Here is a 56674-nt window from a genome sequence, read left to right on the forward strand (position 1 = left end):
GTGAAGCGCCCCTTGAGCGGCGCGCCGCTGCCGTCGAGATGCGCGGTCGTCGCGAGCGAGCCGCCCGCGACGCCGAACGTCAGCGGCTCGAGCGACAGCACGCCGTCCTGCATCACGACGTGCGTGTACAGATTCGTGATCGGCAGATCGGTGCTCTTGATCAGCTTGCGGCCGGTGAACTTCACGTCGACGTCGATCGCGCGCCAGCGGTCGGTGCGGAACGTCTCGATCGGCAGCACGCGGCCCGGCGGCTGATGCGTGGTGTCGCCGCGCTGCGCCTTGCTCGCGGCCGTGTCCGCGCCGATCACCGGCGCGAGGTCGGAGAACCGCAGCAGGTTCGACACGAGCTCGCCGGACAGCTGCGGGCGCGGCGCGCGCTGCTCGTACGCGAGCGTGCCGGACAGGTCGCTGCCGCCGACGCGGCCGTTGAAGTTCTCGTAGCGGAACGTGCTCGCGTGGCGCTTGAAGTTGCCGATCAGGCGCCCTTCGGTCGCGTACGGCGGCGTGTCGGGCAGCGTGATGCCGGTCAGCGCGTACAGATGCGCCATCGTCGAGCCCTGCAGCCACAGGCGCAGGTCGAGCGCGGCGAGATGGGTCGGGTCGGTCAGCGTGCCGACGATCGCGAGCCGCGTGTCGCCGGCCTTCACGTCGGCCTGCAGCGGGAACGACCGCGACGCGTCCTGCAGCGCGAGCACGCCGCCGAGCTTGCCGGTGCCGCTGATCGGCACATTCTTGTAGCGGCCGTCGACCTTGAGCCCGAACGCGTACGCGGGGCCGGACACGGCCGGCTGCGCGGCCGCGCCGGCGCTTGCGCCAGATGCCGTTGCCGTCGTGGTGGAAGCAGCCGCCCCGGACGCATCCGACGCCGCCTCCGCAGTCGCCTTCCGGTTCAGTTGCGCGGCGCCGCGCTTGCCGACACGCTGCGCGGACGCGGCGCGCGACGTCGCCTCCTGCTCCTTGAGCACGTCGCCGAGCGGGATCGGCTGGCCGAGCGTGTCGATCGCGACCGTCAGGTCGGCGTGGGTCATCGCGTCGCGATAGGTGACGGCGCCTTTCGCGAAGCCGAAGCTTTCGAGCTTCACCTTCCATGGCGACGGCTGCGACGATTGCTTGAACTGGAAGGTCCACGTATTGCGGCCGTCGGCGAGCCGCTCGAGGTCGACGGCCGGATTGACGATATCGATCGACGGGATCACGATCTCGTGCGCGACGAGCGGCAGCACCGCGAGGTCGAAATGCGCGGCATCGAGCGTGACGAACTGCGGCGTTTTCGCCCAGTCCGGGTTGCCGATCGCGATCTGCGTCGCGGAGAAGCTCGGCCACGGCACCCATGCGCGCCAGCCGGTTTCGCCGTCGGGGCGCCGCCAGCCGACCTTCAGATCGCCGTTGATCGCGAACGGACGGCCGAGCGCCCCGCTCACCTGTTCGTTGACCCACGGCTTCGCGTGGTTCCAGTCGAACGTGAAGATGAAGACCCCGGCCGCCGCGATCGCGACCGCGACGATGCCGACGATCCATGCAGCCGATTTGCCGATGGCTCGGAGAAGCGTCATGGCGGTTCCGTTGTTGTTCTGAATACCCGACGCGCCGGCGAATGCGCACGACGGTAACGGCACGCGACGCCCGCGCAAACGGGACACTCGTTATTATGGCGCACGGGGCCGCATCCCCCGACGCCATTAACGCTTTTTTTCATATATTTACGCAATGTCAGCTTTCGGCCTGATCGACGCGCAGCGCATCACCCGCCGCGACGCGAAGAGCGGCAAGACCCTGCTCGCCCCAACCGATTTCAGCCTGCTCGCTGGCATGCGCGTTGCTGTGATGGGGCCTTCCGGATCCGGCAAGAGCGTGCTGCTGCGCGCGCTCGCGCTGCTCGATCCGCTCGACGGGGGGCAGGTGCTGTGGCACGGCCAGCGAATCCGGCGTTCGGCGATTCCGCGCTACCGGCGCCACGTCGCCTATGTGCGCCAGCGGCCCGCACCGGCGGACGGCACCGTCGAATCGCTGCTGCGCTATCCGTACGCGCTCGCCGTCTATCGCGACCTGCGATTCGACCGCACACGCGCCGCTCAGCTCGCCGCGCGCGCGGGCCGCGGCGACGACTTCCTCGACAAGCGCGCGAGCGAGCTGTCCGGCGGCGAGGCGCAGATCGCCGCGCTGCTGCGTGTGCTGCTACTCGATCCGGACGCGCTGCTGCTCGACGAGCCGACGTCCGCGCTCGATCCCGAGTCGACGCGCGCGATCGAGGCGCTCGTCGGCGCGTGGTACGACGCGGCGCCCGATGCGCGCGCAACCATGTGGATCTCGCACGATCCCGCGCAGGCCGCGCGGATCGGCACGACGCGGCTGACGATGCGCGCCGGCGTGCTCGACGCCGCGCCCGCGGCGCCCGCCGCGGAGGTCGCACGATGAGCCCGGCGCTGCAGGATCTGAGCCTCGTCGACGTCGGGATCGCGGCGGCGCTCGTCGCGGTCAACGGCGCGATCTCGGCCGCGTTGTCGCTCGGGCTCGGACGCAAGCTCGCGCTCGCGGCGGTGCGCACCGTCGTGCAGCTGCTCGCGATCGGCTACGTGCTCGGCTGGGTGTTCGGCCATCCGCACTGGACCATCGTGCTGCCGCTCGCCGCGCTGATGACGCTGATCGCCGGCTTCGCGGGCGCCGGGCGCGGCAAGCACACGTATGCGGGACAGCGCGCAGACAGCATCGTGTCGATCTGGGTCAGCGGCTGGTTCGTCGCGGCGGTCGGCCTGTTCGTCGTGATCCGTATCCATCCGTGGTATGCGCCGCAGTACGCGATCCCGATTCTCGGGATGATCCTCGGCAACACGCTGACCGGCGTGTCGCTCGGCGTCGAGCGGATGACCGAGGAGCTGACCGCGCGCCGCGACCGCGTCGAGACCGCGCTCGCGCTCGGCGCGACGCGCTGGGAAGCCGCGCAGGACGCCGCGCGCCAGGCGGTGCGCGCCGGCATGGTGCCGACGCTGAACCAGATGGCCGTCGTCGGCGTCGTGAGCCTGCCGGGGATGATGACCGGCCAGGTGCTGGCGGGACAATCGCCGCTGCAGGCGGTCCGCTACCAGATCGTGATCATGTTCCTGATCGCCGCGGCGTCCGCGCTCGGCACGGTCGGCGCCGTGCTGCTCACTTACCGCAAGCTGTTCTCGGCCGAGCATCGCTTCCTCGCATCGCGTCTCGAGGAGCGCGCGCATTGATGCGCGGATGACGGCGGGCGGGCGTCGCGCTCATCACGCGCGGCGCCCGCACCCTCAACGCTTGATCGACACCGTGACCTTCGTGCCGTCGCTCATCGTGACCGTCTTCGCGCCGCCGTTGACCGGCATCGACAGCCACTTGACCTGGCTCACGATCACCGGATTCGGACATTGCAGCGACTTGCCGCCCGCCGTCACGTTGCGCGTGCCCTGCGGCGCCGAGGCCTGGAAACTCATCTGCACCTTCGCGATGCCCCTGCTGTCGATCGCCGGCGCGAGCCGGACCTGCGTCTGCCGGACCATCGCGCCGTTCTCGTCGCGCGGCAGCGAGTCGGCCTGCGGGCAGCCATCCGGCATCGCGACCGCGCCGTCCGGCGGCACGGACTTCCAGCTGAAGTCGTCGGTCTCGCCCGAGCGGATCTTGCGCGTCTCCTGCGCGTCGCCGAACAGCTTCGACTCGATCTTGACCGTGTAGTCGAGCTGGCCGGTGCCGCCGCCTCTCAGGCTGCCCTTGACCGGTGGTGCCGCCACCGCGCTCGCGCTGAAGCACGCCGCCGCGAACGCGACGGACAACGGAACGGCGACCGACATCATGCTGCGTGGGCCCATGCTGACCTCCTTATGATGGGGCGGCGACCGCGCGCCGCCCGGTTATCGATGCATGACTCATGTCAGTCTAATCCCAAGCGGCGCACTGTGCTTCGTGCGTGCATCGGGTGTTACCCCGCTTGCGTTCGCGGCGCACTAGCATTCCGCGCGGCCGACCGCGCAGCATCTGGCCGCGCCGCACCTCTTCAGCCGCACCTGGCCGGCCACACCGCGCCCGCCGCACCTCGCCGGCCGCACCTCGCCGGCCGCCTTCGATCCCCTCGGGCCGACCGGCTACAATGTCGCGTTTGCCGCCCGGCGGCGGCCCGTTCGCTTCCCCCGATCCCTCAGCAATGACCACGAACCTCGTCATCCAGAGCGTCGCGCCGATCGCCGACGCGCACCGCAAACCGCTGCTCGCGCTCGCGCGCGGCGCCCGCATCGTGCCGATCGACGAGCACGCGCTGCGCATCGACGCGGCCGAACCGGCGCAGCGGCCCGACATCGCCGTCTACTGCGGCGCGCATGCGCTCGATTACGCGTTCGTCGACGCCGGACGCGCGCTCGGCGACTTCGGGCTCGTCGTGATGGACATGGATTCGACGCTCATCACGATCGAGTGCATCGACGAGATCGCCGATTTCTGCGGACTCAAGGCCGAGGTCGCGGCGATCACCGAGGCGTCGATGCGCGGCGAGATCCGCGATTTCAATGAAAGCCTGACGCGCCGCGTCGCGCTGCTCGCCGGGCTCGACGCGAGCGCGCTCGAGCGCGTGTACGACGAGCGGCTGCGGCTGTCGCCGGGCGCGGAAACGATGCTCGCCGGCGCGAAGGCGGCCGGCCTGAAGACGCTGCTCGTGTCGGGCGGCTTCACGTTCTTCACCGAGCGGCTGAAGGCGCGCCTCGGCCTCGACTTCACGCACGCGAACACGCTCGAGATCGTCGACGGCAAGCTGACCGGCAAAGTGATCGGCGAAATCGTCAACGCCGACGTGAAGGCGCGCACGCTGCGCGACACCTGCGCGGCGCTCGGCCTCGCGCCGGAGCGCGCGATCGCGATGGGCGACGGGTCGAACGATCTGAAGATGATGGCGGCAGCCGGCCTGTCGGTCGCGTTTCACGCGAAGCCCGTCGTGCGCGACGCGGCGAGCGTCGCGTTCGATCACGTTGGCCTGGACGGGCTGCTGCGCCTGTTCTGACCGACGCCGGCAATCAATCGGCAATCAATCGGGAATCAATCGGCGAGCGACCGGAAAGCGACCGACGGCGACCGGAGAGCGTCGTTGCGCCCCCACGCGCCGACGAGCGCCGCGCTCAGCCGAGCGCGGCCTGCATCGCGCGCTCGATATCCGCGCGCAGGTCGGCCTCATCCTCGAGGCCGATGTAGAAGCGCACCAGCGTGCCGCGATGCGGCCACGCGGCGCGCATCGACGCGACGTCATACGGCATCGCGAGGCTGTGCGCGCCGCCCCAGCTCCAGCCGATTGCGAACAGCTCGAGCGATTCGACGAAGCGGTCGACCTGCGCGGCGCTGTAGCGCGCGTCGAAGATCACCGAGAACAGCCCGCCCGCGCCGGTGAAGTCGCGGACGAATTCCGCGTGGCCCGGGCAGTCCGGCAGTTGCGGATGCAGCACCGTCGCGATCTCGGGCCGCGCCTTCAGCCAGTGCGCGAGCGCCAATGCCGATCGGCTGTGCACATCGAAGCGCGCCTGCATGCTCGGCAGGCTGCGCAGCACGAGCGAGCAGTCGTCCGAGGACACGCCGGTCCCGCTGCGCATCCGCGCGAGCTTCAGCTTCGCGTGCAGCACCGCGTCGGCGGTGATCGTCGCGCCCATCAGCACGTCGCTGCCGCCCGACTGGTACTTCGTCAACGCCTGCACCGAGATGTCGACGCCATGCTCGAACGGCCTGAACGCGAGCCCCGCCGAGTACGTGTTGTCGATCGCGGTGACGATCCCGCGCTGCCGCGCGACCGCGGTGATCGCGCGCACGTCCGGCACCTCCATCGTCACCGAGCCGGGCGCCTCGAGCCAGATCAGCCGCGTGTTCGGCGCGATCAGATCCGCGATGCCGGCGCCGACGAGCGGATCGTAGAACCGCACGGTCACGCCGAAGTCGTTGTCGAGCCAGCGGCCGAAATCGGCGTTCGGGCCGTATACGTTGTCCGGAATCAGCACGTCGTCGCCGGACGTCACGCAGCCGAAATAGACGTTCGCGATCGCCGCCAGCCCCGACGGCTGCAGCAGCGCGTGCGCGCCGCCCTCGATCGTCGCGAGCCGCTGCGCGAGCGCGAGCGACGTCGGCGTCGCGTGCAACCCGTAGCGCCACTGACCGTCCTCGCGCCAGTCGAGCTCGCGCATCGTCGCGAGATCGGGGAACACGACCGTCGACGCCCGCTCGACGGGCGGCACGAATGAGAGATAGCCGGGTGGAATCGCGTCGTCGTGCTGGACGATGCGGGTTTGCAGCGCGCGCTTGGAGGATGAGGCTGTCATTGCGAAGAAGCCCGGCGCAAGCCGGGCGAATGGCGAGGGAAAAGGCGGTCAAGCATAGCCAAAACGGCCGCCGTCGCGAACCTGCAGCGCGGAGCGCGACGCGCCGACCGGCTTCAGCACGACCGGCTGCGGATCCGACTCGTCGGCGTTCATCCGGTCCGCGCTCAGGCCGCCCGCGTCGTCGAAGCGGCCGACCCACACGCCGGTGATGTTCGTGCCGTCGTTGGACTCCTCGATCTCGAGCGTGTCGCCGTCACGGTCGCCCGCGAGCAGCACGACTTCGCCGGTGTCCTTGAACTGGTACTCGCCGTGCACGCCCGACTCGTCGTCCTTCGGGCCCAGATGCACGACGATCGGCCGGCCGCCGAGCGTGCCTTCGTAGCGCTGCAGGTGTGCGAACGCGGGATTCGGCTTCAGCGGCTTCGCGGGTGCGTCGTCGTCGGGCGGCATATTCGCCGGCGCCGCCGCGAACGCGCGCGTGGCGAGCGAGCCCGCCGCGAGCAGACAGGCCGTGACGAATGCGCGCCGCGCGCCCGAATGCCGCCCCGGCTTCATGCCGCTCCTCGCATCAGGCGCTCGACCGCGTCCTTGCGCGGAATCGGCGCGACCGCGCCGTAGCCGAGCGTCGACAGCGCCGCCGCCGCGTTCGAGTAGCGCGCGGCCTCGAACGGATCGTCGCCCGCGACGATCCGCGCGACGAACGCGCCGCCGAAGCAGTCGCCGGCGCCCGTCGCATCGACGGCCGCCACCGAGAAGCCCGGCACGACGCGCCGCTCGTTCGGCGTCGCGACGTACGAGCCGTCCTTGCCGAGCTTCAGCGCGACGACCTGCGGGCCGAGCTCGAGCATCGCGTCGACGATCGCATCGCGGTCGTCGGCGCCCGTGATCGCGGTCACATCGTCCCAGCTCGGCAGGCAGATGTCGGTCTGACGCAGCGCCTCGCGCATTACCGCGCGGGCGCGCGGCAGCGGCCACAGCTTGAGCCGCAGGTTCGTGTCGAAGCTGACCTTCGCGCCGTGCGCGCGCGCGTGCTCGATCGCGGCGAACGCCGCATCGCACGCGGGCGTGCCGATCGCGAGGCTGATGCCCGACAGATGCACGGCCTTCGCGGCGGCGAGCGCGTCGCGCGGCAGATCCTGCGGTGCGTAGCGGCTCGCGGCCGAGCCCGCACGCAGGTAGTCGAACTGATGGCCGTCCGCCCCGTGCGACACGAAATACACGCCGGTCGGCGCGCCGCGATCGACGCGCACGTAGGTCGTGTCGACACCTTCGCCACGCCACAGATCGCCGAGCAGCCGGCCGAACTGATCGTCGCCGACCGCCGACACGAAGCCCGTCGACGCGCCCTGCCGCGCGGCCGCGATGCAGAAGTTCGACGTGTCGCCGCCGAAACCCTGCAGGTATTCGGGCTGCCCGGGCCGCGACTGGTTGAATTCGATCATCGCCTCGCCGAGCGCGAGGATTTCGGGAAACCGCGTCGCCATCGCTTACACCTCGCCCCAGAGATCATGGCCATCCGCGCCCGTGATCTTCACGGACACGAAATCGCCCACCTTGTAACGCTTCGACGCCTTCGTCGCCGGATCGACGTAGACGACCCCGTCGATTTCCGGCGCATCGGCGGCCGTGCGGCCGATGCCGCCTTCGTCGCCGACTTCGTCGATCAGCACCTTGAGCGTCTTGCCGACCTTGCGCTGGATGCGCCGCGCGGACACTTCCTCCGCGACTTCCATGAAGCGCGCGCGGCGCTCCTCGCGAATTTCGTCGGGCAGCGCGCCGTCGAGTTCGTTCGCGCTCGCGCCTTCGACCGGCGAATACGCGAAACAGCCGACGCGGTCGAGTTCCGCCTCGCGGATGAAGTCGAGCAGCGTGTCGAACTGCTCTTCCGTCTCGCCGGGGAAGCCCGCGATGAACGTGCTGCGGATCGTCAGATCCGGGCAAATCTCGCGCCACCGCCGCACGCGCTCGAGCACCTTCTCCGCGTTCGCGGGGCGCTTCATCCGCTTCAATACGTCCGGATGCGCGTGCTGGAACGGCACGTCGAGATACGGCAGCACGTGGCCCTTCAGCGGCCCTTCGGCCATCATCGGGATGATCTCGTCGACATGCGGATACGGATACACGTAATGCAGACGCACCCACGCGCCGTACTGCGCGGCGAGCTCGCCGAGCGCGCCGACGAGTTCGGTCATCCGCGTCTTCAGCGGGCGGCCGTTCCAGAAGCCGGTGCGGAACTTCACGTCGACGCCGTACGCGCTCGTGTCCTGCGAGATCACGAGCAGCTCCTTGACGCCGGACTTGAACAGGTTCTCGGCCTCGAGCATCACTTCGGCGACCGGACGCGACACGAGATCGCCGCGCATCGACGGGATGATGCAGAACGTGCAGCGATGGTTGCAGCCTTCAGAGATCTTCAGGTATGCGTAGTGGCGCGGCGTGAGCTTGATGCCGGCGGCGGGGACGAGATCGACGAACGGGTCGTGCGGCTTCGGCAGGTGCGAATGGACGGCCTGCATCACTTCGCCGAGCGCGTGCGGGCCGGTGACCGCGAGCACCTTCGGATGCACTTCCTCGATCAGGCCCGTGCCGCTCGCGCTCTTTTTCGCGCCGAGACAGCCGGTGACGATCACCTTGCCGTTTTCGGTCAGCGCCTCGCCGATCGCGTCGAGGCTTTCCTGCACGGCCTCGTCGATGAAGCCGCAGGTGTTGACGACGACGAGATCGGCGCCGTCGTATGTGCCGGAGATTTCATAACCTTCGGCGCGGAGCTGGGTGATGATCTGCTCGGAGTCGACGAGGGCTTTCGGGCAGCCGAGGGAGACGAAGCCTACTTTGGGGGACTGAGACATCTGGAATGTGGGGGCATGGCGGCAAAGACGAGAGTTTACAGCCATTTAGGGCCCAGCGAGCCAAAACGAGCGGCGAGAGGCGGTATAGGCCGCCAGCTCGAACACGCGGCTCGCTGGGCGGCGATCGCGAGAGGGCGGTTGATGCGACCCTTTCATTTCGGGACGAAGGCCTTTCGGCCTTTCACCAGCGACACGTGAAACAAGGCGCGCTCGGAGTGTTCCTGTGCGCGGTCGAGGGGGCCAAGTGCCGGCTGGCTCCGTTCTAGTCGTCGAGGGCCTGGGCCGTCTGAGCCTCGCCGAACCGCTTCAGGCGCAAGCGCAGATCGTGAACGCCGGCATTGCGGTCGTGACGACCAGCGACGGCCGTGAGTACAACAGGAGCGGCTAAAGGCCCAACCGATGGATCTCGTACATAGCCTGCTCGTCATGATCCGGGCTCACGAGGAATCTGAAACGAAAAGCAAACGTGTGAAGGCCGCGATCCGGAGACAGTGCCAAGGCTGAATCGCCGGCACGTGGCGCCCGCCGATCCGCGTCGGCAAGGATCCGCAGCGGGTTCGGGAAGTCGAGGGTGTCGGGTTCGAGCCAATCTCCGAGCGTGCGTCCGCCGTCTGGCCGGTCATAGAAATGTTGAAGCAAGGACACGGCGCGGATCAGCGCGCAATTGGCCCACGCTCGGCAGAAGCGGCCGACCGAGAGGCTCAGGTGCAGCGTGCTACCGACGCGCTACTCATTGATAACGTCGCACCACCGTTCGCCGTGCTGCGCCGCATTCGGGAACTAGTAAGTGAGCTCGAAGGCGAACGACGCGAAATCGAACCGATCGAGCACCACCTCGCCGCCGCGTCATCTACTGGTGTGCGCGCGGCTGCAGAAGCATGGCGCGGGCTTGTGGACGGTGTCGAAACCTTCGACTTCGATATGTGGATGCTGGCTCGCAAGCTTGTCGCCGATACCTTTTCTCGGATCGTCGTTTATCCCTCTGGATTCGATCCGGAAAGCAATGACGGGTCTATAGATTTGATACTGATCGCGAAGCGCGACAGCAAGCGCATCCTGCGCGTCGACCGCCGCACTGGGGAATGGCGCTCGACCGAAGAACTCAATCATTTCGACAAGCAAAATAGTGACCCGCCACGGCCCGGCCGCTAGTCATCCACCGTTTCCGCCGCCCCCATGCCTCATTTTGAGGCGGCGCTCCTTCCGAAATCCAATGCCTTGCGGTACGCCGAGATAATCCCCTTCTCATCCGACAAAGCGGCTCCTCCAGCCCTCGAGACACGGCAGAGGCGAATGTGGCCCCATCACCCTCTAGAACAAGGTCGCCATGACGTTGTTCGAGGCAGGATGATTTGACAGAGCAATTTCGATTCCTGACCAGATGGTTCGGGTGTTTCCCGACGCGGATTTTATGCACTTGAATTTAAGAACGGCGTATTCTCAGTTCGCATGGGTTGCTCTTTACCATTGTCCTCTAAATAATCTCGCAGAACGCAGTGAGCTAAGAAAACTAGCAGACGCTCCGCGACCAGGCCAGAATGGTACGAACAATTCATCGATTTGAGCAAGACTAGCCCCGAATCACTGAAACTGCAAATCGCAACTTTGCGTGAGACTCGGCACTTGATCCCCAATTAAACGTCATCGCGCGGCAACTTTCTTCTTGGAGTCATCAGATGAATTCTACCGAAGATGTAAAAAAAAACACATCCACCGCTACAACACGGACGTTTTGCATCGATAAATTTATTGAGCTCGACTTTAATTTCGCAAAAGAAGAGACCCAGCACAGAACAGAATTTAATCGCAGAATACTGAATCTACAAATGTCCCTCATTACCGGCGTCCTTGCGGCAGGCGTCATCAAGGACGTTTTATCGATAAACCCTTTCACATTGCAATTTCTTTGCATCTCCATCGTATTTATAAATACGGTATTCCTTATTGAGATAAATCAAAATAACTTCTACATCACCCTCGCCGCACGCTATCTAGCAACAGTAGTGAACAAGAGGGGGCGCGAATTTTCCGGAGACCAATATGATTTCTATGAATGGGAGAAATTTTTAGAAATCAAGAGAGACGCATCCCACTCACTATTGAGCAGAATGGCCTTTCTGTTGGACGCACACTTCTTCATGAGCATATTATTTTTAATAATCTCAACAATAACACTCGGAATATCAACAAACAATTCAGGCCTCCAACATCCTTATGTCATTATCCCCTATGCCCTTGCAACGTACTCGCTCAACCTATTGTGCATATACCGCCACTTCTCCATCCCCCGCGAACTGAAAGAAATCCACAAAAAAGAAGAGGTTATGGAATTTTTTGACAAAAATAGCATTTGAATATAATTTCATGCTGCCACGCATCAATAGCTGGTGGATCATTGCTTTTCTTCGATTACTATGCAGAAACAGGAAATTGGAAAGACACTGAGCTCTATTTGACGTTTAATGAACAATCTATGTCTCTCGGGAAGACCGGATCCATCGAAGTTCCTCTACTTCGCAACGAAGATAGAATGGCGCTCTGCCGCTGCACAACGAATTAGTCAATCGGACGCATTTACCCTCGACCTTCGCCGGCGGACCAAGAAAGAACAGTACGGCTCCGCCGGCAAAAACCTCTACGTGGCATTCGTGTCGCGGGAATCTCGGGATCAACCGGTCGGCAAGACCACCTCTCCCCGCCCGAAAAAATTCGGCAGAGACTCGAACAGCCGGATGGCGTTTCTAGAGAAGGAAACCAATCGCTCCCGGCCGCCGCAGCCAGAATGCTGCAGGAACTGAAGCGGTCGGACCAGGCGATCATGCTACGCCCCCCCAAAAAAATAGATACGGGGGAAGCTATGAAACGCGCGTGGGAAATCACTCAGCTTGCGTTTGTGTGGCTGCTGCTTGGTATTGGATTCTTTGCGCTGTACCGTATTTGGGCGATCGTCGCGTTCGCTGAGCACTCCACAAAGGACTTCTGGGACATAGCCACCGCGGTCGGCACCTGCGGCGCCGTGATCGCGGCACTCTACGTCGCGTCCTCCGACCGTCGTCGTCGTACCGCAGATGCGCTCGTTGAAGCTCGCATAACTGCGGGCTTCGTCACCTACCGCCTCGGAATACTCCGAGACGAAATCGCTGGCATACGAGAGTGGGCTGACGAAACACGCGCCAACGGCCCTTTGCCAGTGAACTTCCTCTATCAGGTGCAAGCTCTCGGAGCAGCCGCAAAATGCACGATCGATGAAATTCGGAGCATGGAACCACTTCCGAACCACTGCGCGATTCAAATTGCCGGTGCTCAAGATCGAATCGACGTCGCAATCAAGCTCCTTGGGAAACACGAAATCTGGACGGCGCTGGGAACACCCAACAAGATGGTAATCGCGTCGCTCGGCGTCGTGGTCTCGGCATTTCTCGAATCCGAAAATTTGCTCGGAATCGCCATAGAAACCTGCATGCGCGAGAGTGAGGCGATATACACCGAAATGAATGCGCGAACCGCGAAGTCTCCGGGAAGCGACGCGGTTAAGCTTGCACGTCAGAGCATTGCTTCGCGTCATGCCGACTCCGAAGGTTGATCAACCGGCAACACCACCGTGACCGCCCGCCCCCAAACCGGCGTCGACGACAGCTGGAATGTTACGCCAGACTCGGCAAGCAAGAGCGTCGTCCCCATCACCTCTACGATCGCTTGCGCGGCGTCAGGGGGTACGGCGCTGACGATGCGCTCGCGCCACGCGGAATCGCTCAAGCCGTCGAGTTCGAGATATTCCTCAGGCTCGATCAGAGCGTGCAGTGCGGCGAGTTCGAGCGCCGTGAACGGCCTGTGCCACGTGCCGTCGAGCGCGCGGATTACCGCGACGAGCTGCGAGGTTGCGATGGGCATCCGAGGCGGGCTCGTCCACCACCAGCCGCCACGCTGACCAACACTGCTAATTGCAAGGAATCGCTGGAACAAGCGGCAACCGAAGTCGTCGGCATCCCCGAAAAAGCGATGGGGAGCGCGGCAATCGGCGAGCTGCCGGGCGTCAAGTACACGCGAAAGATCGTCTCCCGCAAGCCCTACACCGTCGACGCTAGCGAGTACGTCGACTTCCGATTCACTAAGGCGAAGGAATAGCCACGCATGGAAACCACCATCCAAGCGAACGCATCGCGTTCGCTGTCTCAACGCGCGCCTGCCGGCCAGCACCTCGTACACGCGGTTGCTGTTCCCGATGTACGGCTGCATGTCAGGGACCGACAGGCCCGCCTGCTCCATGCGAAACTTGATCGCATCGATCGATCGGGCTCGGTGCCGCCATCGGGAAGTGCTCGGCCTCATACTTCTCGACGAAGATCGCCAGAATCTCCAGTTCGTCGCCTTCCGGCGTGCCCGGCGCAGGATCCACGTCGACGAGTGCGGACACCGCCTTCAGGGCAGCCTCGTAATCGGCCTCGGTTCGAATCGGGTGAATGTCCACATCTCGCTACTCCATTTAAACTAACGGCGCCATACGGCGCCGTTGTCACGTTACAGATCGAGAAACATCCGAACCGCGTACCTAATCGCTTCCATTTCCTCGTCCGTGGCTCGCTCGCCGTTGAACTTGAACCCTCGCGCCTTAAAAGAGAGGTTCACGATCTGGTCCACGAGCGCTACGCCCGGTCGCGCGAGACTCGAAAGCGGAATCTCCGATTCCCACCCCCGCACCGTCGATGTGATCGGCAGACCCACAACGCGCCCTGTCAATTCATTGATATCAGTTGGTGTGATTACGACCACCGCTCGATACCCGTCTTGCTCATTACCCTTACTTGGCCCGATGTACAGCCGAATCACATCACCTGCTTCCGGTACGCCGTTTAGCATCTTGTTTTCTTCCTTCAGATTCCGCGTCAGGTTTGCTCGTCCGGTCCTCCGAACTCACTGCCCTGCGGTTCGCCAAAGTCGATGATCGGATGCGCCTCGAGCTTTGCCTCGCGGAGCTGTTGCAAGTACCGCTCGCGAGAAAAGCGCTTGATGCCAACGTGCGCGAGAATTTGCACCCTGCCATCAACCACATGAATGTCGACTTCCTGTCCCTCCGCGAAATGCGCCTCTTGGGCGACGCTCGCCGGAATTCGAACCGCAAGACTGTTCCCCCAACGCTTGAGGGTTTGAACTGTCATCACGCGCTCCTTTTCGATCTATCCGTCATCTGCCTACAAAATTCGATTTTTCCAGCAATCTGCCGTAACTCGGCACTGCGTATCAACGCGTTGAAACATTGTAGAGACCGAAGCATAGCGTGTCAACGTCGTTGATACACCGCAAACCAGCCCCGGACTGCAGTTCATTCTCGCCGAAACCCATCGCATTTTTCACTGCACCGCAGTCGAATATTTAATTTTTAAATACCGCCCCAAGCACGTACCCTTTCCGCACGTCGCACCACGCACCGCCATTCAGCCCCTCAGCGAGCATCGCATGATCGATTCCGGAATACCGACGCCCATCGCGCCGCCCAACGCGTCGCATGCTTCCGCCTCGACAGCGGGCGTTGGCCATATGCGCAATCGCATCGGCAATATCGCGAACCGCATAGTTCGCGGGGTACCGGATCGCGTACGATCGTCCGATGGCGGGGGCCCCGTTCGTCTCGCCGGATTTGCCGCCTCCCGTTCAGGCCCGACGACGCCGTCGTCCAAGAAGAGGACTTAAACCATGTCCGACGCCACCACCGCACGCGCGACACGCGCCACGTCCGCGGCCAGCGTGTCGCCCGCCGCACTGGTCCTGCTGGTGCTGGTCGGCCTGAACCTGCGGCCGTTCCTCACGTCGGTCGGCCCCGTGCTGGATATCGTGCGCCGCGACATCGATCTGCCGTTCCGGTCCGCCGCGATGCTGACGACGCTGCCGTTCGTGCTGATGGGCGTCGTCGCGTTCGTCGGCTTCGGGCTCGCGCGCCGCATCGGCGAAAAGCACGCGCTGTTGGCCGCGCTGTCGCTGCTCGCGGTCGGCTGCGCACTGCGCGCGGTGACGCATGGCAGCGCGACGCTGATCGCCAGCGCCGGGGTCGCCGGCGCCGGCGTCGCGACGGTCCAGGCGCTGATGCCCGGCGTCGCGAAGCGCTGGTTTCCCAGCCGGATGCCGATGGCGATGGGGCTCTACTCGGCAGCGCTGGTCGGCGGCGGCGCGCTCGGCGCAGTCACGAGCCCGTGGCTCGCGAGCCATGTCGGCTGGCACTTCGCGCTCGCCGTCTGGGCAGTGCCCGCGCTCGGCGTGCTCGCGCTCTGGCGCAATGCCGCGCCGCACGGCGCCGACACCGTCGCGACCGGCGCCGCGCCGCCGTCGGTCTCGCGCTTCGCCGGCCGTCCGCGCGCATGGCAGCTCGCCGCGTATTTCGGTCTCGCGAACAGCGGCTATTCGAGCCTCGTCGCATGGCTGCCGTCCTTTTACCGGCAAATCGGCATGGACCTCCAGCAGAGCGGCAACCTGCTCGCGTGGATGGCGCTGTTCCAGGCGATCGCCGCGTTCCTGATGCCGATGCTCGCCCGCCGCTCCGACGACCGGCGCCCGGTTCTGTGGCTGGCCCTCGCGCTGCAGTGCGTCGGCTTCGCCGGCTTCGCGATGTTCCCGACGCTCGCGCCGTGGCTGTGGGTCGCGGTCGCGGGGCTCGGTCTCGGCGGCTTCTTCTCGCTGAGCCTGATCGTCACACTCGACCATCTGCCCAATCCTCACGACGCCGGCGCGCTGGCCGCGTTCGTGCAGGGCATCGGCTTCCCGATCGCCGCCGCCGGCCCCTGGCTGATCGGCTGGCTGCGCGATGCCGGCGGCAGCTTCACCACCGGGTGGCTGCTGCATCTGGCCGTCGCGCTCGCGATGGCCGGGCTGACCGCCGCTTTCTCGCCCGCGAGCTACCGCCGCAGCATGACACCCCGACACGCGTGACACGACGCACGCGGGATCCGCATTCCGGGCGCTAGACCGCTCAGGAATCGGACGGGCGCGCGCCCTTCATCGGCATGGAACCTTCCCGCCCGCCGCCGGCGAGCGGCGCCGTTGCGCCCGTCCGCGACATTCACATTCCAACGACACCCGTCATTCACAAGGAGACACCATGAACAAACTCGTACTCGCGCTCGCCGTCGCGCTGGCGTCCAGCGCCGGATATGCGAAGGACATGACCACCGTCCGCTTCGGCGTCGACCCGAGCTATGCGCCGTTCGAATCGAGGGCGACCGACGGCCAGCTCGTCGGCTTCGACATCGATCTCGGCAACGCGATCTGCGACCGGATGAAGGTCAAGTGCGTCTGGATCGAAAACGCATTCGACGGGATGATCCCGGCGCTGAAGGCGAGGAAGTTCGACGGGATCCTGTCGTCGATGAGCGTGACCGAAAAACGCGCGGAGCAGATCGCGTTCACCGACCCGATCGACAACGTGCTGCCCCGCCTCGTCGCGCGGCGCGGCTCGAACCTGCAGCCGACCGCTGAATCGCTGAAGGGCAAGAGCGTCGGCGTCGAGCAGGGTTCGACGCAGGAAGCCTACGCGCGCGCGTACTGGGAGCCGAAGGGCGTGATCCTCCGCACGTATCAGAATCAGGATCTCGTGTACGCGGATCTCGTCTCCGGCCGTCTCGACGCATCGCTGCAATCGTCGGTCCAGGCGGAACTCGGCTTCCTGAAGACCGCGAACGGCGCCAATTTCGAGTTTGCCGGTCCGACGCTGCGCGATCCGAAGACGCTCGGCGTCGGCGCCGCGATCGGCCTGCGCAAGGACGACAACGATCTGCGCGTGCAGATCAACAAGGCGCTCGCCGACATCATCAAGGACGGCACCTACCAGCGCATCGAGCGCAAGTACTTCTCGTTCGACATCTACAACTGACCTTCCGCCGGTTCCGGCCACGCCCGCTGCGCGGGGCGCATCCGCTCCCACGCGCGGGCCATCTGCAGCACGCCGAGATCGTCGAAACGGCGTCCCGCGATCTGCAGGCCGATCGGCATCCCGTCGGACGCGTACCCGCAGTTGATCGACGCGGCCGGCTGCTCGGAAAAGTTGAAGACGATCGTAAAGACGACCTGCTCGATCGGGCTCAGGCCTTCCTGCTCGACGTGCGTGTCCTCCGCGCCGAACGCGGGCCGCGGGAAGGTCGGCGACAGCACGAAATCGTAATCGCGCGTCGCCGCGATGGTCTGCGCGCGCAGCGCGATCGTCTGCGCGTACGCGTCGTAGATCTGCTCGCCGGTCGCGCCCGCGCTCGAATCGGCGAGATGGCGCACGATCGCGGATACCTTCGCGCGGCTCGCGGCCCACTTCACGCCATCACGGGTTCGTGAAGATGTCCGTGCCGAAGCCCTGCAACCCGGCCTGTCCCGCATAGCCGAGATGGCCGAGGCCGAAGATGTCCTCGACGCTCTTCAGCATCGCGTAGTGGTTGTACGGCACCGTCGACACCGTGCCCGGCTTGATGAACTTCGAGATCATCACCGCGCCGGTCCGGTCGCCGCCGAAGCTCTGCTTGGTCACCGTGAGCGTCATACCCTTGTACTTGAGCGTCGTTTTCTGCGGAAACGGCTCGAGATTCGGCCCCGGCTGCTGGCGGCAGCACGCGGTGCCGGTATACGTCAGCGCCTCGCCGCCGGGCGCCGGCGTCACCGACGCGTAGCTGCTCTCGTCGAAGTTGATGATCAACAGGCCATCCTGCCTGAACGCCGGCGACGACGTGATGAGCGGCACCCACTTCTGCAGGAACGTGTCGACGCTCGCCAGACCGCCGGGCTGGCCGTTCGCGCAAGGCGAATCGTGGCCGTCGCTGCACAGGTTCGGCGTGATCAGGTTGAAGTTCGCGGTCGTCGCGACCGACTGCAGGTCGGCCGTCATCCGGTCCAGGTTGACGACGTGCTGCCCGCAGTCCGGCGAGTCGATGATCGAGTGGAAATACATGAACGGATCGTGGCGCGTCGCGTACTGGTCGCCCAGCGGCACCGCCGCGCTCGGCGCCTGCGCCGCCTGCGTGAGATCGACGGTGTTCAGCGCCGGATGCCCGCAGGTCGCCGCCTCGCGGTTCGGGTCGTTGCCCATGTCCTCTTCGTAGCCCTTCCACGTGAGGCCGGCGGCCGTCAGCTGATCGGGCAGCGTCTTCACCGACGCCGGGTACACGCAGCCGGCGCCGATCGCCTGGCCGTCCGCCGTCATGCCCTTCAGCGCGACGTCCCGATAGGTCGGACAGTCGTTGTCCGTTTCCATCGTCGGCGACTGCCCGCTGATCATCGAGATGTAGTTGTCGAGGCTCACGTGCCCGGTGCCGTGGTACTGCTGCGCGAGCGCGCCCTGCGACGCGAGCGTCCGTGCGAGATACGGCGCCTTCGTGTTCGCGCCGAACGTCGTCGCGTAGTTCTCGTTTTCGAGCGTGATCACGAACACGTGATGGATCTGGCTCAGCCCCTGCGTCGTCGGGCCCGGCGACGAGCAGGCTGACATCGCGATTCCGACGATCGTCACGGCGACGACGGCAAGCAAGCGGCGCATCAACGTGCGTGACGACATGACCTTCTCCAGGTTGGGTCGCGCTCGACGCACACCGCGCCCGAAGCGGGCTTGCGCGCCATCGCGCGCCGCCGGCCGGCGACGCCACGCAACGGGCGAGAAACATCGAGCCGGCGAGCGCGAACGGCCCGCCTCATTCCGGCACGGCGCGCTTCGCCGCACCGCGCATGTCCCGGCGTTACTTCTTGTCCGGATCCGCCACGCCAGGCGGCTTGAACGGGAACGAGCTGAACATCGACTTCGCCTGGTTCTGCATCTGCTCCTGCATCTGCACGAACATGTTCTTCGACTGCTCGATATAGCTCGTCATCATCCCCTGCATCATCGGGGCCTGCATGTTCATGAACTGCGACCAGACTTCCGGATTCATCGCATTGGTCTCGTACAGGCTCTTCGACTGCTCGGCCAGCTTGTTCTGGATGTCGATGAACGCCTGGATGTTCTTTTCCAGATAGGTGCCCATCATCCCCTGCATCGCATGGCCGTAGAAGCGGATGATCTGCGACAGCATCGACGACGAGAACATCGGCACGCCGCCGCTTTCTTCCTCGAGAATGATCTGCAGGAGGATGCTGCGGGTCAGGTCTTCGTTCGATTTCGCATCGATGACCTTGAAATCCTCCTGATCGAGCACGAGCTGCTTCACGTCCGTCAACGTGATGTACGTGCTCGTTTCGGTATCGTATAGCCGGCGGTTCGGGTACTTCTTGATGAGCCGCTCGGCGGTTTTCTTTGTAGTGATCATGAAACGCCTTTACATGCCAGCGCAATGCAGTAACAAACCCCGTGGTCCGGCAGGCCGACCGCGGGGCGCTTCGAAACGCGGGCTCGCCCGGTGCGAGAGGAACCGGGCAGCCGGGGTCAGCCCATGTGCAGGCCGCCGTTCAGCGAGAAGTCCGCGCCCGTCGCGAAGCCGGCCTCGTTCGACGCGAGCCATGCGCAGATCGAGCCGATTTCGTCCGGCGTGCCGAGGCGGCGCACCGGAATCGTCGCGACGATCTTCTCGAGCACTTCCGGACGGATCGCCTTCACCATGTCCGTGCCGATGTAGCCCGGCGACACGGTGTTGACCGTCACGCCCTTCGTCGCGACTTCCTGCGCGAGCGCCATCGTGAAGCCGTGGATGCCGGCCTTCGCGGTCGAGTAGTTCGTCTGGCCGAACTGCCCCTTCTGGCCGTTCACCGACGAAATGTTGATGATGCGGCCAAAGCCGCGCTCGACCATCCCGTCGATCACCTGCTTCGTCACGTTGAACAGGCTCGTCAGGTTCGTGTCGATGACGGCCGTCCAGTCTTCGCTCGTCATCTTGCGGAACACGACGTCACGCGTGATGCCCGCGTTGTTGACGAGCACGTCGACCTCGCCGACTTCGGACTTGACCTTGTCGAACGCGACCTTCGTCGATTCCCAGTCGGCGACGTTGCCTTCCGACGCGACGAAATCGAAGCCGAGCGCCTTCTGGGCCTCGATCCATTTGACGCGGCGCGGCGAATTCGGGCCGCAGCCCGCGACGACCTTGAAGCCGTCCTTTGCCAGGCGCTGGCAAATGCTGGTGCCAATGCCACCCATACCGCCCGTTACGTAAGCAACTCGCTGAGTCATATACTCACTCCATTTACATTTTGATGAGAAGGGCCGAGCGGGCGACCTCTGACCTCACGAAGCGCCGGGCGGGCCCCGCAACAGGGCCCGCCCGGCGCCGAGAGACGATTACGGACGTTCGACGGCGAGCGCGACGCCCATGCCGCCGCCGATGCACAGCGACGCGAGACCGCGCTTCGCGTCGCGCTTTTGCATCTCGTACAGCAGCGTGACGAGAATCCGGCAGCCGGACGCGCCGATCGGGTGGCCGATCGCGATCGCGCCGCCGTTCACGTTCACCTTCGACGTGTCCCAGCCCATCTGCTGGTGGACCGCGAGCGCCTGCGCGGCGAACGCTTCGTTGATTTCCATCAGGTCGAGATCGCCCGGCGTCCAGCCCGCGCGCTCGAGGCAACGGCGCGACGCCGGCACCGGGCCCATGCCCATCACGCTCGGATCGAGGCCCGCGCTCGCGTACGCCTTGATGCGCGCGAGCGGCTTCAGGCCCAGCGCCTCGGCCTTCTTCGCCGACATCACGAGCACGGCAGCCGCGCCGTCGTTCAGGCCCGACGCGTTCGCGGCCGTCACGGTGCCTTCCTTCGTGAACGCCGGCTTCAGGCTCGAGAGCGATTCGGCCGTCACGCCGTGGCGCACGAACTCGTCGGTCGCGAAGCTGAGCGGATCGCCCTTGCGTTGCGGAATCAGGATCGGCACGATCTCGTCGTTGAAGCGGCCGGCCTTCTGCGCGGCTTCCGCCTTGTTCTGCGACAGCGCCGCGAACGCGTCCTGCGCTTCGCGCGTGATCCCGTATTCCTTCGCGACGTTCTCCGCGGTGATGCCCATGTGGTACTTGTTGTACACGTCCCACAGGCCGTCGACGATCATGCTGTCGATCAGTTTCGCGTCACCCATGCGGAAGCCGTCGCGCGAGCCCGGCAGCACGTGCGGCGCGGCGCTCATGTTCTCCTGGCCGCCCGCGATGACGATGTCCGCGTCGCCGGCGACGATCGCGTTCGCGGCGAGCATCACGGCCTTCAGGCCGGAGCCGCACACCTTGTTGATCGTCATCCCCGGCACGGCGCTCGGCAGCCCCGCCTTGATCACCGATTGACGCGCCGGGTTCTGGCCCGAACCCGCCGTCAGCACCTGACCCATGATCACTTCGCTGACCTGCTCCGGCTTCACGCCGCCGCGTTCGAGCACTGCCTTGATCACGGTCGCGCCGAGCTCGGGCGCGGCGATCTTCGCGAGCGAACCGCCGAATTTGCCGACCGCGGTACGGGCGGCCGATACGATCACTACGTCAGTCATTTCCCTGTCCTCCGGGCGCTCGCGACACGGCGCATCGCTTGCCTGCCCTGTTGATAAAATCTGCCGGGCGACGGACGGCACGTGCCGTCGCCCGAGTTCGTCTCTCTCTCTCGTCTGTCACTCGTGCTGCATCACGTAGCGGCCGGGCGCGGGCTCGATCACCGGGAATTGCTTCGAGCCCGGCGACGCGGGCGGCGCCACCTTGTCGCCGCCGTACTGGCCGAGCCACTCGAGCCATACCGGCCACCAGCTGCCCGGGTGCTCGGTCGCGCCGGCGAACCAGTCGTCGGGGTTCTCGGGCAGGCGGCCGGCGGCGGCGTAGGTCCAGTGACTACGCTTCTTCTTCGCGGGCGGGTTGATCACGCCGGCGATGTGGCCCGACGCGCCGAGCACGAACTTCAGCGGCCCGCTCAGGATCGACGTCGACGCGTACGCGCTCTTCCACGGCACGATGTGATCCTCGCGCGAAGCGTACAGGAAGGTCGGCACATCGATGCGCGACAGATCGACCGGCTCGCCGCACACGGTGACCGCATTCGGCACGCGCAGCTTGTTCTCGTGATACGTGTTCCGCAGATACCACGCGTACATCGGCCCGGGCAGGCTCGTCGAGTCGGCGTTCCAGTACAGCAGATCGAACGGCTGCGGCGTGCGGCCCTTCAGGTAGTTGTCGACGACGTAGTTCCAAACGAGATCGTTCGGCCGCAGGAACGAGAACGTGTTCGCGAACTCGATCCCGCGCATCAGCCCCGGCGGCGAGCCGTTCTTGCCGCCGATCGTCTGCTCGCGCATCTGCACGTGCGCCTCGTCGACGAACACGTCGAGAATTCCGGTGTCGGAGAAATCGAGCATCGCGGTGAGCAACGTCATCGACGCGACCGGGTGTTCGCCGCGCGCGGCGAGCACCGACAGCGCGGTCGCGAGCAGCGTGCCGCCGACGCAGAAACCGAGCGCATTGATCTGGTCATGCCCGCTGATCTGCTGAACCGCGTCGATCGCCGCGAACATCCCCTCGTTCATGTAGTCGTCCCAGGTCTTGTGCGCGACCGACATGTCGGCGCTGCGCCACGACACGAGGAACACCTGGTGGCCGGCCGCGAGCGCATGCGCGACGAGCGAGTTCTCCGGCTGCAGATCGAGGATGTAGAACTTGTTGATGCACGGCGGGACGATCAGGAACGGCCGCTCGTAGACGGTGTCCGTCGTCGGCTTGTACTGGATCAGCTGGATCAGGTCGTTCTCGTAGACGACCGAGCCCGCGGTGACCGCGAGATTCTTGCCGACCTCGAAGCGCGATTCGTCGGATTGCGAGATCTTGCCGCGCTGCAGATCGCCGAGCAGGTTCATCATCCCCTGCCGCAGGCTCTCGCCCTGCGATTCGAGAATCGACTTCTGCGCGTCGGGGTTCAGCGCGAGGAAGTTGCTCGGCGCGGCCGCGGCGGTCCACTGCTGGACCGTGAAGCGGATTCGCTCGCGCGTCTTCGGATCGGTCTCGAGCGCTTCCGCGAGTTCCTGCAGATAGCGCGCGTTGAGCAGATACCAGGCCGCGGCGAACGCATGCGCGGGCGAGGCCTTCCACGCGTCGCCGGCGAAGCGCTTGTCCTTCAGTTCCGGCGCCGTGAGCGACGCGCTCGTCGCCTGCTGCATCAGCGACACGCAGTCGCGCGAGTAGTCGGTCTGCAGCTTGCGCAGGCGCTCGGGCGAAACCGACGCGAGCGGCAGCTTCAAGCCCGCGAACGGCGACGCCGCGCCGGCGAAGTCACCCATCGCACCGATCGACGGCATCTTGAACGGAAATGATTGGGGGAACTGAAAAGTCACGAACGGGTTCGATGCGGCTGACGCGGCCGACGTGGCGGCAGCGCGAGCCGGATCGGCGAAGCCACGCCACGCTTTCAGCCAGGACTCGAACATCTGCTGCATCGGCTGGACCATCGGATCGATTGCCGGGCGGCCCGCGGAAGTGTCCGACTGAGCGGACTTCGATGAGTTTTTAGAGGCTGTCATTACTTGCCTTACCGGTGATTCCTGATCGTCAATCTTCGAATCCTGCTCGAGGCACGGCACGCCGGCCAGCGAGCCGGGCCGTCATGCTCCGGAGACGAGACTCCAGATTCTGCCGCAGTGCGGTATTTTTATCACTAGCGTTTTCCCCATGTGAAGCATCGCGTCAAACAAACGACATTTTCCACGCGAGGATAATCCCCCCGAGGCGCGCCGCACAAGGCCCCGCCCCCGAAGAAAATCATGCCATTACACTTGACTGGACGATTTTTCATTAGGCTGCGAATAATGCGTAGCGGCGCAACAAAATAGACGAAATAAATCGCCCCATATTGCAATCCCGCCATGCATCGTGTTCAGTCCGCCAGCCAGACGAACGCGGCCATGCGGCCCGTCACCCGGTCGCGCCGATACGAGTAGAAGCGCATGCGCTCCGTCGCCGTGCACGTGTCGCCGCCGCTCACGCGCGTGACACCCGCACGCAAGAGGCGCAGCCGCGCGAGCGCGTAAAGATCGGCGAGATACTTTCCGGGCGCGGCGTCGATCGCGACGAAAGCACGATTAGCCGCATCATGCTCCGACTGCGGGGCCGTGTCGAGAAATGCGTCGCGAACGTCCGTGCCAACCTCGAACGCGTGCGGGCCGATCGCCGGCCCGAGGTACGCGCAAAGCCCGTCGGCCGCCCCGCCCGCGAGCGCCGCGACGCGCGCGGCCGTCTGCTCGACGATGCCGGCCGCGAGGCCGCGCCAGCCCGCATGCGCGGCGCCGACCGCGCGCCCCTGCGCATCGCAGATCAGCACCGGCAGGCAGTCCGCGACCATCACGACGCACGGTGCGTTCGCCCGGTCGGTGACGCTCGCGTCCGCGCGCGGCGGCGGCGGCGCATGGCCGGCATCCGCGGCATGCGACGCGATCACGTCGTCGGCACGCACGATCTGCGCGCCGTGCACCTGCTCGAGCCACGCGGCGTCGGCCTGCCCGGCGAGCGCGAGCACGCGCGCGCGATTCTCGGCGACGTGCGCCGGATCGTCGCCCGTGTGCAGGCCGAGATTCATCCCGCCCGGCTGCTCGCCGCCGTCGTGCCAGCGGCCGTACGGGCCGCCGCTGACGCCGCCGTCGCGCGTCGTGATCAGCGCGCGCACGCGCGGCGACACCTGCCAGTCCGGCAGCACGCAGTCCCGCCACGTCAGCGGCGCCAGGTTCGTCATCGACACTCACTCCTCCTCGTCGTGCGGCGCGTCGTCGAGATACGCGTCGCCCCAATCGTCATCGCCGATGCCATCGGCATCGCCGTATTCAGCGTCATCGTATTGTGCGTCGTCGCGCCCGAAGCCGAGCGCGTCGACGAGCGCGGTCATGTCGTCCGGCAGCGCGCAGCGCCACCGCATCGCGCGGCCCGTGACCGGATGCACGAGCCCGAGCCGCCACGCATGCAGCGCCTGCCGCGCGAAGCCGCCGGGCAGCGGCGCGACCGAGCGCTTGCCGCGCGCGCGTCCGTACACCGGGTCGCCGAGCAGCGGATGCCCGATGTGCGCGCAATGCACACGGATCTGATGGGTGCGCCCGGTCTCGAGATCGCATTGAATCGCGGACACCGGCTGACCTTGCCACAAACATGTGTCAACTGTGCGGAAATGCGTGCGCGCGGGTTTGCCGGACGCGCCGGTCACGACCGCCATCCGCGTGCGCTCGCGCGGATCCCGGCCGATCGGCGCATCGATCGTGCCTTCGTCCGGCATGTTGCCCCAGACGAGCGCGAAGTAGCGGCGCTTCACGGTACGCGCCTGCAACTGGCGCACGAGATCGGTCTGTGCCGCGAGCGTGCGCGCGACCACCATCAGGCCCGACGTCTCCTTGTCGAGCCGGTGCACGATCCCCGCGCGCGGCAGCCCGGCGGCCGCGTCGCCGTAGCGGTGCAGCAGCCCGTTCAGGATCGTGCCGCTCCAGTTGCCGGCGGCCGGATGCACGACGCGCCCGGCCGGCTTGTCGATCACGACGAGCGCATCGTCCTCGTAGACGACCTCGAGCGGCACCGGATCCGGCGTGAACGCGAGCTGCTCGGGCAGCAGGTCGGGCACGAGCTCGATCGTCGCGCCCAGCGGCACCGGCTGGCGGATCTTCGCGGGCGCGCCGTCGACACGCACGCGCTGCGCCTCGATCCAGCTCTGCAGCCGGCTGCGGGAGAATTCGGGGAAAAGCTGCGCGAGCGCCTTGTCGAGACGCTCGCCGGCGAGCGCGGCGGGCACGTCGACGACGCGCGGCGTGGCGCCGCCCGACGCATCGACGCCCGGCACATCGCCGGCAGACTGCGGCACGGGCGCGTGTAACGCATCGTCGGTCAGATCATCGTCGAGCGAATCGCCGGGCGGAGCGTCGGCGGGCTGGTCGCTTGGGCTATAATCGTCGCGATTTGACGTGCCCTTCCGGGCACGCAACGAACTTGAACGGGTCATTTAGACTGGGTCACCGAGACTTGAAGCTAGGACATGCGAGCATGATGAATTCGACCAAACGCGCGGCAAGAACCGTAGCCGTCCGGGTTGCGCTGGCCGCGGCCGCCGCCCTCATCGCGGGCTGCCACGGCTTGCCGCAGAAACAGGACGAGACGGTCGCCTGGTCGAACAACAAATTATACTCAGAGGCTCAGGATGCGCTGACGAGCGGCGACTGGAGCAAGTGCGCGAAATATTTCGAGTCGCTGCAGGGTCGCGATCCGTTCGGCCAGTTCGCGCAGCAGGCGCAGATCAACGTCGCGTACTGCGACTGGAAGGACAACGAAACCGCGGCCGCCGACCAGGCAATCGATCGCTTCATCCAGCTCCACCCGGATCATCCGGACATCTCGTACGCGTACTACCTGAAGGGGATGATCCACTTCAACGACGATCTCGGCCTGTTCGGGCGCTTCTCCGGCCAGGACATGAGCGAGCGCGATCCGCAGTCGCTGCGCGAGTCGTACGACGCGTTCAAGACCGTCGTCGACAAATATCCGAAGAGCAAGTACGCGCCGGACGCCGCCGCGCGGATGCGCTACATCGTGAACGCGCTCGCGTCGCACGAGGTGCATGCGGCCGACTACTACTATCGTCGCGGCGCGTACGTCGCCGCGATCAATCGCGCGCAGTCCGCGATCCAGCAGTTCAAGGGGGCGCCCGCGATCGAGGACGCGCTGCACATCATGATCCTGTCGTACCAGAAGCTGAACGAACCGCAGCTCGCCGAGGATACGAAGCGCGTGCTCGCGGGCACGTTCCCGGACAGCCCGTACATCACCGGCCACGCGCGGCCGGGCACGAAGAAGGCGTGGTGGCAGTTCTGAGCGGCACGCGCTTTATCCGATAAAAAAACCCGGCATGCATGCCGGGTTTTTTTATCGATCGCGCGGCCTTCGACGCGCGCCAAGGGCACGCGCGAAGAACACACGCGAAGATCACACGCTCAAGGCACGCGCCGGTCCGCGCGATGCTCGGCAAAAAATTCCTCGACGACCTCGATCTCGCGCGTGCGCTTGAACGGCGGCAGGCTCTGCCAGATCCGCCGCCCGTAAGGCTTGTCGACGAGCCGCGTGTCGCAGATCATCAGCACGCCGCGGTCGGTCTCCGCGCGAATCAGCCGGCCCGCGCCCTGCTTCAGCGTGATCACCGCCTGCGGCAGCTGATGCACCGCGAACGGGCTCAGACCCTTCTTCGCAAGCGCATCGAGCCGGGCGGCGAGCACCGGATCGTCGGGCGGCGCGAACGGCAGCTTGTCGATCACGACGAGCGACAGCGCGTCGCCGCGCACGTCGACGCCCTCCCAGAAGCTCTGGCTGCCGACGAGGATCGCGTTGCCGTACGCACGGAAGCGGTCGAGCAGCTCGGTGCGGCTCGCGTCGCCCTGCACGAGGAGCGGCGTGTTCCAGCCGCGCGCGTCGATCACGTCGCGCAGCTTCGCGGCGATCCGGTCGACCGCGCGCAGCGTCGTGCACAGCATGAACACGCCGCCGCCGGACGCCTCGATCGCCGGCAGCGCGGCATCGAACACCGCGTCGGTGAACGCCGGCGACGACGGCTGCGGCAGATTGCGCGGCACATACAGCAGCCCTTGCGTCTGGTAGTCGAACGGGCTCGCGAGCGTCATCGAGCGGCGCGAGCTGAGGCCCATCTGCGCCGCGTAGTGCGTGAAATCGCCGCGCACCGACAGCGTCGCCGACGTGAAGATCCACGCGCGCGGCACGCCCGCTCGCTGCTTCGCGAAGATCGGCGCGACGGACAGCGGCGTCTCGTGAAGTTGCACCGTATGCGAGAACACCTCGACCCAGCGCACCCGCTCGTTCTGATCGTCGCCAACGGCCGCCGCATCGGTGCCGCCCGCCGGCTTCCCGGCTTTTTTCTCCGACGGCTTCCCGGTCGACTTCTCGGCCAACTTCGCGGCGCCATCGGGCACGACCCAGCCCGCGAGCAGATCCTGCAGCTCGCGCGCGCGCCGCAGGCACGCGCCGAGCGATTCTGCGCGCTCCGCCTGGCTCGCGAGCGCGCTCGCGAGCGCGTCGAGCGCCGCCTCGAGCCCGTCGAGCGCGCCGAACAGCGGATGATCGTCACCGAGCTGCGCGAGCGACATGCGCACGATCGTGTCGTCGGCGAACGCGAGCCGCACATCGCGCGCCGCCCGCTCGAGCGCGCCGCCGAGCTTCACCCACTCGACCGCGTCGCGCGCATGGCTCAGGCCCTCCGCGACCGAATCGCGCGCGAGCTCGAGGATCTGCGTCGTCGACAGCGTCTCGCCGAAGAACAGCGTCGCCGTCTCCGGAAGCTGATGCGCTTCGTCGAATACGATCGTGTTCGCGGTCGGCAGCAGTTCGGCCATCCCGGTGTCGCGCAGCATGATGTCCGCGAAGAACAGGTGGTGATTGACGACGACGATGTCCGCCTGCTGCGCCTCGCGGCGCGCCTGCATCACGAAGCACTCCTTGTAATGCGGGCACTCCTGGCCGAGGCAGTTGTCGCGCGTCGACGTGACCATCGACCAGACGGGCGCGTTCTCCGGCACGCTCGCGAGCTCGGCCTTGTCGCCGCTTCTCGTGATCTTCGCGAAGCGGACGATCTCCTGCAGATACGCGGTGTCCTGGCGCGACGGCAGCCGGCCGTTGTCCGCGGTGCGCTGCAGGTAGTAATGACACAGATAGTTCGCGCGGCCCTTCAGCATCGCGACCGTCACCGGCACCGCGAGCGCGTCGCGCACGGTCGGGATGTCGCGCTGGAACAGCTGATCCTGCAGATGCTTCGTGCCGGTCGACACGATCACCTTGCCGCCCCACAGCATCGCGGGCACCAGGTACGCGTACGTCTTCCCGGTGCCGGTGCCGGCCTCGACGATCAGCGTGTTGTCGCCCGCGTCGTCGCCCGACGGCGCGGCCTGTTCGGGCGTCTCGGCCGCGTCGGCCGCATCGGCGCCGCCGCCCAGGCGTCGCGCCGGACGCTTGCGCGTATCGAAGATCTCGGGCTCGGGCAGGCTTCGCGCGGACGCCTCCATCGCAGCGGCGACCGCGCGCGCCATCTCGATCTGCGAGGCGCGCGGCCGATAGCCGTCGAGCGCGCGCGCGAACAGGCCGCCGTCGCCGAAGATCGTGTCGAGCTCGTCGACGCGCTTCCTGCTCGGCGCATGAGCGGATTCGGGCGCACGAACACGCCCGGCGGACGCGTCGTCCGGCCGGGCATCGGGTGTGGCTTCAAGCGGTGAATTCAAGGCAAGCGATTCCTGTGTCCAGCGCCCGTCGCGGCGCCGGCGCTTGCCAGGCCGCGCTCAGGCGCGCTTATCCGGTTCGAGCTGCGACTGCAGCATGATGATCTTGTCTTTGGCCAGCAGCTTTTCCTTCTTGAGCCTGTGCAGCGTGATGTCGTCGATGTCGGAACGCCCTTCCTTCAGCTCGATTTCTCGCGCAAGCTGATTGTGATGCTCCTCCAATGCAGCCAAACGGTTGTGCAATTCCTGCTGCTGGTCCGCATGACGGTTTTGCATACTCGCCTCCTCATCGAAACGGCACGCCTGCATCGACGCCGGCGCGCCCGAGATTGCTTGTCGATCAACCTGCCGACTCGTTACTGCCCTTGCTGCTGTTGCTGCTGCTTCGCCTTTTCGGCCGCATCCTTCTGGCGCTGCTCGACATCGGCCTTGTGCTGCGTGGCCTGCCGCTGCTTGTCGTTGAAGCGCTCGACATTGTTCGCGCGCTCCTGCGCCTTCTGCGCGGCCTGCTGGTGCGCATCGTCGAGCTTGCGCTGGAAATCGGCCTGCTTCCGGTCGTACGCCTGCCGGCTCGCCGCGTGCTGCGGCGCGTCCGCGCCGCGCTGCGCCTGCTTCAGCGCGCTCTGCTGTTGCTTGTCGCGATAAGCGGCCGCATTCGCCGCCTCGTTCGCCGCGCGCTGCGGCGCCTGCGCGGCGTCCTGCGCCTGCTTCAGCGCGATCTGCTCGTCGCGGCGCTGCGCGTGCGCCGCGCGCGCCTCGTCGTCGAGCGCGAGCTGCTCGTGCGAAATGCGCGTGCGCTCGTCGCGCATCTGCTCACGCGCATTGTCGAGACAATGGTTGACGAAAAATTTGCCGTAGCAGTCGTGCTGAGCCACCGCATAACGATAATCGTTTTCCGCGGCACGCTGATCGAGCACTTTTTGGCGGGCGGCGAAATTCTGATCGACCGCGGCCGCATCGGACGCGGCATCGGGCACCGAAGCGGCAACGGCATCCGGCGCCTGCGCGCGCACGCCGGACGGCCCGAGCGACAAAGCCGCGACGAGCGCTGCGCCGAGCGCGACGAGAGGAAAGCGGGAGATTGGCAACGTCATAGGAAAGCTGCGGGACATGCGTCAAATTCTATCACCGTGCGGATGGGGGCTCCGCCATTTATGGCAAAATGCCCCGCTTCATTCACCCGCGACGCCGTGCACGCAGCCTGGCCGGCGGCGCGACATTGCGACGCAGACGCACATCAACGACATGACGGACACCGTAGCACTCAAGATCGTACAGCGCATCGCGACCGAACTGACCGTGCAGCCGCGCCAGGTCGCGGCGGCCGTGCAACTCCTCGACGAGGGCGCGACCGTTCCGTTCATTGCCCGGTACCGGAAGGAAGTCACCGGCAATCTCGACGACACGCAGCTCCGGCAGCTCGAAGAGCGCCTGCTGTATCTGCGCGAGCTCGAGGAGCGCCGCGCGACGATCGTCGCGAGCATCGACGAACAGGGCAAGCTGACCGACGAGCTGCGCGCCGCGATCGACGCCGCCGACAGCAAGCAGGTGCTCGAAGACCTTTATCTGCCGTACAAGCCGAAGCGCCGCACGCGCGCGCAGATCGCCCGCGAGGCCGGCCTCGAGCCGCTCGCGCACGCGCTGCTCGGCAACCCGATGCTCGATCCGCAGGCCGAGGCCGCCGCGTACGTGGACGCCGGGAAAGGCGTCGCCGACGTGAAGGCCGCGCTCGACGGTGCGCGCGACATTCTGTCCGAGCAGTTCGGCGAAACGGCCGAGCTGCTCGGCAAGCTGCGCGACTATCTGCAGAGTCAGGGCGTCGTGTCGTCGGCGGTCGTCGAAGGAAAGGAAAACGAGGAAGGCGAGAAATTCCGCGACTATTACGACTACGCGGAAACGATCCGGACCGTGCCGTCGCACCGCGCGCTCGCGCTGTTCCGCGGCCGCAACGCCGGGGTGCTGACGGTCAAGCTCGGGCTCGGCGAAGAGCTCGACGCGCAGGTGCCGCATCCGGGCGAAGCGATGATCGCGCGCCATTTCGGGATCGCGAACCAGGGCCGTCCGGCGGACAAGTGGCTGTCCGACGTGTGCCGCTGGTGCTGGCGCGTGAAGGTGCAGCCGCACATCGAGAACGAGCTGCTCACGCAACTGCGCGAGAGCGCCGAGCACGAGGCGATCCGCGTGTTCGCGCGCAACCTGAAGGACCTGCTGCTCGCCGCTCCGGCCGGCCCGAAGGCCGTGATCGGTCTCGACCCCGGCCTGCGCACCGGCGTGAAGGTCGCGGTCGTCGACCGTACCGGGAAAGTGCTCGCGACCGACACGATCTACCCGCACGAGCCGCGCCGCGACTGGGACGGTTCGATCGCGAAGCTCGCGCGCATCGCCGCGGCGACGCAGGCCGAGCTCATCAGCATCGGCAACGGCACCGCATCGCGCGAAACCGACAAGCTCGCGAGCGAGCTGATCGCGAAGCATCCGGATCTGCGGCTGCAGAAGATCGTCGTATCGGAGGCCGGCGCGTCGGTCTATTCGGCATCCGAGCTCGCCGCGAAGGAATTCCCGGAGCTCGACGTGACGCTGCGCGGCGCTGTGTCGATCGCGCGCCGCCTGCAGGATCCGCTCGCGGAGCTCGTGAAGATCGAGCCGAAGGCGATCGGCGTCGGCCAGTATCAGCACGACGTGAACCAGCGCGAGCTCGCGCGCTCGCTCGACGCGGTCGTCGAGGATTGCGTGAACGCGGTCGGCGTCGACGCGAACACCGCGTCGGCCCCGCTGCTCGCGCGCGTGTCGGGCCTCAATGCGACGCTCGCGCGCAACATCGTCGACTATCGCGACGCGAACGGCCCGTTCCCGTCGCGCGAGCATCTGCGCCGCGTGCCGCGCCTGGGCGACAAGACGTTCGAGCAGGCCGCCGGCTTCCTGCGGATCAACGGCGGCGAGAACCCGCTCGACCGCTCGTCGGTGCACCCGGAGGCGTATCCGGTCGTCGAGCGGATTCTCGCGAAGGTCAAGAAACGCATCGACGACGTGCTCGGCAGCCGCGACGCGCTCGCGGGCCTGTCGCCGGCCGAATTCGTCGACGAACGCTTCGGGCTGCCGACCGTGCGCGACATCCTCGCCGAGCTCGAGAAGCCGGGCCGCGATCCGCGCCCCGAATTCAAGACCGCGACGTTCCGCGACGGAGTCGAGAAGGTGTCGGATCTCGTGCCGGGGATGATCCTCGAAGGCGTCGTGACAAACGTCGCGGCGTTCGGCGCGTTCGTCGACATCGGCGTGCATCAGGACGGGCTCGTCCACGTCTCCGCGATGTCGACGAAATTCATCAAGGATCCTCACGAAGTCGTGAAGGCCGGTCAGGTCGTCAAGGTGAAGGTGCTCGACGTCGACGTGAAGCGCCAGCGGGTCGCGCTGACGATGCGCCTCGACGACGACGCGTCCGCCGGCCCCACCGCGCGCGGCGGCGCGCAGCAGGAGCGCGGCGGCGCGGGCCGCGGCGCCGGACGTGGTGCGGGCCCCGGCCGCTCACGCGAGCCGGAGCCGGCCGGCGCGATGGCCGCGGCGTTCGCGAAGCTCAAGCGCTGAGCGAACCACCGGCAAGCTGCTGCCAAGCCGTCCCACGAAAACCCGCCCTTCCCGGCGGGTTTTTCTTTTTAACCTCGGGGTGCGACGTCATCTTCGACAGGATGAAAATGGGACAAATTTATTTCGCCGTCATTCCATTATTCCGTTATTGAGCCGCGATATAAAACAATCGATCATTCCGCATCGAAATTCTTGACGGCATAAATCCAGCACATAAAATGATCCATCAAAGCGAGCTCGCGGGCTGCCCACCGACGGCCCGCCACGGGCGCCCGGCCAGTGATCCTGGGCTCGGCGCCGTCGCGCCGGACGTGTTCCACCGCGCGGACGTGCAGGCGCTGTGCCGTCACGCGAACAATATCGTCTGCTGGAGCAACGACATCCAGAGCCTGGGCGTCGAGGCGCGCCAGCCGGGCCAGTTCAGGAACATGGTGGTGATTCACGCGTCGCTCGGCCACACGCTGCAGGAAAGCGTCGACTACACGGCCGCGCGCGTACGCGCCGAGATCGATGCATTCGTGCGGCGCGCCGATGCGCTGATGCCGCTCGCCGACGCCCGTCTGCTCGGCCTCGTCGACGGATTCAAATTCTGGATACGCGGCTATCTGGATTGGGTCGCGATGGATACGCAGCGCTATGCGGCCGCGTTCGCCGCGGACGACGCCGACGATCGCGGACTCATCGTGAACTGATCGCCGACTGATCACGCTGCCGGCGGATACGGCGCGCGGCTGAGCAGCCGGCGCCACGCGCCGCGTCAGATCTCGATCTTCGTGCCGAGCTCGACGACGCGGTTCGCCGGAATCTCGAAGAAGTCGGTCGGCTTCGCCGCGTTCTGGTGCATCCACGCGAACACGCGCTCGCGCCAGATCGACATGCCCGGAAGCTGCGTCGGCACGACCGTCTCGCGCGCGAGGAAGAACGACGTGTCCATCAACTCGAACGTCATGTCGTGCGTGCGGCCGAACTCCTCGAGCACGGCCTTCACGTCCGGCGTCTCGTTGAAGCCGTACTGGGCCTTCACGACGTAGAGGCCGCTACCGACGTCGCGCACGGCCATCCGCTGGTCGTCGCGCACGTACGGGATGTCGCGCGTGACGAACGTCATGAAGATCGTCCGCTCGTGCAGCACCTTGTTGTGCTTCAGGTTGTGCAGCAGGCTGACGGGCACCAGCGTGTCGTTGCCGGTCAGGTAGATCGCGGTGCCCGACACGCGATGCGGCGGGTGCGCGAGCAGCCCCTGCAGGAACGGCTCGAGCGGAATACCGTCGGCGGCGGTGCGCTCCTTGACGATATGGCGCCCCTTGTACCAGGTCATCAACAGGAAGAACAGCAGCGCGCCGATCCCGAGCGGCAGCCAGCCACCCTGCGCGACCTTCAGCAGGTTCGCGCCGAAGAAGCCGAGATCGATCGCCATGAACACCGTGATCACGGCCCCGACCATCAGCTTGTTCCAGTTCCACACCTTGACCATCACGACGCACGCGAGCACGGTCGTGATCACCATCGTCGCGGTCACCGCGATGCCGTACGCGGCGCCGAGCGCGTCGGAGCTCTTGAAGCCGAGCACGATGCAGAGGATCACGAACAGCAGCAGCCAGTTCACGACCGGCACGTAGATCTGGCCGATCGCGAGCTCGGACGTGTGCAGCACCTTCATCCGCGGCACGTAGCCGAGCTGGATCGCCTGCGACGTCAGCGAGTACGCGCCCGAGATCACCGCCTGCGACGCGATCACGGTCGCGACCGTCGACAGCACGACGAGCGGCAGCAGCCCCCAGTCGGGCGCGAGCAGGAAGAACGGGTTCTCGATCGCCTTCGGGTTGGCGATCAGCAGCGCGCCCTGCCCGAAATAGTTGAGGACCAGCGACGGGATCACGAGCACGTACGCGGCGAGGCGAATCGGCTTCGCGCCGAAGTGGCCCATGTCCGCGTACAGCGCTTCCGCGCCGGTCAGCACGAGCACGACCGAGCCGAGCACGACGTAGGCCTGCAGCAGGTGCGCGGCCATGAACGACACCGCGTAGTACGGATTGATCGCCTGGACGATCGTCGGCACCTGCGCGATGTGATAGACGCCGAGCACCGCGAGCACGACGAACCACACCACCATGATCGGGCCGAACAGCTTGCCGACCGTCGCGGTGCCGTGGCGCTGGATCCAGAACAGCGCGATCAGGATCACGATCGTGATCGGCATCACCAGTTCGGCCATCTTCGGTGCCGCGAGCTCGAGCCCCTCGACCGCCGACAGCACCGAGATCGCGGGCGTGATCACCGCGTCGCCGTAGAACATGCACGCGCCGAAGATCCCGAGCGCCATCAGCGCGCCGGCGAATTTCGATCTCGAATCGAACGGCCGCAGCGCCAGCGCCATCAGCGCGAGCACGCCGCCCTCGCCGCTGTTGTCGGCGCGCATCACGAACAGCAGATACTTGACGCCCACCACCATCACGATCGCCCAGAACAGCAGCGACGTGACGCCGAGGATCGAGTGTTGCGTGAGAGGAATACCGTGCGCGGGGCTGAACGCTTCTCTCAGCGAATACAGCGGGCTCGTGCCGATGTCGCCGAACACGACGCCGATCGCAGCGATCGCGAGTGCCTGCAGCGAGTGTTGTTGAGCATGCGCTTGATTCGTATCAGTCATAAGCAGCGAAACCATCCGTTCCGGGGTCGGGCAAAACGAGCGCTATTCTACCTGCGGGCCGTGAAAACGCCGCCTTGCGATGTTGCCGCCATGCGACGAGCCCTTGACCGGCGGCCTGGAACGGGGTCAGGTCACCCCGCCAGGGTCGCCATCATAGCCGCGACCGCACGTTCTGCCTACCAACGAAGCCGCGCGCGCATGAAAAAGGCGCCGCAAGCGGCGCCTTGGCGGAAACGGCGAGCGGGACGGCGCGCTTACGCGTCGGCGCCGTCGCGGCGCGCGCGGCCACGCTTGATCCACGCCTCGAGATTGTGCGGGCGAACCGTGTCCCACTCCTCGAACGGCTGGTGAATCCACGGGTTCGTCGGCAGCGGCTGCACGTAGTAGTCGGGTTGCACCTTCGAGCAGCCCTTGTACCAGAGCACCGCCGAGCGGACCGACGTGACCGACGGATAGCGCTCCTTCAGATGCTCCTGCACGCGCGCGAGCGTGACGCCCGAATCGACGAGATCGTCGACGAGCAGCACGTTGCCCGAGAGATTGCCGCGCGTCATCGTGATGTACTGCGCAATGTCGAGCTGACCCTGCTCGCGCCCGGCCGCCTCGCGGTACGAGCTCGTCGCGAGAATCGCGAGCGGCACGTCGTAGATGCGCGACAGCTGATCGCCGACACGCAGGCCGCCGCGCGCGAGGCACAGGATCTGGTCGAACTTCCAGCCGGACTCGTGCACCTGCAGCGCGAGCAATTCGATCAGACGGTGATACTCGCTCCAGCCGACCCACAGATTGCGGTCGTCGTTGCGCGGATCGGTCATTTCGAGCGTCATCGGATTGTTCTGCGTCATCGTGTTACACCTTGAACGGATGGCGCAGCAGAATCGTCTCGTCGCGGTCCGGGCCCGTCGACACCATGTCGACCGGCACGCCCGCCACTTCCTGCACGCGGCTCAGATACGCGCGCGCGTTGGCCGGCAGCGCGTCCCACGACTTGATGCCGACGGTGCTTTCCTTCCAGCCGGAGAACGTCTCGTAGACCGGCTCGCAGCGCGCGACTTCGGCGGCGCCGCGCGGCAGGATATCCACGTCCTGGCCATCGATCTTGTAGCCGACGCAGAGCTTCACTTCGTCGAGGCCGTCGAGCACGTCGAGCTTCGTCATGCAGAGGCCCGACACGCCGTTGATCTGGATCGAGCGGCGCAGCGCGGCCGCGTCGAGCCAGCCGGTGCGGCGCGGACGGCCGGTGACCGAGCCGAACTCCTTGCCGACGTTCGCGAGCGTGATGCCGACCTGATCCTGACGCTTCGGATTGTCCGCATCGTACAGCTCGCTCGGGAACGGGCCCGCGCCGACGCGCGTGCAGTACGCCTTCGTGATGCCGAGGATGTAGTTGAGCTTGTGCGGACCGACGCCCGCGCCGGCCGCGGCCGCGCCGGCGACGCAGTTGCTCGACGTGACGAACGGATAGGTGCCGTGGTCGATGTCGAGCAGCGTGCCTTGCGCGCCTTCGAACAGCAGGTTGCGGCCCGCGTTGTTTTCCTCGTACAGGCGGCGCGACACGTCGGCGACCATCGGCTTCAGGCGATCCGCGTAGCCGAGCATCGTGTCGAGCGTCGACTGGAAGTCGACCGCGTTGCCGCCCAGGTACTGGGTCAGCACGAAGTTGTGGTAGTCGAGGTTTTCGCGCAGGCGGTCCGCGAAGGTGCTCGCGTCGAACAGATCCTGCACGCGCAGCGCGCGGCGGCCGACCTTGTCCTCGTACGCGGGCCCGATGCCGCGGCCCGTCGTGCCGATCTTGCCCGCGCCCTTGCGCGCTTCGCGCGCCTGGTCGATCGCGATGTGATACGGGAGGATCAGCGTGGCCGCTTCGGAGATGAACAGACGCTCCCGCACGTTCAGGCCGGCGTCTTCGAGCTCGCCGATTTCCTTGAACAGCGCTTCGGGGGACAACACGACGCCGTTGCCGATGTAGCAGGCGACGCCATCACGCATGATGCCCGACGGGATGAGGCGCAAGATCGTCTTCTTGCCGCCGATGATGAGGGTGTGGCCGGCGTTGTGGCCGCCCTGGAAACGCACGACGCCGTGGGCGTGGTCCGTCAGCCAGTCGACGATCTTGCCTTTGCCTTCATCACCCCACTGCGTTCCCACGACGACGACGTTGCGCCCGGGAGTCACGTTCACTGCGCTGGCAGACATGTTGATTCGTTAGCTGGTTAAAAACGTATTTTACCTAGGTTCGCGCCCGGTTCCGAATTTTTCCGTTTCGCGTCAACGGTATGGCACCCGGAACGGCACCCGGAATCCGGCGCGACCGCCCATCAGCGCGGCTCGACCACCCACGCGCCGTTGCGCTCGACGAGCGCGCGATCGCACGCGAACTCGTCCAGCACGTGATCGTGCCCCGGCAGCGCCTGGATCACGACTTCGCCCGCATCGCGCAGCGCGGACACCGCCGCGCGCAGCGCGCCGTCCTGCGCCCACGGCGCGAGGATCGCGGTGCCGCGCGCCTCGACCGGCGAGATCCGCGCGATTTCGCGCAGGTCGAGCGAAAACCCGGTCGCGGGCCGCGCACGGCCGTACGCCTGCCCGACGTGGTCGTAGCGGCCGCCGCGCGCGACCGCGTTCGGCACGCCGTCGACGTAGGCGGAGAACATCGCGCCGCTGTGGTACGCGTAGCCGCGCAGATCCGCGAGATCGATCGCGACCTCCGCACCCTGGACCTGCGCCGCGAGCTGCGCGAGATCGTCGAGCGCGCGCGTGATCTCCGGCAGCGCCGGCAAGACTTTGCGCGCTTCGTCGAGCACGCTCGCGTCGCCGTACAGATGCGGCAGCGCGCGCAGCGCGGTGCGTGTGTCGGCATCGAGATCGCCGGTCAGCTCCACGATCAGCGGCACGTCCTTGCCCGCGAGCGCGTCGTACAGCGCTTCGCCGCGCTCGGCGGCGCGCGCGTCGCGCGCGAACAGCGCGGCCAGCACGCCCGCGTGGCACAGATCGAGGCGGATTTTCGACAGGCCGGCCAGATGCAGCGCGTCGAGCATCAGCTGCTGGACCTCGAGATCGGCCTCGAGCCCCGCGTGGCCGTAGATTTCGGCGCCGATCTGGATCTGCTCGCGCGTCGCGTGCAGCCCGCGCGGCCGCGTATGCAGCACGTTGCCCGCATAGCAGAGGCGCGTGACGCCCTGGCGGTTCAGCAGATGCGCGTCGATGCGCGCGACCTGCGGCGTGATGTCGGCGCGCAGGCCGAGCGTGCGGCCCGACAGTTGATCGACGAGCTTGAACGTGCGCAGGTTCAGATCGTTGCCGCCGCTCGTCAGCAGCGACTCGAGATATTCGAGCAGCGGCGGCATCACCATCTCGTAGCCGTACGAACGGAAGCGGTCGAGCAGCCTGCGGCGCAGCTCCTCGATCTTGCGCGCTTCCGACGGCAATACGTCGGCGATATTCTCGGGAAGTAACCAGGTCGACATCGGTACGGTCCTACGACGGGGAACAAGGCGCGCGACACGCGCGCCGCGGTTGATAGGTTGAATCCTGGACGGACGGCGGATGCGCGGTCCGGATCGGGTTTCCGGTCAGGGCTCCGGTCAGGTCTGCGCTCAGGTGGCGAGCATCAGCAGCGCGAGCCCGAGCCCCATCACGATCAGCCCGCCGATCCGGATATGATGCGGCGGCCGCTCCGCTATTCTACGAAACGTATCGCGCCACGCGACCGGAAACACGAACGGGAAAATCCCTTCGATGATCAGCATCAGCGCGACGGCAAGCAACAACGATCCAGCCAGATCCATGCGATCGACGGCGCCGCGCTGCGCGGCGCCCCTTGTATCAGTGTTTGCGGGAAGCGGACGCCGGCGCGGCGTCGCCCGTCGGGCTGCGCATGAAGCGGAAGAACTCGCTGTCCGGATCGACGACGATCACGTCGTTGCGCTTGAAGCTGTTCCGGTACGCCTGCAGGCTCGCGTAGAACTTGTAGAACTCCGGATCGCGGCCGAACGCGTCGGCCGCGATCGTCGCCGCCTTCGCATCGCCCTCGCCCTTGATCGTCTGCGCGCTCTTGTACGCATTCGCGAGCACCGCCTGCTGCTCCTGCTCCGCGTCGGCCTTGATCGTCTCGACCTGCGCGCCACCCTCCGCGCGCACCTGCGCGGCCTGCGCGTGCAGCGCGGCGATCATCCGCTGATACGCGGCGTCCGCCTGGTCGGCCGGCAGATCGACGCGCGTGAGCTGCACGTCGACGACGTCGACGCCGAGCCCGGCCGCCCGCGCCTGCAGCGCGTTGCGCGCATCGTCGGCGATCGCGCGCTGGCCGCCGATCGCGTCGTCGAGCGCGCGCTTGCCGATCGCGTCGCCGAGCGCGCCCTTCAGCGCGGCATTCAGCCGGTCCGCCGCACCCTGCGGATCGCCGCCGGTCTCGCGGAAATATTTCATCGGATCCGTGACGCGATACTTGACCGCGTAGCCGACGAGCAGGTTGTGCTTGTCGTCGGTCGCGTACTGCTGCAGGTCGGCCGAATCGAGCGACTGCAGGCGCATGTCGACGAGGGTCGCCGTCTGCAGCGGCGGCGGCAGCTTGAAGTGCACGCCGGGGCCGACGAGGACCGGCTCGGTGCCGGCGCGCCCCGCGAGCACGGCCGCGTAGCGCGGATCGACGGTCAGAATGGTCGACGAGGCGGCAAACGCGACGATCAGGATCGCGACGACGAGCGCAATGATTCGATTCATGGCATGCGCTCCCGTCACGGCTGATCGTCGTCGCGCGATCGGCTGCGAAGCACGTCGCGCGAGCGCACCGACGAGCCGGCGTCCGGCGCGGACGCGGCCGGTGCCGCGCTGGCGGACGCGGCCGAAGCCGAAGCCGTTGCAGCAGGCGCCTGAACGCCTTGCGCCGACGACGCGCCCGTGCCGCTTTCCGCGTTCTGACGCCCCTGCGCGACGATCTTGTCGAGCGGCAGATACAGCAGGCTGTTGCCCGTCTTGCTGCCGACGTAGATCTTCGTCGAATTCGAATAGATTTCCTGCATGGTCTCCAGATACATCCGTTCGCGGATCACGGCCGGCGCTTTCGCGTACTGCGCGTAGACCTGCTTGAAGCGCTCGGCGTCGCCCTCGGCCTGCGAGACGACACGATCGGCGTACGATTTCGCGTCGTCGATCATCTTCGCGGCGTCGCCCTGCGCCTTCGGCAGCAGATCGTTCGCATACGCCTGCGCGGCGCGCTTCGCGGCCTCGCGCGCATCACGCGCGCCCGACACCTCCGCGTACGCGGCCTGCGTCTGCTCGGGCGCCGCGACGCCCTGCATCGTCACGCCGGTGACTTCGAGGCCCGTCTGGTAGCGGTCGAGATCGTGCTGGATCGCTTCGGTGAGTTGCTGGCGCAGCGCGTCGCGGTCCTGGCTCAGCACGTCGGTCGCGCTGCGCATGCCGACGATCGAGCGCACCGCCGCCTGCGCGGACTGCATCAGGCTGTGCTCGGGATCGGCGCCGCGGAACAGATAGTCGGTGGCCGAGCGGATCCGGTATTGAACGGCGAAGCGCACGTCGACGACGTCCGCGTCGCGCGTGAGCATCGACGATTCCTTCACGTTCGACGGCCGCACGACGTTGTTGCGGCCGATCTCGATCGAGCGGACCTGCGACGTATCGACGATGTCCTGCGTGCCGAACGGATAAGGCAGGCGCCAGTGCACGCCCTGCTCGACGGTGCCCGCATAGCGGCCGAGCTGGAGCACGACGCCGGTCTGGCCTTCCTGCACGACGAACAGCCCGCTGCCGGCGTACATCGCGATCAGCACGCCGATCACGATGCCGATACCGATCCGCGCCGCGCGGCCGTTGTCCGGGCGCAGGCCGTTGCCGCCCTTGCCGCCGAACATTCCGCTCAGGCGCCGGTTGAAGTTCCGCCACATTTCGTCGAGATCGGGCGGGCCATCGCCGTCACCGCCCGGCGGCCGTTTCGATTCGTTGGCGCGGGGTTTGGCTTCGCCATTGCCGTCGCCACGCCCCCAGCGGGGATCGTTGATCGACATCGAGGCGCGCTTGCGCAGCCAGGTACTCCGCTCTTTGTATTCGTTCACCAGAGTGTGTTCACCAGAATGGGCGCCAGCGGCCCGACCGAGCCGGTCAGCGCCCAGGTTCGGAAACCGTGTGGTCTTCGTGTGATTCCGCCGGCGCGCCGTCGAGCGCGCCGTCGAGCGCGCAGTTGAACGAGCCTGCGCCGGAAAGATGTTCCGCGCTAGCGATCTCGGCAATGGCGGCGCGCAGCGCGTCCAAACCCTGACCGGTGCGCGCGCTCAAAAAGACGCGCGAAATATTACCATACTCGTCCCGCTCGACCGCGTCGGCACGGGCCGCCAGCTCGGGCACCGCGTCGATCTTGTTGAACACGAGCACCTGGCGGATCGTGTCCGCGCCGATCTCGTGGAGCACGCCGTTCACCTGCTCGATCTGCTCGAGCCGCACCGCGCTCGACGCATCGACGACATGCAGCAGCAGATCCGCGTGGATCGTCTCCTCGAGCGTCGCGCGGAACGCGGCAACGAGCTGGTGCGGCAACTCGCGGATGAAGCCGACCGTGTCGGACACGACGATCTGGCCGACGTCGTCGCCGAGATAGACGCGCCGCGACGTCGTGTCGAGCGTCGCGAACAGCTGGTCGGCCGCATACGCCTGCGCTTTCGTCAGCGCATTGAAGAGCGTCGACTTGCCCGCATTCGTATACCCGACGAGCGACACCGACATCGTGCCGCTCCGCGCGCGCTGACGGCGCTGCGTGCTGTGCTGGCGGCGAAGCCTGTCGAGCCGCGACTTCAGCATCTTGATCCGCTCGCCGATCAGCCGGCGGTCGGTTTCGAGCTGGGTTTCGCCGGGGCCGCGCAGGCCGATACCACCCTTTTGCCGCTCGAGGTGAGTCCACGCGCGGATCAGCCGCGTCGACAGATACTGGAGCTGCGCGAGTTCGACCTGCAGCTTGCCTTCGTGGCTGCGCGCGCGCTGCGCGAAGATATCGAGGATCAGGCTCGTGCGGTCGACGACGCGCCGGTTCAGCGCGCGCTCCAGATTGCGCTGCTGCGCGGGCGCGAGTGCGTGATTGAAGATGACGATTTCGACGTCGTTCGCGTCGCAGGCAAGCCGCAGTTCTTCGGCTTTGCCGCTGCCGACGAACATCGCGGCATCGGGGCTCGACCGGCGGCCGGTCAGCGTGACGGCGGGGTGTGCTCCCGCGCTGGTTGCGAGGAGGCTCAGTTCTTCGAGGCTGGCGTCGAAATCGGTCTTGCCGAAGTCGATACCGACGAGCGCTGCGTTGATCAAATTGTCGGCTATCAAGTCAGGGAAAGGCGGCTGGCGTCGGTCGCATGCGGCAAACGGCGCCAGCCGCGTCAAAGGTTAGGACGATGCTTCCGCATCCGGGTGGAAGTTCACGGGACGCGCGGGCACGACGGTCGAAATCGCGTGCTTGTAAACCATCTGGGTCACCGTATTCCGGAGCAACACGACGTACTGGTCGAACGATTCAATGTTCCCTTGGAGTTTGATGCCGTTGACGAGATAGATCGAAACGGGCACGTGCTCCTTGCGCAGTGCGTTCAAAAACGGGTCTTGTAACAATTGCCCTTTGTTGCTCATGGCGTACTCCATCTTGTGTTGCAGGTTGATTTGAATTGAGCCGAAGAAAAAGAAATCCGGCGTCAATCGCTACACTATAGCCGATTTTGCATGCCCCGCCCGGGCTGCGGCCATTCGGCCTACCCCTTCCTCTGCCTTGCCTGGCGTGCGAGACGGGCAATTCAGCTCTTGTCCGCGTACGGATTCGTCGTCGAACGGAACTCTATGCGCAATGGAGTCCCGGTCAGCGAGAAAGTTTCGCGGAAGCGATTTTCCAGATAGCGCTTGTAGGTTTCCGTGACGGCGTCGAGCGCGTTGCCGTGAATCACGATGATCGGCGGATTCTGCCCGCCCTGGTGCGCGTAGCGCAGCTTCGGGCGCACCGGACCACGGCGGCGCGGCTGCTGGAATTCGACCGCCTCGATCAGCGCGCGCGTGAGCTTCGGCGTCGGCAGTTTCGCCATCGCGGCCGCGTACGCGTCGTCGACCGAGCGCATCAGCGGGGCGATGCCCGTCTTCTCCGCGGCCGAGATGAAGTGGAACTTCGCGAACTCGAGGAATTTCAGCTTGCGGGTCAAATCCGCTTTCGTGCGCTCGCGCACGTGCGCATCGAGGCCGTCCCACTTGTTCACGCCGACGACGAGCGCGCGCCCCTGCTCGACGACGAAGCCCGCGATGTGCGCATCCTGGTCGGAAATGTCCTGGCGCGCATCCAGCAGAAGAATCACGACGTTCGCATCGGCGATCGACTGGAGCGTCTTCACGACCGAGAACTTCTCGATCGCCTCGAACACCTTGCCGCGCCGGCGCAGGCCGGCCGTGTCGATCAGCGTGTACTGCTTGCCGTTGCGCTCGAAGTCGACGTAGATCGAATCGCGCGTCGTGCCGGGCATGTCGAATGCGATCACGCGGTCTTCGCCGATCAGCGTGTTCACGAGCGTCGACTTGCCGACGTTCGGCCGGCCGACGATCGCGATCTTGGTTCCGCGCTTGCCCGCGTCGTCGTCGCTCTCCTCGGGCTGGCCGGCGTACGCGACGCCGAGCGCCTCGTTGATCATCTCGGTCACGCCGTCGCCGTGCGCGGCCGAAATCACGCGCGGATCGCCGAGCCCGAGCTCGTAGAAATCCGACGCGACCGCCGTGTACTTCATCCCCTCCGCCTTGTTGACGACGAGGAAGATCGGCCGGCCGGTCTTGCGCAGATAGTCGGCGATCGATTTGTCCTGCGGCGCGAGGCCGTTGCGGCCGTCGACGATGAACACGACGACGTCGGCCTCCTCGACCGCCTGCCGCGTCTGGCGCGCCATCTCGTGCAGGATGCCGTCCTTCGCGACCGGCTCGAAGCCGCCGGTGTCGACGACGAGATACGGCCGCTCGCCGACCCGCCCCTCGCCGTAGTGGCGATCGCGCGTCAAGCCGGGCAAATCGGCGACCAGCGCATCGCGCGAGCGCGTGAGCCGGTTGAACAGCGTGGATTTCCCCACATTGGGGCGCCCAACGAGGGCTATGACCGGTTTCATCTGATCTTGTCTACGGTGAAAGCGCAGCAGCGGGAAGCCCGCTGCTGCGGGCGGCTGCGCTGGATGCAAATTATCACGAATTCGCGCCGCGCCGGATGCGCGCGCGAGCGTGCGATGCGCGCCGGCGAACTTTCGCTCGAACGGTGCTGCCAAAAAAACCCAAGCGGCCGGACTCGCCGGCCGCTTTTAAATCGGGACGCCCGGTTAGGGACGCCCGCGCGCCGCCGCACTCAGTGCGGACGGAAGCCGTACAGGTCGCCGTCCTTCGTCTGCACGACGAGCGTGTCGCCCGCGAGGACCGGCGCCGCCGTGATCGGGCTGCCGTCGGTCTTCATCCGCGCGATGAACGCGCCGTCGTCGCGCGACAGGAAATGCACGTAGCCCTGATAGTCGCCCATCACGAGCGCGCGGCCGAGCAGATACGGCACGCCGACGTCACGGCTCTTCAGCTTGTCGTTGCGCCAGAGCGGGTTGCCGGTCGACGCGTCGTACGCGGTCACGACCGACCAGTCGTCGCCGCCCGCGACGATCGAATCGTCCTGCGCCAGCCCGCTGCGGCTCGAGAACGGCTTTTCCCACATCGGCCGGCCCGAGTTCGCATCGAAGCAGCCCATCTGGCCCTGGAACGTCACCGCGCACGTCTGAGCGCCGACGAGCGTCGGCGGGCCGCTCACGTCGTTGATCCGCTCGACTTCGGTCACGCCCTTCGGGAACGATACCGGCGTCTGCCAGTACGGTTCGCCGGTCTGCAGGTTGATCGCGACGAGCCCGCCGCCGGGGAAGCCGGCGAGCACCGCCGCATCGCCCGCGAACGTCATGCCGGCCGACACGCGCAGGTTCAGCGGCACCGCGCGGTTGCGGTAGTTCCACTTCTGCTCGCCCGTCTGCGCGGCGAACGCGATCACCTGGCCGTCGATCGTGCGCACGATCACGAGGCCGTTGCCGACGAGCGGCGGCGAGATGATCTCGCCCTGCACGTTCGACTTCCACAGCAGCTTGCCGTCCGGGCCGAGCACGAACACGCCGCCCTTCAGCGCGCCGACCGCGGTCAGGTTGCCGTCGCTGCCGACGCCGGCCGACAGGTCCGAATCGAGCTTCGCATGCCAGACTGTCTGGCCGGTCTTTCCGTCGATCTTCTCGACCGAGCCGTTCTCGCCCGCGGCATAGACCGCGTCGCCGACCGCGACCGGTGCGAACAGGTAGCGGCCGCTCTTGCCGACGCTCGCCTTCCAGACCTGTTGCACGTCAAGGACGGACTTGAACTCGGTAAGCGGCGTCGGCACGCGGCGCGCGTCCTTCGATGACGAGCAGGCCGCCAATGCCAGGACGGCCGCCGCGCAGGCAACGGGCACAGCGTAACGTTTCAGCAAATTCATCGGTTAGCGAAGCAGAAGTTGAGAGGTTGAAGGAGCCGCCGGATCAGCCGCCGAGCGCATCGAGCTTGAACTGCACGAGCTGGCGCGCGGACGAGTCGTCCTTCGGCAGGCTGTCGAGCGCGAGCTTGTACGCGGCGCGCGCGTCGTCGGCCTTGCCCTGCGCGGCGAGCAAGTCGCCGCGACGATCGGCCACGAGGCCCTTGAATGCGTCGTCGGCCGTGCCGGACAGTAGCGCGAGCCCGGCGTCGTACGCCTTTTCGTCGAGCAGCAGCGACGCGAGCCGCAGCCTCGCGATCTGCTTGTACTCGTCGTCCTTCGCGTGATCGACCGCCCACTGCAGCTGCGCCTTCGCGCCAGCCGTGTTGCCGGTGCCGTACAGCACCTTCGCGGCGGCGAGCGCGGTCATCTGCGCATACGGCGTGCCGCTGTACTTGTCTTCCATGTCGGACGACGCGCGGGCCATCTTCGCGCCGTCGTTCGCGGCGGCCGCCTGCAGCACCTGCTCGTAGAGGCCGGCCGCTTCCGCGGTCTGGCGGCGCTGCCAGTAATTCCAGCCGTTGAAGCCGGCCGCGACGACCAGCGCGGCGAGGACGATCCACGTGGTCAGGTTGCCCCAGCGGGCCCACCACGCCTTGAGGCTTTCAATCGATTCTTGTTCGTCGTGATAACTCATCGCGTAGCGATTCCTTCCTGTTCAGGCTTTTCCGGTCGAGCGAACGCGGTGCGATCAGTCTTCGCCGTCTTCGGCGGATGCAACCATCGCATTGATTAGAAATTCGGTCAAGTTTTCGACCGGCACGGTCTGCTGAGCGTTCTTCTCGCCTTCGTCGACCCCGCGCAGCGCCTTCACGCCGGCCGTGCCGTTCGCGATTTCGTCTTCGCCGAAGATCACCGCGAACGCGGCGCCGCTCGCATCCGCGCGCTTCATCTGCGACTTGAAGCTCGCTGACGCGCCGTCCGCGCTGCAGTGGAAGATCACGTCGAGGCCGGTGTCGCGCAGCCGCTCGGCGACAATGAACGCCTGCTCGCGCGCGGCGTCGCCCTGATGCACGACGTACACGTCGACGCCGTCCTGCTCCGGCACGAGGTCCTCTTCCTTCAGCAGCTCGAGGATCCGCTCGATGCCCATCGCCCAGCCGCATGCGGCCGTCGGCTTGCCGCCGAGCTGCTCGATCAGCGGATCGTAGCGGCCGCCCGCCGCGACCGTGCCCTGCGCGCCGAGCTTGTCGGTGACCCACTCGAACACGGTCAGGTTGTAGTAGTCGAGGCCGCGCACGAGACGCGGATTGATCGTGAACGGAATGTTGTTCGCCTTCAGCAGACGCTGCAGCCCGTCGAAGTGCGCACGCGACGCGTCGCCGAGGAAATCGATCAGCTTCGGCGCGTTCTGCGCGATCTCCTGCAGCGCCGGGTTCTTCGTGTCGAGCACGCGCAGCGGGTTCGTATAGAGGCGCCGCTGTGCGTCGGCGTCGAGCACGTCGACGTACTGCTCGAGATACTTGATCAGCTCGACGCGATGCGCGGCGCGCTCTTCGGCGAGGCCGAGCGAGTTGAGCTCGAGGCGGATGCCGGTCAGCCCGAGGTCGTCCCACAGGCGCTGGCACATCATGATGATTTCCGCATCCGCATCCGGGCCCGCGAAGCCGAGCGCCTCGACGCCGACCTGGTGGAACTGCCGGTAGCGGCCGCGCTGCGGACGCTCGTGGCGGAACATCGGCCCGATGTACCACAGACGCTTCGGGCCGTCGTACAGCATGTTGTGCTCGATCGACGCGCGCACGACGGCGGCCGTGTTCTCCGGACGCATCGTCAGGTTTTCGCCGTTCAGCGCGTCGGTGAAGCTGTACATCTCCTTCTCGACGATGTCCGTCACCTCGCCGATGCCGCGCGTGAAGAGCTGCGTATGCTCGACGATCGGCGTGCGGATGTTCTGGTAGCCGTATGCGCGCAGCAGCGATTTCGCGGTGGCTTCGAAGAATTCCCACAGGCCGGCATCCTGCGGGAGGATGTCGTTCATGCCCTTGACGCCCGCGAGCTTCTCGATCTTGCGTTTCTGTTCAGTCATCGATGTGTGGTTGACGGAGATTAATTCAGTGCAGCGGCTTGACCTTGGACGGCCCCGCCGTAAGTACGTTCGACGTAGTCGCTGACGATCTGCTGGAATTCCTCGGCGATGCGTTCGCCGCGCAGGGTCTTGACCTTCTCGCCGTCGATGAAGACGGGTGCGGCCGGGTTCTCACCCGAGCCCGGCAGGCTGATGCCGATGTTCGCGTGCTTCGACTCGCCCGGGCCGTTCACGATGCAGCCCATCACCGCGACGTGCATCTTCTCGACGCCCGGATAGTCCTTGCGCCAGGCCGGCATCTGCTCGCGCAGATACGTCTGGATCTGCATCGCGAGTTCCTGGAACAGCGTGCTCGTCGTGCGGCCGCAGCCGGGGCAAGCGATCACCATCGGCGCGAACGAGCGCAGGCCCATCGTCTGCAGGATCTCCTGCCCGACGATCACCTCGCCGGTGCGCGACGCACCCGGTTCCGGCGTCAGCGAGATGCGGATCGTGTCGCCGATGCCTTCCTGCAGCAGCACGCCGAGCGCGGCCGTCGACGCGACGATCCCCTTCGAGCCCATGCCCGCCTCGGTCAATCCGAGGTGCAGCGCGAAGCCGCAGCGTTGAGCGAGCTCGCGGTAGACGGCGATCAGGTCCTGCACGCCGCTGACCTTGCACGACAGGATGATCTTGTTGCGCGGCAGGCCGATCTCGACCGCGCGCTCGGCCGAGCCGATCGCCGACTGGATCAGCGCCTCGTACATCACGCTCTGCGCTTCCCACGGCTCGCTGCGCGACGCGTTCTCGTCCATCATCCGCGCGAGCAGATCCTGATCGAGGCTGCCCCAGTTCACGCCGATCCGCACCGGCTTGTCGTACCGGATCGCCGTTTCGATCATCTGCGCGAACTGCGTGTCGCGCTTCGCGCCCTGGCCGACGTTGCCCGGATTGATCCGGTACTTCGACAGCGCTTGCGCGCAGTCCGGGTAGTCGCGCAGCAGCAGGTGGCCGTTGTAATGGAAGTCACCGACGAGCGGCACCGTCACGCCCATCCGGTCGAGCTGCTCGCGGACCGCCGGCACCGCGGCCGCGGCTTCCGGCGTGTTGACCGTGATCCGCACGAGCTCGGAGCCCGCGTTCGCGAGTTCCTTGACCTGGATCGCGGTACCGATCGCGTCTGCGGTGTCGGTGTTCGTCATCGACTGCACGCGCACCGGCGCATCGCCGCCGATCGTCACGAGCTGCCCGCCCCAGCGGACATCCACCGCATGCGACACGCGGCGCGGCGCGTGCCCGCCGAACACCGGCTCGGTTGAACAAATCTGACTGCTGCGTGGGGATTGAGCTTCGGATTGCATCGATAGATCCATTTACGCCGAATGCGCCGCCGCGCGACGCACGAATTGAAAAAGCGCCGTGCCACGGCGCTTGACGTCAGGGCAACATGAAACGCGCCACGTTCCCCCGCGCCGCCGAATATTTTGCCGGATCGACGGGGTGTCCGTCGAAAGCGACCGCATCGAGGCCGGCCTTGTTGCCGATCGTCACCTTCAGCGGCGGGACACCGGCGACCTGCTTCGTCTCGCCCGCATGGACGAGCCCCGAGAACACTTCCTTGCCACTCTTGTCGCGCACGCCGAACCAGCTGTCCTGCTTGACCTTCAGCTCGACCATCGACTGCCCGGCGGCCAGCGCGACGCTGGCCGGCTGCGCGGCCGAAGCCGACGTGGCCACCGCTGCCGCGCTCGCGGCCGGCGCCGCGACGGTCGCGGGCTGCAATACGGGCTGCGATACGGGCTGCGATACGGGCACGGGCGCCGACACTGATGCCGACATCGGCGCCGACGCAACCGGCGCAGCTGCAGCGGCCACCTGCGAAGCCGCTGCCGACGCCGATGCGCCGGCCGGCGCGGCCGTATCGGTCGCCACGGTGGACGCTGCGGACGATACACCGCCCGCATTCGCGCCGTCGACGGCCGGCGCCGACGCGTTCTGCGCCGGCTGCGCGCCGGACCCGCCGCCCTTGAAGCGCGCGAGCCAGTTCGACGAATCGCCGCCAGTGTGCCACATCGCCGCGGCGATCAACGCAACGATCGCGGCGGCGGCGCCCCAGAGCCACGGCCGACGGCGCGACGAGCCGCCGAGCGAGATCGACACGCGCCCGCGCGGCAGATCCGTCCCCGCGGACGCCGGCAGCGACAGATCGACCGCCGGTTCGCCGCGTTCGCGCCGCAGTGCCTGCGCGAACGGCTCCGGATCGACGCCGAGCACCTTCGCGTAGCTGCGCACGACGCCGAGCGCGAACGTGAGCCCCGGCAGATGGCTGATGTCGCCCGCCTCGAGCGCCCGCAGCTTCGGCGGCGCGACCTTCAGGCGCGCCGACACGTCGTCGACCGACCAGCCTTTCGCCTCGCGAAGCTGCGCCAGCCGGCTTCCCACTGCCTTCAACGATTCAAGTCCAGCCGGTGCCGGTTTGCCGGCATTCGTGTCTGCGCCGTTTGACGGCTGCGGCTCACTCATCCTTACCTCGCGTCGATTCTTCTTCAATGGCGGATCGCGCCGGCTCCCGCCGGCCCGAACCCGCGACCATCCATACGTTGTGCGGCGCCTGAGCGCCGCGTCCGATCGCTATTCGCGTTGTGTTTACCGCAGACGTTCCGGGCGCCCCGATGCTAAATTGCCCGAACGTCGATGATTCTGCCTGCCGCGCCCGAGCGCTCCGCGAGCCGCGTGCGATCCTTGACCGCACCGGCGAGCTGGCCGCACGCGGCGTCGATGTCGTCGCCGCGCGTCTTGCGCACCGTCGTGACGACACCCGCGTCGACGAGGATTTGCGCGAAACGCTTGATCTGCTCCGGCTTCGAACGAATGAGCCCCGATTCCGGAAACGGATTGAACGGGATCAGATTGAATTTGCACGGCACGTCGCGGGTCACCGCGAGCAGCTCGCGCGCATGCGCTTCGGTGTCGTTGACGCCGTCGAGCATGCAGTATTCGAACGTGATGAAATCGCGCGGCGCGACCTTCAGATAGCGTTGGCAGGCCGCCATCAGTTCGCGCAGCGGGTGCTTCTTGTTGAGCGGCACGAGTTCGTCGCGCAATGCGTCGTTCGGTGCGTGCAGCGACACCGCGAGCGCGACCGGCAGCTCGGCGCCGAGACGGTCCATCATCGGCACGACGCCCGACGTCGACAGCGTGACGCGACGGCGCGACAGCCCGTACGCGTTGTCGTCGAGCATCAGCCGCATCGCCGGCACGACCGCGCCGTAATTGAGCAGCGGCTCGCCCATGCCCATCATCACGACGTTCGAGATCACCCGCTCGGCCTTGCCATTCGGGCCCGGCGCGCGACCGAGCGACGCGCGCAGCGCGAACTCGGCCATCCGCAGCTGACCGATGATTTCACCGGTCGACAGGTTGCGGGAGAAACCCTGCTTGCCCGTCGAGCAGAAGCGGCAGTTGACCGCGCACCCGGCCTGCGACGACACGCAGAGCGTGCCGCGCGTCTCTTCCGGGATGTACACGGTCTCGACCGCGTTGCCGTTTCCGACGTCGATCAGCCACTTGCGGGTGCCGTCGGCGGAAACGTGATCGCTGGCGATATTCGGCATCTCGATCGTCGCGCGGCCCTTCAGCTTCTCCCTCAGGGACTTCGCGAGATCGGTCATGCCGTCGAAATCGTCGGCGTTGTATTGGTGGATCCAGCGCTGCAACTGCTTCGCGCGGAAAGGCTTCTCGCCGAGGCTGCCGCAATATGCGACGAGACCCTCGGCGTCGAGGTCGAGTAGATTGACGGAAGTTTCGCTCGTCATGATGCCCTGCCTTGCCGCGTGCGCCGGATCCTGCGTGACTGTTGCTGTATGATCAGACGACTGCTTAGCGCGAGTAAACGTTCATTTCCGGGAAGAAGAACGCGACTTCGACGCGTGCCGTTTCCGGTGCGTCCGAGCCGTGCACCGCGTTCGCGTCGATGCTGTCAGCGAAGTCGGCGCGAATCGTGCCCTTTTCGGCCTTCTTCGGATCCGTCGCGCCCATCAGGTCGCGGTTCGTCAGGATCGCGTTCTCGCCTTCGAGAACCTGGATCATCACCGGGCCCGAGATCATGAAGTCGACGAGATCCTTGAAGAACGGGCGTGCTGCGTGAACCGCGTAGAACTTCTCGGCGTCGGCGCGCGACAGGTGCGCCATGCGCGATGCGATGATCTTCAGGCCGGCGCCTTCGAAACGGCTGTAGATCTGGCCGATCACGTTCTTTGCCACCGCATCCGGCTTGATGATCGACAGGGTGCGCTCGATTGCCATAAAAACTCCAAAAAATTAAGAAGTTACAAGTTCAAATGAATCCGCAATTGTAGCACGATCCCGTGTATCATTTGCGATTGAACCCTTACACGCACGAAAGGTTCCGCTTCGATGCGTGATTCGATATGTTTTGTCCGCGTCCGGCCATTGAAACCTCCCGGCACGGAACGTATCTTAGGCATAGCAGTACCGGCCCGATGCGTCGCCCCTCGCGCGCGCGAGTCCGGTTCCGGACGCCCATGCGTTCAATGTTAGGAGAAACCATGAACGACTATCCGTACAACTTCGGCCGCGGCGGCAGCGTCACCACCGTCGAGGTCCGCAACCGCGTGCTGCGCAACACCTACTGGCTGCTCGCGCTGTCGATGATTCCGACCGTGCTCGGCGCGTGGGTCGGCGTGATGACGGGCTTCTCGCTGTTCGCGGCCACGAGCCCGACGATGAGCCTCCTCGCGTTCTTCGCGATCGCGTTCGGCTTCATGTTCGCGATCGAGCGCACGAAGAACAGCGGCGCCGGCGTGGTCGTGCTGCTCGGCTTCACGTTCTTCATGGGCCTGATGCTGTCGCGCCTGTTGAGCTTCATCCTCGGCTTCTCGAACGGGCCGTCGCTGATCATGCTCGCGTTCGGCGGCACCGGCGTGATCTTCGCCGCGATGGCGACGATCGCGACCGTCAGCAAGCGCGACTTCTCCGGGCTCGGCAAGTGGCTGTTCATGGGCGTGATCGTGATCCTGCTCGCGTCGGTCGCGAACATGTTCCTGCACCTGCCCGCGCTGATGCTCACGGTGTCCGTGCTCGCGATCGCGATCTTCTCCGCGTACATGCTGTTCGACGTGCAGCGCGTCGTGAACGGCGGCGAAACGAACTACATCACCGCGACGCTCGCGATCTACCTCGATCTGTACAACGTGTTCACGAACCTGCTCGCACTGCTCGGGATCTTCGGCGGCAACCGCAACTGATCGCCCAACGCTGCGCACCCACGAAAAACCGGCCCGAGGGCCGGTTTTTTCATACCCGCCGCCCTCCGCTCAGTCGCGCTCAGTCGCGCTCGAACAGCGCGATCGATTCGACGTGCGACGTATTCGGGAACATGTTGACGACACCCGCGCCCTTCAGCCGATAACCCGCCTCGTGCACGAGCAGCCCGGCGTCGCGCGCGAGCGTCGCCGGGTTGCACGACACGTAGACGATCCGCTTCGGCAGCGGGCCGTCGCCGCTCTGCGCGATCTCCGCGAGCGCCTTCGACACCGCGAGCGCGCCTTCGCGCGGCGGATCGATCAGGTACTTGTCGAACGCGCCGAGCGCGCGGATGTCGTCGGCCGTCACTTCGAACAGGTTGCGGCACGCGAACGTCGTGTGTCCGTCGACGCCGTTCTCGCGCGCATTCGCGAGCGCGCGCGTCGTCAGCGCGTCGCTACCCTCGATCCCCATCACTTCGCGCGCGAGCCGCGCGAGCGGCAGCGTGAAGTTGCCGATCCCACAGAACAGGTCGAGCACGCGATCGTCGCGCGACGGCCCGAGCAGGCGCAACGCGCGGCCGACCAGCACGCGGTTGATCTGGTGGTTCACCTGCGTGAAATCGGTCGGCTTGAACGGCATCCGGATATTGAACTCCGGCAGCGTGTAGTCGAGCGACACGTCGAGCGGATAGAACGGCGCCACCGTGTCCGGCCCCTTCGGTTGCAGCCAGAACTGCACCTGGTGCTCGTCCGCGAACGCGCGCAGCAACGCCTCGTCGGCCGCATTGATCGGCTCGAGCACGCGCAGCACGAGCGCGGTGACCGTCGAGCCGACCGCAAGCTCGATCTGCGGCATACGGTCGCGGATCGACAGCCCCTCGACGAGCCTGCGCAGCGGCACGAGCATCGCCGACACGTGCGGCGGCAGCACCTCGCAGCTCGTCATGTCGGCGACGTAACTGCTCTTGCGCTCGTGGAAGCCAACCAGCACGCCGCCCTTCTTCACGACGTTGCGCACGGTCAGGCGCGCGCGATAGCGGTAGCCCCACGACGGCCCGTGGATCGGCGCGAACATCGTTTCGGCGCGCAGCTTCGCGAGGTGCCAGAGGTTGTCCTCGAGCACGCGCTGCTTGATCGCGACCTGCGCGCGCATGTCGAGATGCTGCATCGAGCAGCCGCCGCAGACGCCGAAGAACTTGCATTTCGGCTGCGTGCGCATCACGCTCGGGCGCAGAATATCGACGACGGTCGCCTGCTCGTAGCTCGGCTTGCGGCGGAAGCTCGCGTAGCTCACGCGCTCGCCGGGCAGCGCGCCCTCGACGAAGATGACCTTGCCGGGCGTGCCGTCCTCGTTCACCACGCGGCCGACGCCGCGCGCCTCCACGTCGAGCGATTCGATCTCGAGAATCGGGGCGCTACCGGGCGCGGCGGACACGCTTTTCAGCTTGCTTGCGGAAGGGGGGGCGGCTTCAGACACCAGCTTTTCCTGACGAACGATGAAGAAGGCGAGATTGTAGACGATGGACCGCGTCGTCTGCGCCGCTTGGGATCGGAGATTCGACATGCGACTGATCGACTGGAACATTCAATGGGGTCGGGACGCGGACGGCGTCGTCGATCTCGCGCGCACGATCGGCGTCGCGCGCCAGCTCGGCGACTTCGACGTGCTGTGCCTGCAGGAAGTCACGCGCGGCTTCGGCGCGCTGCCCGGCGGCCCCGGCCCGGACCAGTTCGCGGAGCTCGCGGCGCTGTTGCCCGGCTACACGATCGTCGGCGCGATCGGCACGGATCTGCCGCCCGCGACGCCCGGCGCGCCGCGACGTCAGTTCGGCAATGCGATCGCGACGCGGCTGCCGGTCGGCCGCGTGATGCGGCATCTGCTGCCGTGGCCCGCCGACGACGCGGCGCCGTCGATGCCGCGCGTCGCGCTCGAAGTCGAGCTCGACACCGCGTTCGGCGCGCTCCGCGTCACGGTCACGCATCTCGAATACTATTCCGCGCGGCAGCGGCACGCACAGGTCGACGCGCTGCGCGACCGGCACCGCGAAGCATGCGCGCACGCCGCGCACCCGGCGCTAGCCGAAAACGCGGCGGGCCCGTTCGCGGCAACCGGCCAGCCGCGCGACGCGATCGTCTGCGGCGACTTCAACAGCGCGTACGACAGCGAAGCGTACCGCCGCTTCGTCGCGCCGATCGACGACGCGCCGCGCTTCGTCGACGCATGGATCGCGCGGCATCCGGGCCACGCGCCGCCGCCGACGGCCGGCGTCTACGATACGAAGCAGTGGTCGGACGGGCCGCTCGCGTGCGACTTCGTGTTCGTCACGCAGCATCTGCTGTCGCGCGTCACGCGCTGCGACATCGACGGCGACGTGCGCGCGTCCGATCATCAGCCGATCGTGCTCGAACTCGCGCTTGAACCTGGGCTTGAATCCGCGCTTGAACCCGGCTAATGCCGGCGCGAGTCAATCGCACGTCACGCGTCGAACGCGGCGAGATACTCGGCCCAATGCGGCGCGCTTTCCTGCGCGAGCGAATCCTTGACGAGCTGGATCTCGTCCGCGTACTCGCTCGGCGACAGCCCGCCGCGCATCATCTGAAAGCGGCTGTACAGCAGGTACGTGTTGACGACGTCGGTTTCGCAGTAGTTGCGGATCTCGTCGATCCTGCCTTCGCGGAACGCGGTCCACACCTGGCTGCCGTCCATCCCGAGCTTGCCCGGGAAGCCGCACAGCTTCGCGAGCGCGTCGAGCGGCGCGTTCGCGCGCGCCTGATACATCGCGAGCAGATCCATCAGATCCGTGTGCCGCGAGTGATAGCGCGCGATGTAGTTGTTCCATTTGAATTCGCGGTCGTCCTCGCCGAGATCCCAGTAGCGCGATGCCACGATGCCATGCACGAGCGCGCGGTAATGGAGCACCGGCAGATCGAAGCCGCCACCGTTCCACGACACGAGCTGCGGCGTGTACTTCTCGATCACGCGGTAGAACGACTGGACCAGCGCCGCCTCGCCGTCCTGCGGCGTGCCGAGCGAGCGCACGCGAAAACCGTTGTTGTCGCGGAACACGCACGAAATCGCCGCGACCCGCTGCAGGTAATGCGGAAGAAAATCGCTGCCCGTCTTTTCGCGGCGCGCGGCAAACGCGTGTTCAGCGACCGCTGCATCGTCGAGCGTCGCGGGCAGATCGTCGAGACGGCGAATGCCGTCGACATCGGGAATCGTCTCGATGTCGAAAACCAGAATCGGAGTCATGTCAGTACTCGCCGGGCCGCCCCAAGAGTACTGACCGCCCCCTCGGGGGGCAGCGAACGAAGTAAGCGTGGGGGCCGTTTCACTTCTATTACAGG

General features: G+C 66.4%; 54 protein-coding genes and 1 pseudogene (2 of these 55 running past the window's edge). 13 read left to right on the forward strand and 42 right to left on the reverse strand.

The genetic code is table 11. The features are described from left to right. On the reverse strand, positions 1-1553 hold the 5' portion of the coding sequence (locus tag HZI36_RS21125) for an AsmA family protein (protein WP_179404614.1). 661 nt of this gene lie to the left of the window's left edge; the window shows 1553 of its 2214 coding nt (coding positions 1-1553); the start codon lies at positions 1551-1553; its stop codon lies beyond the left edge, outside the window. Between the two features lie 154 nt (positions 1554-1707). On the opposite strand from HZI36_RS21125, the gene HZI36_RS21130 reads away from it, so the two are divergent. Beyond that, the gene (locus HZI36_RS21130; RefSeq protein WP_179404615.1) at positions 1708-2415 is read left to right on the forward strand and encodes an ABC transporter ATP-binding protein; all 708 of its coding nucleotides are present in this window, start codon (positions 1708-1710) and stop codon (positions 2413-2415) included. Next, the gene (locus HZI36_RS21135) at positions 2412-3215 is read left to right on the forward strand and encodes an ABC transporter permease (RefSeq protein ID WP_179404616.1); all 804 of its coding nucleotides are present in this window, start codon (positions 2412-2414) and stop codon (positions 3213-3215) included. Before HZI36_RS21130 ends, HZI36_RS21135 begins: the two co-directional genes overlap by 4 nt. Before the next feature lie 54 nt (positions 3216-3269). On the opposite strand, the gene HZI36_RS21140 is transcribed toward HZI36_RS21135, so the two are convergent. Beyond that, complete coding sequence (locus HZI36_RS21140; RefSeq protein WP_179404617.1) at positions 3270-3824, reverse strand: DUF6013 family protein; 555 nt, start codon at positions 3822-3824, stop codon at positions 3270-3272. 332 nt (positions 3825-4156) lie between these two features. Here HZI36_RS21140 and serB point away from each other — a divergent pair, with 332 nt between their 5' ends. After that, complete coding sequence (gene serB, locus HZI36_RS21145) at positions 4157-5002, forward strand: phosphoserine phosphatase SerB (RefSeq protein ID WP_179404618.1); 846 nt, start codon at positions 4157-4159, stop codon at positions 5000-5002. A 115-nt stretch (positions 5003-5117) separates the two neighbouring features. Here serB and HZI36_RS21150 read toward each other — a convergent pair whose 3' ends face one another. From HZI36_RS21150 to rimO, 4 genes are read right to left on the reverse strand one after another with little or no spacing between them, the layout of a single operon-like run. Beyond that, positions 5118-6299, reverse strand: a complete 1182-nt coding sequence (locus HZI36_RS21150; protein WP_179404619.1) for a cystathionine beta-lyase — start codon at positions 6297-6299, stop codon at positions 5118-5120. Positions 6300-6347: 48 nt separating this feature from the next. After that, positions 6348-6854 (reverse strand): hypothetical protein, encoded by a 507-nt coding sequence (locus HZI36_RS21155; RefSeq protein WP_179404620.1) that lies wholly within the window; start codon positions 6852-6854, stop codon positions 6348-6350. Continuing rightward, positions 6851-7783 (reverse strand): sugar kinase, encoded by a 933-nt coding sequence (locus HZI36_RS21160; protein WP_179404621.1) that lies wholly within the window; start codon positions 7781-7783, stop codon positions 6851-6853. Before HZI36_RS21160 ends, HZI36_RS21155 begins: the two co-directional genes overlap by 4 nt. Positions 7784-7786: 3 nt before the next feature. Next, positions 7787-9148 (reverse strand): 30S ribosomal protein S12 methylthiotransferase RimO, encoded by a 1362-nt coding sequence (rimO, locus tag HZI36_RS21165; protein WP_179404622.1) that lies wholly within the window; start codon positions 9146-9148, stop codon positions 7787-7789. A gap of 627 nt (positions 9149-9775) precedes the next feature. On the opposite strand from rimO, the gene HZI36_RS27380 reads away from it, so the two are divergent. Next, a complete protein-coding gene (locus HZI36_RS27380; RefSeq protein ID WP_343050340.1) occupies positions 9776-10300 on the forward strand; it encodes a hypothetical protein in 525 nt (174 codons plus the stop codon). A gap of 524 nt (positions 10301-10824) precedes the next feature. Further along, the gene (locus HZI36_RS21175; protein WP_179404623.1) at positions 10825-11502 is read left to right on the forward strand and encodes a hypothetical protein; all 678 of its coding nucleotides are present in this window, start codon (positions 10825-10827) and stop codon (positions 11500-11502) included. 225 nt (positions 11503-11727) lie between these two features. On the opposite strand, the pseudogene HZI36_RS27065 reads toward HZI36_RS21175, so the two are convergent. Further along, positions 11728-11820, reverse strand: a pseudogene (locus HZI36_RS27065) (DNA adenine methylase); the annotation flags it as partial. 110 nt (positions 11821-11930) lie between these two features. On the opposite strand from HZI36_RS27065, the gene HZI36_RS21180 reads away from it, so the two are divergent. Next, a complete protein-coding gene (locus HZI36_RS21180) occupies positions 11931-12731 on the forward strand; it encodes a hypothetical protein (protein WP_179404624.1) in 801 nt (266 codons plus the stop codon). On the opposite strand, the gene HZI36_RS21185 is transcribed toward HZI36_RS21180, so the two are convergent. The 4 genes from HZI36_RS21185 to HZI36_RS21200 form a co-directional block, all read right to left on the reverse strand. Next, positions 12710-13039: a DNA methyltransferase gene (locus HZI36_RS21185; RefSeq protein WP_218884167.1), complete on the reverse strand. Its 330-nt coding sequence runs from the start codon at positions 13037-13039 to the stop codon at positions 12710-12712. The genes HZI36_RS21180 and HZI36_RS21185 overlap by 22 nt on opposite strands. Positions 13040-13385: 346 nt before the next feature. After that, positions 13386-13616 carry a helix-turn-helix domain-containing protein gene (locus HZI36_RS21190; RefSeq protein WP_425485279.1) on the reverse strand — a complete coding sequence of 77 codons (231 nt, stop codon included), beginning with the start codon at positions 13614-13616 and terminating at the stop codon, positions 13386-13388. Positions 13617-13666: 50 nt separating this feature from the next. Further along, positions 13667-14005 (reverse strand): type II toxin-antitoxin system PemK/MazF family toxin, encoded by a 339-nt coding sequence (locus HZI36_RS21195; protein WP_179404625.1) that lies wholly within the window; start codon positions 14003-14005, stop codon positions 13667-13669. 26 nt (positions 14006-14031) lie between these two features. Continuing rightward, a complete protein-coding gene (locus HZI36_RS21200; protein ID WP_179404626.1) occupies positions 14032-14304 on the reverse strand; it encodes an AbrB/MazE/SpoVT family DNA-binding domain-containing protein in 273 nt (90 codons plus the stop codon). 535 nt (positions 14305-14839) lie between these two features. Here HZI36_RS21200 and HZI36_RS21205 point away from each other — a divergent pair. Further along, complete coding sequence (locus tag HZI36_RS21205; protein ID WP_179404627.1) at positions 14840-16066, forward strand: cyanate transporter; 1227 nt, start codon at positions 14840-14842, stop codon at positions 16064-16066. Between the two features lie 169 nt (positions 16067-16235). Then, entirely contained in the window at positions 16236-17006 is a 771-nt protein-coding gene (locus HZI36_RS21210) for an ABC transporter substrate-binding protein (RefSeq protein WP_179404628.1), read from the forward strand. On the opposite strand, the gene HZI36_RS21215 is transcribed toward HZI36_RS21210, so the two are convergent. The 8 genes from HZI36_RS21215 to HZI36_RS21250 form a co-directional block, all read right to left on the reverse strand. Then, a complete protein-coding gene (locus HZI36_RS21215) occupies positions 16997-17440 on the reverse strand; it encodes an amidase family protein (RefSeq protein ID WP_343050341.1) in 444 nt (147 codons plus the stop codon). The genes HZI36_RS21210 and HZI36_RS21215 overlap by 10 nt on opposite strands. Positions 17441-17444: 4 nt before the next feature. Continuing rightward, positions 17445-18668, reverse strand: a complete 1224-nt coding sequence (locus tag HZI36_RS21220) for an alkaline phosphatase family protein (protein WP_179404630.1) — start codon at positions 18666-18668, stop codon at positions 17445-17447. Positions 18669-18846: 178 nt separating this feature from the next. Continuing rightward, complete coding sequence (gene phaR, locus HZI36_RS21225) at positions 18847-19413, reverse strand: polyhydroxyalkanoate synthesis repressor PhaR (protein WP_179404631.1); 567 nt, start codon at positions 19411-19413, stop codon at positions 18847-18849. 116 nt (positions 19414-19529) lie between these two features. Then, on the reverse strand, positions 19530-20270 hold the full coding sequence (locus HZI36_RS21230) for a 3-ketoacyl-ACP reductase (protein ID WP_179404632.1): 741 nt from the start codon (positions 20268-20270) through the stop codon (positions 19530-19532). 108 nt (positions 20271-20378) lie between these two features. Then, a complete protein-coding gene (locus HZI36_RS21235; RefSeq protein ID WP_179404633.1) occupies positions 20379-21560 on the reverse strand; it encodes an acetyl-CoA C-acetyltransferase in 1182 nt (393 codons plus the stop codon). Between the two features lie 117 nt (positions 21561-21677). Then, positions 21678-23567 (reverse strand): class I poly(R)-hydroxyalkanoic acid synthase, encoded by a 1890-nt coding sequence (gene phaC, locus HZI36_RS21240; protein WP_179404634.1) that lies wholly within the window; start codon positions 23565-23567, stop codon positions 21678-21680. A 353-nt stretch (positions 23568-23920) separates the two neighbouring features. Continuing rightward, positions 23921-24772 carry a peptidoglycan editing factor PgeF gene (gene pgeF / locus HZI36_RS21245; RefSeq protein WP_179404635.1) on the reverse strand — a complete coding sequence of 284 codons (852 nt, stop codon included), beginning with the start codon at positions 24770-24772 and terminating at the stop codon, positions 23921-23923. Between the two features lie 6 nt (positions 24773-24778). Next, complete coding sequence (locus HZI36_RS21250; protein WP_179404636.1) at positions 24779-26017, reverse strand: RluA family pseudouridine synthase; 1239 nt, start codon at positions 26015-26017, stop codon at positions 24779-24781. Positions 26018-26058: 41 nt separating this feature from the next. Between HZI36_RS21250 and HZI36_RS21255 the strand changes: the two genes are divergently transcribed. After that, on the forward strand, positions 26059-26883 hold the full coding sequence (locus HZI36_RS21255) for an outer membrane protein assembly factor BamD (RefSeq protein ID WP_179404637.1): 825 nt from the start codon (positions 26059-26061) through the stop codon (positions 26881-26883). Positions 26884-27002: 119 nt separating this feature from the next. Here HZI36_RS21255 and yoaA read toward each other — a convergent pair whose 3' ends face one another. The 3 genes from yoaA to HZI36_RS21270 all read right to left on the reverse strand — a co-directional run bounded on the left by yoaA (position 27003) and on the right by HZI36_RS21270 (position 30397). Continuing rightward, positions 27003-29288, reverse strand: a complete 2286-nt coding sequence (gene yoaA / locus HZI36_RS21260) for a DNA repair helicase YoaA (RefSeq protein WP_179404638.1) — start codon at positions 29286-29288, stop codon at positions 27003-27005. Positions 29289-29345: 57 nt separating this feature from the next. Further along, on the reverse strand, positions 29346-29561 hold the full coding sequence (locus tag HZI36_RS21265) for an HP1242/YdcH family protein (RefSeq protein WP_179404639.1): 216 nt from the start codon (positions 29559-29561) through the stop codon (positions 29346-29348). A gap of 80 nt (positions 29562-29641) precedes the next feature. Further along, positions 29642-30397 (reverse strand): hypothetical protein, encoded by a 756-nt coding sequence (locus HZI36_RS21270; protein WP_179404640.1) that lies wholly within the window; start codon positions 30395-30397, stop codon positions 29642-29644. 133 nt (positions 30398-30530) lie between these two features. Here HZI36_RS21270 and HZI36_RS21275 point away from each other — a divergent pair, with 133 nt between their 5' ends. After that, entirely contained in the window at positions 30531-32867 is a 2337-nt protein-coding gene (locus HZI36_RS21275; RefSeq protein WP_179404641.1) for a Tex family protein, read from the forward strand. A gap of 218 nt (positions 32868-33085) precedes the next feature. Further along, complete coding sequence (locus HZI36_RS21280) at positions 33086-33559, forward strand: terpene synthase family protein (protein WP_179404642.1); 474 nt, start codon at positions 33086-33088, stop codon at positions 33557-33559. 65 nt (positions 33560-33624) lie between these two features. Here HZI36_RS21280 and HZI36_RS21285 read toward each other — a convergent pair whose 3' ends face one another. The 17 genes from HZI36_RS21285 to ndk all read right to left on the reverse strand — a co-directional run bounded on the left by HZI36_RS21285 (position 33625) and on the right by ndk (position 52364). Continuing rightward, entirely contained in the window at positions 33625-35517 is a 1893-nt protein-coding gene (locus HZI36_RS21285; RefSeq protein ID WP_179404643.1) for a potassium transporter Kup, read from the reverse strand. Positions 35518-35771: 254 nt separating this feature from the next. Next, the gene (locus HZI36_RS21290; protein WP_179404644.1) at positions 35772-36362 is read right to left on the reverse strand and encodes a phosphoribosyltransferase; all 591 of its coding nucleotides are present in this window, start codon (positions 36360-36362) and stop codon (positions 35772-35774) included. A gap of 4 nt (positions 36363-36366) precedes the next feature. After that, a complete protein-coding gene (locus HZI36_RS21295) occupies positions 36367-37713 on the reverse strand; it encodes an adenylosuccinate synthase (RefSeq protein WP_179404645.1) in 1347 nt (448 codons plus the stop codon). A 122-nt stretch (positions 37714-37835) separates the two neighbouring features. After that, positions 37836-38984 carry an ATP phosphoribosyltransferase regulatory subunit gene (locus HZI36_RS21300; protein WP_179404646.1) on the reverse strand — a complete coding sequence of 383 codons (1149 nt, stop codon included), beginning with the start codon at positions 38982-38984 and terminating at the stop codon, positions 37836-37838. A 129-nt stretch (positions 38985-39113) separates the two neighbouring features. Continuing rightward, a complete protein-coding gene (locus HZI36_RS21305) occupies positions 39114-39305 on the reverse strand; it encodes a DUF2065 domain-containing protein (RefSeq protein ID WP_179404647.1) in 192 nt (63 codons plus the stop codon). 37 nt (positions 39306-39342) lie between these two features. Next, positions 39343-40239 (reverse strand): protease modulator HflC, encoded by an 897-nt coding sequence (gene hflC / locus HZI36_RS21310; RefSeq protein WP_179404648.1) that lies wholly within the window; start codon positions 40237-40239, stop codon positions 39343-39345. Between the two features lie 14 nt (positions 40240-40253). Next, on the reverse strand, positions 40254-41591 hold the full coding sequence (gene hflK, locus HZI36_RS21315) for an FtsH protease activity modulator HflK (protein WP_179404649.1): 1338 nt from the start codon (positions 41589-41591) through the stop codon (positions 40254-40256). A gap of 46 nt (positions 41592-41637) precedes the next feature. Continuing rightward, positions 41638-42825 (reverse strand): GTPase HflX, encoded by a 1188-nt coding sequence (gene hflX / locus HZI36_RS21320; RefSeq protein ID WP_179404650.1) that lies wholly within the window; start codon positions 42823-42825, stop codon positions 41638-41640. Positions 42826-42900: 75 nt separating this feature from the next. Continuing rightward, on the reverse strand, positions 42901-43140 hold the full coding sequence (gene hfq / locus HZI36_RS21325; protein WP_006399927.1) for an RNA chaperone Hfq: 240 nt from the start codon (positions 43138-43140) through the stop codon (positions 42901-42903). Positions 43141-43301: 161 nt separating this feature from the next. After that, entirely contained in the window at positions 43302-44639 is a 1338-nt protein-coding gene (der, locus tag HZI36_RS21330) for a ribosome biogenesis GTPase Der (protein ID WP_179404651.1), read from the reverse strand. A 230-nt stretch (positions 44640-44869) separates the two neighbouring features. After that, complete coding sequence (gene bamB, locus HZI36_RS21335; protein WP_179404652.1) at positions 44870-46015, reverse strand: outer membrane protein assembly factor BamB; 1146 nt, start codon at positions 46013-46015, stop codon at positions 44870-44872. A 43-nt stretch (positions 46016-46058) separates the two neighbouring features. Then, the gene (locus HZI36_RS21340) at positions 46059-46688 is read right to left on the reverse strand and encodes a YfgM family protein (protein ID WP_179404653.1); all 630 of its coding nucleotides are present in this window, start codon (positions 46686-46688) and stop codon (positions 46059-46061) included. A 54-nt stretch (positions 46689-46742) separates the two neighbouring features. Further along, complete coding sequence (gene hisS, locus HZI36_RS21345) at positions 46743-48080, reverse strand: histidine--tRNA ligase (protein ID WP_179404654.1); 1338 nt, start codon at positions 48078-48080, stop codon at positions 46743-46745. A gap of 20 nt (positions 48081-48100) precedes the next feature. Further along, complete coding sequence (ispG, locus tag HZI36_RS21350) at positions 48101-49420, reverse strand: flavodoxin-dependent (E)-4-hydroxy-3-methylbut-2-enyl-diphosphate synthase (RefSeq protein ID WP_179404655.1); 1320 nt, start codon at positions 49418-49420, stop codon at positions 48101-48103. Between the two features lie 76 nt (positions 49421-49496). Then, a complete protein-coding gene (locus tag HZI36_RS21355; protein ID WP_179404656.1) occupies positions 49497-50582 on the reverse strand; it encodes a helix-turn-helix domain-containing protein in 1086 nt (361 codons plus the stop codon). Positions 50583-50734: 152 nt separating this feature from the next. Further along, a complete protein-coding gene (gene rlmN / locus HZI36_RS21360; protein WP_179404657.1) occupies positions 50735-51874 on the reverse strand; it encodes a dual-specificity RNA methyltransferase RlmN in 1140 nt (379 codons plus the stop codon). Between the two features lie 64 nt (positions 51875-51938). Beyond that, positions 51939-52364 carry a nucleoside-diphosphate kinase gene (gene ndk, locus HZI36_RS21365; RefSeq protein ID WP_179404658.1) on the reverse strand — a complete coding sequence of 142 codons (426 nt, stop codon included), beginning with the start codon at positions 52362-52364 and terminating at the stop codon, positions 51939-51941. A 263-nt stretch (positions 52365-52627) separates the two neighbouring features. Here ndk and HZI36_RS21370 point away from each other — a divergent pair, with 263 nt between their 5' ends. After that, complete coding sequence (locus HZI36_RS21370; RefSeq protein WP_179404659.1) at positions 52628-53326, forward strand: Bax inhibitor-1/YccA family protein; 699 nt, start codon at positions 52628-52630, stop codon at positions 53324-53326. A 79-nt stretch (positions 53327-53405) separates the two neighbouring features. Here the strand turns inward: HZI36_RS21370 and rlmD are convergent, their stop codons facing one another. After that, on the reverse strand, positions 53406-54803 hold the full coding sequence (gene rlmD / locus HZI36_RS21375) for a 23S rRNA (uracil(1939)-C(5))-methyltransferase RlmD (RefSeq protein ID WP_179404660.1): 1398 nt from the start codon (positions 54801-54803) through the stop codon (positions 53406-53408). An 85-nt stretch (positions 54804-54888) separates the two neighbouring features. Here rlmD and HZI36_RS21380 point away from each other — a divergent pair, with 85 nt between their 5' ends. Further along, complete coding sequence (locus HZI36_RS21380) at positions 54889-55779, forward strand: endonuclease/exonuclease/phosphatase family protein (RefSeq protein WP_179404661.1); 891 nt, start codon at positions 54889-54891, stop codon at positions 55777-55779. A 23-nt stretch (positions 55780-55802) separates the two neighbouring features. Here HZI36_RS21380 and HZI36_RS21385 read toward each other — a convergent pair whose 3' ends face one another. Both HZI36_RS21385 and rpoS read right to left on the reverse strand, forming a co-directional pair. After that, entirely contained in the window at positions 55803-56579 is a 777-nt protein-coding gene (locus HZI36_RS21385; RefSeq protein WP_179404662.1) for a 3'-5' exonuclease, read from the reverse strand. 88 nt (positions 56580-56667) lie between these two features. Further along, on the reverse strand, positions 56668-56674 hold the end of the coding sequence (gene rpoS / locus HZI36_RS21390; protein ID WP_179404663.1) for an RNA polymerase sigma factor RpoS. 1082 nt of this gene lie beyond the right edge of the window; only the last 7 of its 1089 coding nucleotides appear in the window; its start codon lies beyond the right edge, outside the window; its stop codon occupies positions 56668-56670.

Source organism: Burkholderia guangdongensis (genome assembly GCF_013403875.1).
Lineage (GTDB): Bacteria > Pseudomonadota > Gammaproteobacteria > Burkholderiales > Burkholderiaceae > Burkholderia > Burkholderia guangdongensis.

Excerpts from the sequence above, each read along its gene's own strand:
- HZI36_RS21305 (WP_179404647.1), bottom strand. The coding sequence starts at position 39,305 with ATGGATCTGGCTGGATCGTTGTTGCTTGCCGTCGCGCTGATGCTGATC.
- der (WP_179404651.1), bottom strand. The coding sequence starts at position 44,639 with ATGAAACCGGTCATAGCCCTCGTTGGGCGCCCCAATGTGGGGAAATCC.
- hfq (WP_006399927.1), bottom strand. The coding sequence starts at position 43,140 with ATGAGCAACAAAGGGCAATTGTTACAAGACCCGTTTTTGAACGCACTG.
- HZI36_RS21230 (WP_179404632.1), bottom strand. The coding sequence starts at position 20,270 with ATGACTCAGCGAGTTGCTTACGTAACGGGCGGTATGGGTGGCATTGGC.
- HZI36_RS21275 (WP_179404641.1), top strand. The coding sequence starts at position 30,531 with ATGACGGACACCGTAGCACTCAAGATCGTACAGCGCATCGCGACCGAA.
- serB (WP_179404618.1), top strand. The coding sequence starts at position 4,157 with ATGACCACGAACCTCGTCATCCAGAGCGTCGCGCCGATCGCCGACGCG.
- HZI36_RS21285 (WP_179404643.1), bottom strand. The coding sequence starts at position 35,517 with ATGACTGATACGAATCAAGCGCATGCTCAACAACACTCGCTGCAGGCA.
- HZI36_RS21155 (WP_179404620.1), bottom strand. The coding sequence starts at position 6,854 with ATGAAGCCGGGGCGGCATTCGGGCGCGCGGCGCGCATTCGTCACGGCC.
- HZI36_RS21290 (WP_179404644.1), bottom strand. The coding sequence starts at position 36,362 with ATGACGCAGAACAATCCGATGACGCTCGAAATGACCGATCCGCGCAAC.
- HZI36_RS21150 (WP_179404619.1), bottom strand. The coding sequence starts at position 6,299 with ATGACAGCCTCATCCTCCAAGCGCGCGCTGCAAACCCGCATCGTCCAG.
- HZI36_RS21220 (WP_179404630.1), bottom strand. The coding sequence starts at position 18,668 with ATGTCGTCACGCACGTTGATGCGCCGCTTGCTTGCCGTCGTCGCCGTG.
- rimO (WP_179404622.1), bottom strand. The coding sequence starts at position 9,148 with ATGTCTCAGTCCCCCAAAGTAGGCTTCGTCTCCCTCGGCTGCCCGAAA.
- phaR (WP_179404631.1), bottom strand. The coding sequence starts at position 19,413 with ATGATCACTACAAAGAAAACCGCCGAGCGGCTCATCAAGAAGTACCCG.
- HZI36_RS27380 (WP_343050340.1), top strand. The coding sequence starts at position 9,776 with ATGTTGAAGCAAGGACACGGCGCGGATCAGCGCGCAATTGGCCCACGC.
- HZI36_RS21280 (WP_179404642.1), top strand. The coding sequence starts at position 33,086 with ATGATCCATCAAAGCGAGCTCGCGGGCTGCCCACCGACGGCCCGCCAC.
- hflC (WP_179404648.1), bottom strand. The coding sequence starts at position 40,239 with ATGAATCGAATCATTGCGCTCGTCGTCGCGATCCTGATCGTCGCGTTT.
- HZI36_RS21180 (WP_179404624.1), top strand. The coding sequence starts at position 11,931 with ATGCTGCAGGAACTGAAGCGGTCGGACCAGGCGATCATGCTACGCCCC.
- HZI36_RS21200 (WP_179404626.1), bottom strand. The coding sequence starts at position 14,304 with ATGACAGTTCAAACCCTCAAGCGTTGGGGGAACAGTCTTGCGGTTCGA.
- HZI36_RS21300 (WP_179404646.1), bottom strand. The coding sequence starts at position 38,984 with ATGTCGACCTGGTTACTTCCCGAGAATATCGCCGACGTATTGCCGTCG.
- HZI36_RS21370 (WP_179404659.1), top strand. The coding sequence starts at position 52,628 with ATGAACGACTATCCGTACAACTTCGGCCGCGGCGGCAGCGTCACCACC.
- HZI36_RS21210 (WP_179404628.1), top strand. The coding sequence starts at position 16,236 with ATGAACAAACTCGTACTCGCGCTCGCCGTCGCGCTGGCGTCCAGCGCC.
- HZI36_RS21130 (WP_179404615.1), top strand. The coding sequence starts at position 1,708 with ATGTCAGCTTTCGGCCTGATCGACGCGCAGCGCATCACCCGCCGCGAC.
- HZI36_RS21255 (WP_179404637.1), top strand. The coding sequence starts at position 26,059 with ATGATGAATTCGACCAAACGCGCGGCAAGAACCGTAGCCGTCCGGGTT.
- HZI36_RS21340 (WP_179404653.1), bottom strand. The coding sequence starts at position 46,688 with ATGAGTTATCACGACGAACAAGAATCGATTGAAAGCCTCAAGGCGTGG.
- HZI36_RS21295 (WP_179404645.1), bottom strand. The coding sequence starts at position 37,713 with ATGTCTGCCAGCGCAGTGAACGTGACTCCCGGGCGCAACGTCGTCGTC.
- HZI36_RS21385 (WP_179404662.1), bottom strand. The coding sequence starts at position 56,579 with ATGACTCCGATTCTGGTTTTCGACATCGAGACGATTCCCGATGTCGAC.
- HZI36_RS21135 (WP_179404616.1), top strand. The coding sequence starts at position 2,412 with ATGAGCCCGGCGCTGCAGGATCTGAGCCTCGTCGACGTCGGGATCGCG.
- HZI36_RS21205 (WP_179404627.1), top strand. The coding sequence starts at position 14,840 with ATGTCCGACGCCACCACCGCACGCGCGACACGCGCCACGTCCGCGGCC.
- ispG (WP_179404655.1), bottom strand. The coding sequence starts at position 49,420 with ATGCAATCCGAAGCTCAATCCCCACGCAGCAGTCAGATTTGTTCAACC.
- HZI36_RS21270 (WP_179404640.1), bottom strand. The coding sequence starts at position 30,397 with ATGTCCCGCAGCTTTCCTATGACGTTGCCAATCTCCCGCTTTCCTCTC.
- phaC (WP_179404634.1), bottom strand. The coding sequence starts at position 23,567 with ATGACAGCCTCTAAAAACTCATCGAAGTCCGCTCAGTCGGACACTTCC.
- HZI36_RS21265 (WP_179404639.1), bottom strand. The coding sequence starts at position 29,561 with ATGCAAAACCGTCATGCGGACCAGCAGCAGGAATTGCACAACCGTTTG.
- HZI36_RS21160 (WP_179404621.1), bottom strand. The coding sequence starts at position 7,783 with ATGGCGACGCGGTTTCCCGAAATCCTCGCGCTCGGCGAGGCGATGATC.
- bamB (WP_179404652.1), bottom strand. The coding sequence starts at position 46,015 with ATGAATTTGCTGAAACGTTACGCTGTGCCCGTTGCCTGCGCGGCGGCC.
- HZI36_RS21140 (WP_179404617.1), bottom strand. The coding sequence starts at position 3,824 with ATGGGCCCACGCAGCATGATGTCGGTCGCCGTTCCGTTGTCCGTCGCG.
- HZI36_RS21175 (WP_179404623.1), top strand. The coding sequence starts at position 10,825 with ATGAATTCTACCGAAGATGTAAAAAAAAACACATCCACCGCTACAACA.
- HZI36_RS21195 (WP_179404625.1), bottom strand. The coding sequence starts at position 14,005 with ATGCTAAACGGCGTACCGGAAGCAGGTGATGTGATTCGGCTGTACATC.
- rlmN (WP_179404657.1), bottom strand. The coding sequence starts at position 51,874 with ATGACGAGCGAAACTTCCGTCAATCTACTCGACCTCGACGCCGAGGGT.
- ndk (WP_179404658.1), bottom strand. The coding sequence starts at position 52,364 with ATGGCAATCGAGCGCACCCTGTCGATCATCAAGCCGGATGCGGTGGCA.
- HZI36_RS21185 (WP_218884167.1), bottom strand. The coding sequence starts at position 13,039 with ATGCCCATCGCAACCTCGCAGCTCGTCGCGGTAATCCGCGCGCTCGAC.
- HZI36_RS21355 (WP_179404656.1), bottom strand. The coding sequence starts at position 50,582 with ATGAGTGAGCCGCAGCCGTCAAACGGCGCAGACACGAATGCCGGCAAA.
- pgeF (WP_179404635.1), bottom strand. The coding sequence starts at position 24,772 with ATGACGAACCTGGCGCCGCTGACGTGGCGGGACTGCGTGCTGCCGGAC.
- hisS (WP_179404654.1), bottom strand. The coding sequence starts at position 48,080 with ATGACTGAACAGAAACGCAAGATCGAGAAGCTCGCGGGCGTCAAGGGC.
- HZI36_RS21380 (WP_179404661.1), top strand. The coding sequence starts at position 54,889 with ATGCGACTGATCGACTGGAACATTCAATGGGGTCGGGACGCGGACGGC.
- HZI36_RS21250 (WP_179404636.1), bottom strand. The coding sequence starts at position 26,017 with ATGACCCGTTCAAGTTCGTTGCGTGCCCGGAAGGGCACGTCAAATCGC.
- HZI36_RS21235 (WP_179404633.1), bottom strand. The coding sequence starts at position 21,560 with ATGACTGACGTAGTGATCGTATCGGCCGCCCGTACCGCGGTCGGCAAA.